Annotated in this window: 32 protein-coding genes (1 of these 32 only partly in view); 12 read left to right on the top strand and 20 right to left on the bottom strand. The window is 74.3% G+C overall.

Annotated elements, in window-relative coordinates:
* Window positions 1–447: 447 nt before the first annotated feature.
* The gene (locus AC3CHW_RS22260) at window positions 448–1,062 is read right to left on the bottom strand and encodes a hypothetical protein (RefSeq protein WP_387592425.1); all 615 of its coding nucleotides are present in this window, start codon (window positions 1,060–1,062) and stop codon (window positions 448–450) included.
* 194 nt (window positions 1,063–1,256) lie between these two features.
* Complete coding sequence (ahcY, locus tag AC3CHW_RS22255; RefSeq protein WP_488467634.1) at window positions 1,257–2,717, bottom strand: adenosylhomocysteinase; 1,461 nt, start codon at window positions 2,715–2,717, stop codon at window positions 1,257–1,259.
* Between the two features lie 472 nt (window positions 2,718–3,189).
* Between ahcY and AC3CHW_RS22250 the strand changes: the two genes are divergently transcribed.
* Entirely contained in the window at window positions 3,190–5,334 is a 2,145-nt protein-coding gene (locus AC3CHW_RS22250) for a fructose-specific PTS transporter subunit EIIC (RefSeq protein WP_488471135.1), read from the top strand.
* 63 nt (window positions 5,335–5,397) lie between these two features.
* Here the strand turns inward: AC3CHW_RS22250 and AC3CHW_RS22245 are convergent, their stop codons facing one another.
* The 8 genes from AC3CHW_RS22245 to AC3CHW_RS22210 form a co-directional block, all read right to left on the bottom strand.
* Complete coding sequence (locus AC3CHW_RS22245; protein WP_459250974.1) at window positions 5,398–6,354, bottom strand: cation diffusion facilitator family transporter; 957 nt, start codon at window positions 6,352–6,354, stop codon at window positions 5,398–5,400.
* A 225-nt stretch (window positions 6,355–6,579) separates the two neighbouring features.
* Window positions 6,580–7,797 carry a mannose-6-phosphate isomerase, class I gene (gene manA, locus AC3CHW_RS22240; RefSeq protein WP_398611505.1) on the bottom strand — a complete coding sequence of 406 codons (1,218 nt, stop codon included), beginning with the start codon at window positions 7,795–7,797 and terminating at the stop codon, window positions 6,580–6,582.
* A gap of 279 nt (window positions 7,798–8,076) precedes the next feature.
* Window positions 8,077–9,513, bottom strand: a complete 1,437-nt coding sequence (locus AC3CHW_RS22235; RefSeq protein ID WP_488467633.1) for an SIS domain-containing protein — start codon at window positions 9,511–9,513, stop codon at window positions 8,077–8,079.
* Window positions 9,514–9,559: 46 nt separating this feature from the next.
* Window positions 9,560–9,742: a Trm112 family protein gene (locus AC3CHW_RS22230; RefSeq protein ID WP_176161937.1), complete on the bottom strand. Its 183-nt coding sequence runs from the start codon at window positions 9,740–9,742 to the stop codon at window positions 9,560–9,562.
* A gap of 227 nt (window positions 9,743–9,969) precedes the next feature.
* Window positions 9,970–11,328: a phosphomannomutase/phosphoglucomutase gene (locus tag AC3CHW_RS22225; RefSeq protein ID WP_381167693.1), complete on the bottom strand. Its 1,359-nt coding sequence runs from the start codon at window positions 11,326–11,328 to the stop codon at window positions 9,970–9,972.
* A 266-nt stretch (window positions 11,329–11,594) separates the two neighbouring features.
* A complete protein-coding gene (locus AC3CHW_RS22220) occupies window positions 11,595–13,211 on the bottom strand; it encodes an L-lactate permease (protein WP_488467632.1) in 1,617 nt (538 codons plus the stop codon).
* Between the two features lie 234 nt (window positions 13,212–13,445).
* Window positions 13,446–14,000 (bottom strand): CAP family protein, encoded by a 555-nt coding sequence (locus AC3CHW_RS22215; protein WP_488467631.1) that lies wholly within the window; start codon window positions 13,998–14,000, stop codon window positions 13,446–13,448.
* Between the two features lie 196 nt (window positions 14,001–14,196).
* Complete coding sequence (locus tag AC3CHW_RS22210; RefSeq protein WP_187060576.1) at window positions 14,197–14,631, bottom strand: DUF3499 domain-containing protein; 435 nt, start codon at window positions 14,629–14,631, stop codon at window positions 14,197–14,199.
* 499 nt (window positions 14,632–15,130) lie between these two features.
* On the opposite strand from AC3CHW_RS22210, the gene AC3CHW_RS22205 reads away from it, so the two are divergent.
* Entirely contained in the window at window positions 15,131–15,529 is a 399-nt protein-coding gene (locus AC3CHW_RS22205) for a metallopeptidase family protein (RefSeq protein ID WP_232110024.1), read from the top strand.
* Window positions 15,530–15,713: 184 nt separating this feature from the next.
* On the opposite strand, the gene AC3CHW_RS22200 is transcribed toward AC3CHW_RS22205, so the two are convergent.
* The 3 genes from AC3CHW_RS22200 to AC3CHW_RS22190 all read right to left on the bottom strand — a co-directional run bounded on the left by AC3CHW_RS22200 (window position 15,714) and on the right by AC3CHW_RS22190 (window position 22,360).
* Window positions 15,714–17,279, bottom strand: coding sequence for a DUF5719 family protein (locus AC3CHW_RS22200; RefSeq protein WP_488467630.1), 1,566 nt, complete (start codon window positions 17,277–17,279; stop codon window positions 15,714–15,716).
* Window positions 17,276–21,376, bottom strand: coding sequence for a glycosyltransferase (locus AC3CHW_RS22195; protein ID WP_488467629.1), 4,101 nt, complete (start codon window positions 21,374–21,376; stop codon window positions 17,276–17,278). The genes AC3CHW_RS22200 and AC3CHW_RS22195 overlap by 4 nt, the downstream gene beginning before the upstream one ends.
* A 720-nt stretch (window positions 21,377–22,096) precedes the next feature.
* On the bottom strand, window positions 22,097–22,360 hold the full coding sequence (locus tag AC3CHW_RS22190) for a WhiB family transcriptional regulator (protein WP_176161945.1): 264 nt from the start codon (window positions 22,358–22,360) through the stop codon (window positions 22,097–22,099).
* A gap of 715 nt (window positions 22,361–23,075) precedes the next feature.
* Between AC3CHW_RS22190 and AC3CHW_RS22185 the strand changes: the two genes are divergently transcribed.
* The 3 genes from AC3CHW_RS22185 to AC3CHW_RS22175 all read left to right on the top strand — a co-directional run bounded on the left by AC3CHW_RS22185 (window position 23,076) and on the right by AC3CHW_RS22175 (window position 26,037).
* Window positions 23,076–23,633, top strand: a complete 558-nt coding sequence (locus AC3CHW_RS22185) for a cysteine dioxygenase (protein ID WP_459250918.1) — start codon at window positions 23,076–23,078, stop codon at window positions 23,631–23,633.
* Window positions 23,634–23,695: 62 nt separating this feature from the next.
* Window positions 23,696–24,661 carry a 2-phospho-L-lactate transferase gene (cofD, locus tag AC3CHW_RS22180; RefSeq protein ID WP_187061820.1) on the top strand — a complete coding sequence of 322 codons (966 nt, stop codon included), beginning with the start codon at window positions 23,696–23,698 and terminating at the stop codon, window positions 24,659–24,661.
* 5 nt (window positions 24,662–24,666) lie between these two features.
* Entirely contained in the window at window positions 24,667–26,037 is a 1,371-nt protein-coding gene (locus tag AC3CHW_RS22175; RefSeq protein ID WP_488471134.1) for a coenzyme F420-0:L-glutamate ligase, read from the top strand.
* A 63-nt stretch (window positions 26,038–26,100) separates the two neighbouring features.
* Here the strand turns inward: AC3CHW_RS22175 and AC3CHW_RS22170 are convergent, their stop codons facing one another.
* The 3 genes from AC3CHW_RS22170 to AC3CHW_RS22160 form a co-directional block, all read right to left on the bottom strand.
* A complete protein-coding gene (locus AC3CHW_RS22170; RefSeq protein ID WP_488467628.1) occupies window positions 26,101–27,006 on the bottom strand; it encodes a DNA-3-methyladenine glycosylase family protein in 906 nt (301 codons plus the stop codon).
* Between the two features lie 65 nt (window positions 27,007–27,071).
* The gene (manB, locus tag AC3CHW_RS22165; protein ID WP_398611495.1) at window positions 27,072–28,154 is read right to left on the bottom strand and encodes a mannose-1-phosphate guanylyltransferase; all 1,083 of its coding nucleotides are present in this window, start codon (window positions 28,152–28,154) and stop codon (window positions 27,072–27,074) included.
* Between the two features lie 156 nt (window positions 28,155–28,310).
* The gene (locus tag AC3CHW_RS22160) at window positions 28,311–29,924 is read right to left on the bottom strand and encodes a peptidoglycan recognition protein family protein (RefSeq protein WP_488467627.1); all 1,614 of its coding nucleotides are present in this window, start codon (window positions 29,922–29,924) and stop codon (window positions 28,311–28,313) included.
* Window positions 29,925–30,060: 136 nt separating this feature from the next.
* Here AC3CHW_RS22160 and AC3CHW_RS22155 point away from each other — a divergent pair, with 136 nt between their 5' ends.
* The 4 genes from AC3CHW_RS22155 to AC3CHW_RS22140 all read left to right on the top strand — a co-directional run bounded on the left by AC3CHW_RS22155 (window position 30,061) and on the right by AC3CHW_RS22140 (window position 36,160).
* Window positions 30,061–30,831, top strand: coding sequence for a TIGR03089 family protein (locus tag AC3CHW_RS22155; RefSeq protein WP_488467626.1), 771 nt, complete (start codon window positions 30,061–30,063; stop codon window positions 30,829–30,831).
* Between the two features lie 241 nt (window positions 30,832–31,072).
* On the top strand, window positions 31,073–32,275 hold the full coding sequence (locus AC3CHW_RS22150; protein ID WP_488467625.1) for an LCP family protein: 1,203 nt from the start codon (window positions 31,073–31,075) through the stop codon (window positions 32,273–32,275).
* Window positions 32,276–32,495: 220 nt separating this feature from the next.
* On the top strand, window positions 32,496–34,223 hold the full coding sequence (locus AC3CHW_RS22145; RefSeq protein WP_488467624.1) for an LCP family protein: 1,728 nt from the start codon (window positions 32,496–32,498) through the stop codon (window positions 34,221–34,223).
* A 56-nt stretch (window positions 34,224–34,279) separates the two neighbouring features.
* Window positions 34,280–36,160, top strand: coding sequence for an LCP family protein (locus AC3CHW_RS22140; protein ID WP_488467623.1), 1,881 nt, complete (start codon window positions 34,280–34,282; stop codon window positions 36,158–36,160).
* 283 nt (window positions 36,161–36,443) lie between these two features.
* Here the strand turns inward: AC3CHW_RS22140 and AC3CHW_RS22135 are convergent, their stop codons facing one another.
* Entirely contained in the window at window positions 36,444–37,472 is a 1,029-nt protein-coding gene (locus AC3CHW_RS22135) for a glycosyltransferase family 2 protein (protein ID WP_398611489.1), read from the bottom strand.
* Window positions 37,473–37,738: 266 nt separating this feature from the next.
* On the opposite strand from AC3CHW_RS22135, the gene AC3CHW_RS22130 reads away from it, so the two are divergent.
* Entirely contained in the window at window positions 37,739–39,232 is a 1,494-nt protein-coding gene (locus AC3CHW_RS22130) for an LCP family protein (RefSeq protein WP_488467622.1), read from the top strand.
* A gap of 109 nt (window positions 39,233–39,341) precedes the next feature.
* On the opposite strand, the gene AC3CHW_RS22125 is transcribed toward AC3CHW_RS22130, so the two are convergent.
* Window positions 39,342–39,881: an acyl-CoA thioesterase gene (locus AC3CHW_RS22125; RefSeq protein WP_176161960.1), complete on the bottom strand. Its 540-nt coding sequence runs from the start codon at window positions 39,879–39,881 to the stop codon at window positions 39,342–39,344.
* Window positions 39,882–40,281: 400 nt separating this feature from the next.
* On the opposite strand from AC3CHW_RS22125, the gene AC3CHW_RS22120 reads away from it, so the two are divergent.
* A complete protein-coding gene (locus AC3CHW_RS22120) occupies window positions 40,282–41,613 on the top strand; it encodes an LCP family protein (RefSeq protein ID WP_488467621.1) in 1,332 nt (443 codons plus the stop codon).
* A gap of 548 nt (window positions 41,614–42,161) precedes the next feature.
* A complete protein-coding gene (locus AC3CHW_RS22115; protein WP_488467620.1) occupies window positions 42,162–42,383 on the top strand; it encodes an antitoxin in 222 nt (73 codons plus the stop codon).
* 162 nt (window positions 42,384–42,545) lie between these two features.
* Here the strand turns inward: AC3CHW_RS22115 and AC3CHW_RS22110 are convergent, their stop codons facing one another.
* Complete coding sequence (locus AC3CHW_RS22110) at window positions 42,546–43,511, bottom strand: hypothetical protein (protein ID WP_488467619.1); 966 nt, start codon at window positions 43,509–43,511, stop codon at window positions 42,546–42,548.
* A 425-nt stretch (window positions 43,512–43,936) separates the two neighbouring features.
* Window positions 43,937–44,614, bottom strand: partial view of an acyl-CoA dehydrogenase gene (locus AC3CHW_RS22105; protein WP_176166104.1) — the 3' portion only. The gene runs 444 nt beyond the window's last position; only the last 678 of its 1,122 coding nucleotides appear in the window; its start codon lies beyond the right edge, outside the window; the stop codon is at window positions 43,937–43,939.

Here is a 44,614-nt window from a genome sequence, read left to right as displayed (position 1 = left end):
AGGAACGGACGCTTCCTTCGGTCCCGTTTCACCGGGCCCTCCGGGCGCTTCCCTTCGGTGTTTCCAACCTTACCAGATCCTTTTTCCTGCCGTTTCCGGTCGGAATTTGTTTCCGGTGGCCATTGGAGGGCCTTTTGCCTTTCGACTCTTCGACTTTATCAGAATCGTTTCGGCCGATCGAATCGCCCTTGCGTTTCTCATTCAGAATCGAAGGCGCCTCAGCGGAATCACGTTCGCGCTAGAAGCGAGTTAGATGCTAACCATCAATCGCGGTTCTGTCGAACTCGCGGCAACCGTTAAAATCTACCTCCCCCTGAGTGCCGTGTCAACGGTCCCCTGGGGTGAACAGGAGGTTAGCAGGTCAGCGGGTGTTGACGCACATCGAGCGTCGGGCCATCCGGGTGGGGCTGGCGTGCGGCCGGGCCGCGGGCACCGGCCCCCGGAGCCTCAGGTGAATGAGGACGGTGGGGTGTCGAGGTCTTCCAGCTCGATGCCGGGGGCCGCGAGGACGACGTCGCCAGCGATGTGGATGCTGTGCTGCTCGCCGGTGTCCAGCTCGTTGACCTGGTACTCGTCCACGATGAGCGGGTCGTTGTCGGTGCCGTGTGCTTCGCTTTTCAGCAGTGCCCAGGACTGGTCGAGGGTCCGGGGCGCCAGCACGGGGGCGGTGAGTGCGACGAGCCGCAGGCGGGTGGCGGGGGCGCCGGGGGTGAGGCGCAGGAGTCGGGTGGCGGCGACGAGGAAGGCGGGGGACGTACCGGTGAAGGCATGGGCGGCGGCGTTGCCTTCGGTGGCGTGTGCGCCGGAGGCGTCGGTGCGGACCCAACTGACGCCGTCGATGGCGGCGCCGCGGACGCGCCAGTCGGTGGCCTGGAGCTCCATCCGTAGCGGGCGGCCGAGCGCGTCGATGGCGAGGTCGACGGAGCCGGCGCGGTCGCCGGAGGGGGAGGTCACCTGGGAGACGTAGCGCCAGCCGGAGGGGCCGGGCGCGCAGTGGAACTGTTCTACGCCGAGGGGGGTGTGATCGTGCGGGTCGTAGAGCGCATAGCGGCCACGGGGCATGGTGGGGTCCTTGACGAATGAGGGCCCGCCCGGCCGGAGGTGGCCGGGGCAGGCCCTCATGCTCCCCCGTTCGTGGCGGGAGCGTGGTGCTTACTGCTGGCTGACCGGTCGCCGCGCCCCGTCGGGGCGATGCGGACCGTGGCGCGCGGGGCGCCGCGGCGTCGCTCGCCCGGTCCGGGGCGGCGGCGGGTGGATCAGTAGCGGTAGTGGTCGGGCTTGTACGGGCCCTCGACCGGGACGCCGATGTAGGCCGCCTGCTCCGGGCGGAGCGTGGTCAGCTTGGCGCCGAGGGCGTCCAGGTGCAGGCGGGCGACCTTCTCGTCGAGGTGCTTCGGCAGCACGTAGACGTCCGTCGGGTACGCCTCCGGCTTCGTGAACAGCTCGATCTGGGCGATCGTCTGGTTCGCGAAGGAGTTGGACATGACGAACGACGGGTGGCCGGTCGCGTTGCCCAGGTTCAGCAGGCGGCCCTCGGAGAGGACGATGATCTTCTTGCCCTCCGGGAAGGTCCAGGTGTGGACCTGCGGCTTGACCTCGTCCTTGACGATGCCGGGGATGGCGGCGAGGCCGGCCATGTCGATCTCGTTGTCGAAGTGGCCGATGTTCCCGACGATGGCCTGGTGCTTCATCTTGGCCATGTCGCTGGCCATGATGATGTCCTTGTTGCCGGTGGTGGTGATGAAGATGTCCGCCGTCTCCACCACGTCGTCCAGCGTGGCCACCTGGTAGCCGTCCATGGCCGCCTGGAGGGCGCAGATGGGGTCGATCTCGGTGACGATCACGCGGGCGCCCTGGCCGCGGAGCGACTCCGCGCAGCCCTTGCCCACGTCGCCGTAGCCGCAGATGACCGCGACCTTGCCGCCGATGAGGACGTCGGTCGCGCGGTTGATGCCGTCCACGAGGGAGTGGCGGCAGCCGTACTTGTTGTCGAACTTCGACTTGGTGACGGCGTCGTTGACGTTGATCGCCGGGAAGAGGAGGTCGCCGGCCTGGTGCATCTCGTACAGCCGGTGCACGCCGGTGGTGGTCTCCTCGGTCACGCCGCGGATCTCGGACGCGAGCTGCGTCCACTTCTGCGGGTTCTCGGCGAGGGTGCGGTTGAGGAGCTGGAGGATGACGCGGTGCTCGTCGTTCTCCGCGGTGGAGACGTCCGGGGCCGCGCCGGCCTTCTCGTACTCGACGCCCTTGTGGACCAGGACGGTGGCGTCGCCGCCGTCGTCGAGGATCATGTTCGGGCCGCCGGTGGCGGTGCCCGGCCAGGTCAGCGCCTGCTCGGTGCACCACCAGTACTCCTCGAGCGTCTCGCCCTTCCAGGCGAAGACGGGGACGCCCTGGGGGTTGTCCGGGGTGCCGTTCGGGCCGACGGCGACGGCCGCGGCGGCGTGGTCCTGGGTGGAGAAGATGTTGCAGGAGGCCCAGCGGACCTGGGCGCCGAGCGCCGCCAGCGTCTCGATGAGGACGGCGGTCTGCACGGTCATGTGCAGCGAGCCGGTGATCCGGGCGCCGGCGAGGGGCTGGGCGTCCGCGTACTCACGGCGGATCGACATCAGGCCCGGCATCTCGTGCTCGGCGAGGGTGATCTCCTTGCGGCCGAAGTCGGCCAGGGACAGGTCGGCGACCTTGAAGTCCCGGCCGTTGGCGTCGGCAGTCGACATGAATGCTGCTCCTCGTGCGTTGGGGATGGAGAGGTGTTCGGCTGGGCATGCGGCAGCGGACAGAGCTGTCCCCTTGTCGCAGCGCAGTCCGTCGGAGGCCCTCTCTCCCTCGGTCGGACCGCGAAGCGGACCGCCCGACCGCCATCAGCAGCGACGTCTGGCTGTCACGAATCTACACCGATCGGCCCAGCGAACCCCAGCCCCCTTGACCCGGGCGGGGCCGAAGCGGTGGTGTCTCGGCCGCGCCCTGGCGCGTTCCGGTCGGCGCGGCGCGGCCCGGTCGGGTTGGTTCGGTCCGGGGTGTGTTCTCGGGGCGGCGGGCGCGGGATCATCCGCAGCACGTTCCGTCGCGACGACCGGTAAGGAGATCCACGTGACCACCAGTTCGGCCGATGCGCCCGGCGGCGCGGCGGCGGGCGGGCTCAGGCTGCTCGCGGTCACCGCCTGCCCCACCGGGATCGCCCACACGTACATGGCCGCCGAGAACCTGACCCGGGCCGCCGAGGCGCTGGGGCACCGGATCAAGGTGGAGACCCAGGGGGCGATCGGGGCTGAAAACGTACTGTCAGACAACGATGTCAGCAGCGCGGACGCCGTCATCATCGCCGCCGACAAGGACGTCGACCGGAGCAGGTTCGTCGGCAAGCCCGTGCTCGTGGTCGGGGTGTCCGAGGGCATCCACCGGCCCGAGGAGCTGATCGCACGGGCGCTGAGCGCCCCCGTCCACGGTGGCGAAGAGGCGGAAGGTCGCGCGCGGGACCGGGCGGGCGCCGGGCACGACGCCGCGCACGCGCCGGGTGCGCCCGGCGAACCGGGCGTGGCTGGAGTGCCGTCCGGTGGCGGTAGCGGTGGGAGTGCCGGGCGGGGTGGGGAGCGGAGCGTGACGTACAAGGCGCTGATGAACGGCGTCTCGTACATGATCCCGTTCGTGGTCGTGGGTGGGTTGCTGATCGCGGCCTCGCTGGCGCTGGGTGGGGAGACGACGTCCGAGGGGATCGTGATCCCCGACGGGTCGTTCTGGAAGGCCGTCAACGACATCGGCACGGTCGGTTTCGAGCTGATGATCCCGATTCTGGCCGGGTACATCGCGTACGCCATCGCCGACCGGCCCGCGCTGGCGCCCGGGATGGTGGGGGGTTGGATCGCGGCGCACGGCGAGTTGTACGACTCGGAGGCGGGGGCGGGGTTCATCGGGGCGATCGTCGCCGGGTTCCTGGCCGGGTACCTGGTGCTGTGGATCAAGCGGGTCCGGGTACCCCGGTTCGTCCAGCCGATCATGCCCGTGATCGTCATCCCGATCCTGGCCACCACGGTGCTCGGGCTCTTCTTCGTCCACGTCCTGGGCAACCCGATCGCCTGGGTCTTCGAGCACCTCACCGACTGGCTCGGCGAGCTGACCGGCACCAGCGCGGCGCTGCTCGGCGTCATCCTCGGCCTGATGATCAGTTTCGACATGGGCGGGCCGGTGAACAAGACGGCCTTCCTGTTCGGTGCCGGTCTGGTCGCCGAGAACCCCGAGATCATGGGCATGTGCGCGGCGGCCATTCCGGTGCCGCCGCTCGGGCAGGGCCTGGCCACGCTGATCCGCCGCCGGCTCTACGACGGCCAGGAGCGCGAGACCGGGCTGGCGGCGCTGTTCATGGGGTTCTTCGGGATCACCGAGGGGGCGATCCCGTTCGCGGCGGCCCGCCCGGCGCGGGTCATCCCGGCGAACCTGCTGGGCGGCGCGGCGGCCGGGGCCATCGCCGGGTTGGCCACGGTCACGGACGCGGTGCCGCACGGCGGGCCGATCGTGGCGGCGTTCGGGGCCGTGGGCGGCACGCCGATGTTCCTGGTGGCGGTCGCGATCGGCACGCTGGTCACGGCCCTGACGACGGTGGCCCTGCTGTCACTGGAGGCGGGGGAACGGGTGACGGGTGTGCTGGGCGTGGCGGGCGGGGCGTCCATGACGGGTGCGGGTGGTGCGGGGCGGGGGGCGCCGGAGGCGGGGCGTACGACAGGGGCGCCGGCCGAGGCGGGGCGTACGGCGGGGGCGCCGGTGGAGACGGGGCGTACGGCGCGATGCTCGGCCGAGGCCGTTCGTAGGGAGTCGGTGCCGGCGCCGGCGCCCGCCGCTGCTCCCGTGCCCGTGCCCGCTTCCGTTCCCGTCGAGGCGGGGGCGGCGGGGTTGGCGCGGTACGTGTCGCGGGACAGCGTCGCGGGAGGGCTCGTGGCGACGGATCGGGACGGGGCGATCCGCGAGTTGGCGGCGTTGGTGGCGCGGTCCGGGCGGGTCGCCGACGTGGCCGCGTTGGAGCGGGCCGCCCTGGAGCGGGAGGAACAGGGGACGACCGGGCTCGGCGCGGAGATCGCCGTTCCGCATGCGAAGACCGATGCGGTGACCGCGCCCGTGGTCGGCTTCGCGCGCTCGGCCGAGGGCATCGAGTGGGGCTCGCCCGACGGCACCCGGGCCCGGCTGATCTTCATGATCGCCGTGCCCGAGGCCGCCGCGGGCGACGAGCACCTGCGCATCCTCGCGCGGTTGGCGCGGGCGCTCACGGATGCCGGCTTCCGCGCGCGGTTGCGGGACGCCCCGGACCCGGCGGCGATCATGGAGGTGCTGGCGGAGATCCCGTGACCGGGACGCCCCGGCGTGGCCTCGCCCCCGCTCCCCCGGCCGCCGGCCGAGGCGCCCCGCGGGTCAGGGAGCCGTCGGCTTGGTGAGGGAGGCGCCGGACGCGGCGGCGGTGGCGCTGTAGATGTCCGGCTCCAGGTAGATGACGCGGGCGATCGGGACGGCGGCGCGGATGCGTTCCTCGGCGGCGTTGATGGCCGCGGCCACCTCCGTCGCCGTGTCGTCGTGGCGTACCGCGATCTTGGCGGCGACCAGCAGTTCCTCCGGGCCGAGGTGCAGCGTGCGCATGTGGATCAGGTGGGTGACGGTCTCGCCGTCGACCACGGCCGACCGGATCGCCTCCACCTGGTCCGTGTCGGCCGCCTCGCCGAGCAGCAGCGACTTCGTCTCGGCCGCGAGCACGATGGCGATCAGGACGAGGAGAACGCCGATGCACAGGGTTCCGATGCCGTCCCAGACGCCGTCGCCGGTGGCGAGGGCGAGGCTGACGCCGCCGAGCGCGAGGATGAGGCCGACCAGCGCGCCGAGGTCCTCAAGGAGGACGACGGGGAGTTCGGGGGCCTTGGCGCGGCGGACGAACTGGGACCAGCTCAGCGCGCCACGTACCTGGTTGGACTCCTTGATCGCGGTGCGGAAGGAGAACGTCTCGGCGATGATCGCGAAGACGAGCACGCCGACCGGCCAGTACCAGTGCTCGATCTCGTGAGGGTCCTTGATCTTCTCGTAGCCCTCGTAGAGCGCGAAGACACCACCGATGGTGAACAGCACGATGGAGACGAGGAAGCCGTAGATGTAGCGCTCGCGGCCGTATCCGAAGGGGTGTTGCGGGGTCGCCTCCCGCTTGGCCTTCTTGCCACCGAGGAGCAGCAGCCCCTGGTTGCCCGAGTCGGCCAGCGAGTGCACGCCCTCGGCGAGCATGGACGACGAGCCGCTGAACGCGAACGCCACGAACTTGGCCACCGCGATGGCCAGGTTGGCGCCCAGTGCGGCGACGATCGCCTTGGTTCCGCCCGATGCACTCATGTGTGCCAGTTGTCCCTTCCGCCCGTGTCCGCCTGGCGCCTGACGCGGGGTCGGCGCTTTACGGCTGCTTTACGGCGGGCCATTGTTGCAGCCTTCCGTGGCTGAGCGGTGTCAGGGCGCGGCGTCGAGGTGCGGGTGGGATGTCGGGCGGGTGTCGGTGGGGTGCGTTTCGGCCGCCGGCCCGGCGGTGCGTGCGGCGGGGCGCGGGCCGGCGGGGCCGGGGTGTCAGAGGGCGAGTGTGGCGCGGTAGAGCGTGCCCTCGCCGGTGAGTTCGACGGCCTCGGGGGCGGGCACGTAGGCCGACTCGCCCTGGGTCAGGCGCAGTTCGGTGGCCGCGCCGGGGGCCGTCGGGCCCTGGCCGCGCAGCGTGATCCGGCCCGCGGTGCAGAGCAGGAGCTGCGGGGCGCCGGTCGGCAGCGGGCGGGGGGCGGCGTCGGCGGGCAGGACGTGACGGGAGAGCCGGAACTCGTCGATGGGCGTCGCGTAGACCTCCGCGCCGTCCGGGTCGGCCTCGGGGCGCAGCACGCCGGGCGGGGCGCTCTCGAACCGTACGATCCGCAGCAGCTCGGGGACGTCGACGTGCTTGGGGGTGAGGCCGCAGCGCAGCACGTTGTCGGAGTTGGCCATGAGTTCGACGCCGAGGCCGCTGAGGTAGGCGTGCGGGACGCCGGCGCCCAGGTAGAGCCCCTCGCCGGGCTGGAGCCTGACGTGGTTGAGCAGCATGCCGGCGATCACGCCGGGGTCGCCGGGGAACGCGCGGGCGACGGCGGCGTACGCGGCGTAGGCGTCGGCGTGCGGGCCGCCCGCCGCGGCCAGCCGGGTGGCGGCCTCGGTCGCCTCGGTGACGGTGGCGGCCATGGCCTCGCGGTCGGCGCTGAGGACGGCGGTGAGCACCTCGCGCAGCGCGTCGGTGTCCGGCATGGCGCGCAGGATGTCCACGTACGGCTTGAGCGAGTCCACGTCGAGCGCGGCGAGCAGGTCGGCGGCCTCGGCGGGGGATCGGAAGCCGCACAGGCCGTCGAAGGGGGTGAGGGCGCAGATCAGTTCGGGCTTGTGGTTGGCGTCCTTGTAGTTGCGGTGCGGGGCGTCGATGGGCACGCCGCGCCGCTCCTCGTCGGCGAAGCCGGCCCTGGCCTGGTCGAGGTCGGGGTGGACCTGGAGGGAGAGCGGGACCTGTGCGGCCAGCACCTTGAGCAGGAACGGCAGTCGGTCGCCGAAGCGGCGGACGGCCTCCGGGCCGAGTTCGGCCTCCGGGTCAGCGGCGATGACCTCGTTGAGGCCGACGGGGCCCGCGCCCCGGTCGACGTGCGAGGGCGCGCCCGGGTGGGCGCCCATCCACAGTTCGGCCTGCGGCTCGCCGGTCGGCTCGGTGCCGAGGAGTTCGGGGATGGCGGTGACGGAACCCCAGGCGTAGGGGCGCACGGTGTTGGCTAGGCGGTCCATGTGGGGGTTCCTGACTCTTTGTGGCGTACCGACGCCGGTGGGGTCGGGCGGGGCCGGGGCGGTCCGGGCGGCGTGGCGCGCGGGCCGGCGGCGTGCGCCGGACGGGGCCCGGACCCGGGCCCGGGCGGGGCGAGCGGGTGGGCGACGCGGGCCGGGGCGGGTTCCGCAGACCGGTGACGGGACGCTGTGGTGGTTGTGGGCGGCGGGTTGCCGGGGGTGGGTGTGGCGTGCGGGGTTACGCGGCCGACGGGTTGCCGACGGGTGCGTACCCCGCGGTGTTCATGATCCCCCTGCGCCGGCAAGCGCCAGGTAAACGGCGGCGAAATCCGTGATGGCGAGAAGCTCGGTCGCGCGTTCCACGGCGTGCTCCGCGGTGGGTTCGAGTTCGCTGATCGGGGTGTCGTGCGAGAGCGCGAGTTCGCGGGCGGCCGGCGCGGCCGACAGGTCGGCGGTGACCGGCGGGGTGTCAGAGGCGTCGGCGGCCTGCCGGTCGCGGAGCAGCACGACGCGGGCCCGCAGCGCCTCCCGCTCCTCCACCCGGTCCCGGAAGAAGTCGTCCGGGTCGGCCCCGCCGGCGAACGGGCTGGTCAGCAGCGCGCCGTGGACCCGCAGCGCGTCGGGCAGCTCCGCGGTGAGCGCGGGTCGGCCGGCCACCGCGCCGAGCAGCCGGGCGAAGCGGCGGCCGACGGCCGCCGCGACCTCGCCCTCGGTCCACACCAGCGGCAGCGCGTCGGCCAGTTCGGCGGCGAGCGACTTGGCGGGGTTGCGGTAGGTGGCCTGGGCGGGGCCGCAGCGCTCGGCGACCTGGTCGAGCCGGTCGGCGACGCGTTGCAGCGTCTCGGGCGGCGCGTGCACCAGGCCGATCCGGTCGACGAGGGCGAGCAGCGGCGTGAGCACGGCCCACAGCGCGCCGGGCGAGGGGTCCGCGGGGTAGGGGTTGGTGCGCTGGGCCGCCGGGGGCTCGCCCGCGCCGTGCGGGTGGGCGCCGAGGGCCCCGACCGCGGGCGGTTCGGGCCTGGGGTGGGCCTCGCCGGGGGCCAGCGGCGGCGGGTTGGTGCCGCCCTCGCCGGGCGCGGGCCGCTCGGGCTCCTCGGGCTGGTCGGCACCGGGTGCCGCGGGTCGCTCGGCGTGCGGGGTGCCGGGCGGGGTCGGGTCCGCGCCGTACGGGTCGGCGTCGGTCGGCGGCTGGCCGTACCCGGTGCCGGGGTCCGGCTCGCGCAGCGCGGCCGGCGTGGTGGGCAGGTGCAGGCCACGGGCGCGCTCGACGGCCTCGACCAGCGGGGTGCCGGTCGGGGTGAGGGCCACCACGGTGCAGCCGCGCCGGTACGCCTGGTCGAGCAGGACGGCCAGGCCCGGTTCGGAGCCGTCCGGGCTGGTCACGGCCAGCAGGTCGAGCGGGCCCGCCCAGCCGGGCAGGGCCCAGCGCAGGGCGCCGGCGGCGGGCGCGACGCCGGTGGGGCGGATCAGGGTGACGGGCACGCTGCCGCCGGTGAGGGCGCCGAGCAGGTCGGCGGCGCACTCCGCCACGCTCCCGGGGCCCGCCACCAGGACCGCGCGGGGCCGGCCGTCGGGCTGGAGGTCCGCGATGCCCGCCTCGGCGGCGTACCGGGCGGCCGTGCGCACCCGCGCGCCGGACTCGGCGGCGCCGCGCAGCAGGCCGCGGGTATCAGCACGGGCCAGGGCTTCGGGGGCGTCCAGGAGCGATTCGTCGAGCATGGTGCGTCGGCCTCCGATCGCCGTGGGGCGTGCGCGCGGTACGCGGTCAGGCGGGGCGGCGTGCCTCGTCCACCAGGAGTACGGGGATGCCGTCCCGGATCGGGTAGGCCAGGCCGCAGCCCGCGCCCTCGCAGACCAACTCCGGCTCGGCCGCTGCCGACTCGTCCCGCAGCGGGGCGTGGCACGCCGGGCAGGCGAGGATCTCCAGGAGGCTGGCTTCGACCGGCATGGTCTTCCCTTCGGGACGGGCACAGTGCTGTGCGGCCCAGGGTACCGCCGCCCAGCGGGCCGGGCGTGCGACGGGCACGGGCCGCGGCGGCGCGCGCGGCCACCGGTCGGGGCCCGGCCGCGGGCCGGCGCGGGGGCGGGGCGGGGCTGCGGGTGTGCGCGGGGGTCCGTACGACGGCGTCGTACGGACCCCCGCGGGCGTGCCCCGGGCCCGGCCGCGCGGGCGGGTCAGGCGCGGACGATGGCGAGGACCTCGTCGCGCACCTGGGCCACCGTCTGTGCGTCCCGGGCCTCCACGTTCAGCCGCAGCAGCGGCTCCGTGTTGGAGGCTCGGAGGTTGAACCACCAGGTGGGGGCGGTGACGGTCAGGCCGTCCAGCTCGTCGAGCTGGACGTCGGGGCGCTGTTCGAAGGCGGCCCTGACGGCGGCGGCCCGGCCCGGCTGGTCGGCGACGGTGCTGTTGATCTCGCCGGAGGCGGCGTACCGGTCGTAGCGGGCGACGAGCTGGGAGAGCGTGCCGTCCTGCTCGCCGAGCGCGGCCAGTACGTGCAGCGCGGCCAGCATGCCGGTGTCGGCGTTCCAGAAGTCGCGGAAGTAGTAGTGCGCCGAGTGCTCGCCGCCGAAGATCGCGCCGGTGCGGGCCATCTCCGCCTTGATGAAGGAGTGGCCGACGCGGGTGCGCACGGCCGTGCCACCGGCCTCCTTCACGATCTCGGGCACGGACCAGGAGGTGATGCAGTTGTGGATGACCGTGCCGCCCGGGTGCTTGGCCAGCTCGCGCTCGGCGACCAGCGCGGTGATCGCCGACGGCGGGACCGGCTCGCCCCGCTCGTCCACGACGAAGCAGCGGTCGGCGTCGCCGTCGAAGGCGAGCCCGAGGTCGGCGCCGGTCGCCCGGACCTTGGCCTGGAGGTCGACGATGTTCTTGGGGTCGAGCGGGTTGGCCTCGTGGTTGGGAAACGTTCCGTCGAGTTCGAAGAAGAGCGGGACCAGCTCGATCGGCAGGCCGTCGAAGACGGTGGGGACGGTGTGGCCGCCCATGCCGTTGCCCGCGTCCACGACCACCTTCAGCGGGCGGCTCGCCGTCAGGTTCACCAGGGTGCGCAGGTGGTGGGCGTAGTCGGCGAGCACGTCGCGCTGGGTGAGGGTGCCGGGGGTGGCCGCGCTCGGCGGCGCGCCCTCGGTGGACCAGCGCTCGACCAGGGCGCGGATCTCGGCGAGGCCGGTGTCCTGGCCCACCGGGGCGGCGCCGGCGCGGCACATCTTGATGCCGTTGTACTGGGCCGGGTTGTGGCTCGCGGTGAACATCGCGCCGGGCAGGTCGAGCGCGCCACTGGCGTAGTACAGCTCGTCCGTCGAGCACAGCCCGATCTCGGTGACGTCCACGCCGCGTGCGGCGGCGCCCTCGGCGAAGGCCCGCGAGAGCCCGGGGGACGACGGGCGCATGTCGTGGCCGACGACCACTGCGTTTGCGCCCGTCACTTGTGCGAAGGCAGCGCCGAAGAGTGCGGCCAGCGTCTCGTCCCACTGGTCGGGGACGACCCCACGCACGTCGTACGCCTTCACGAGCTGCGACAGATCAGCCACGGCCTACTCCTTCTGGGCGATGTTGAAGGGTGCCAAATCTACCGGTGGGAGGGGGAACGCCTGCCGGCCGGTGGCCCCCGCGGGCACGGCTACCGCCGCGGCGGCGGCCCCACGCTACGCCCGCGCCCCGTCGCCCCCGTACGGAGTCGGCCATCCCCGCCGCCATGGGCCACCCGGGTGACGGGGCGGCGGGGGCCGACGGGGGCGGCCGGGCCGACGGCGGTGCCGGGGCCGGCCGCGAGGGTGGTAGGGGGCGCCCCGCGCCCTCACGGCAGCGTCCAGCCCAGCACCGGCGTGCTCTGGGCCAGCACGATGAGGCACATCACGAGGAGCAGCCCCAGGCTCCATGGCAACACCTTGCGCAGCAGGTCGCCCTCGCGGCCCGTCAGGCCCACGGCGGCGCAGGCGATGGTGAGGTTCTGCGGCGAGACCATCTTGCCGAGCACGCCGCCGGAGCTGCCCGCCGCCGCCAGCAGCTCGGGCGGGAGGCCGGACTCGCGGGCGGCGGTGACCTGGAGCCCGCCGAAGAGCGCGTTGGCCGAGGTGTCCGAGCCGGTGACCGCGACACCGAACCAGCCGAGCACCGGCGAGAGGAAGGCCAGCCCGCCGCCGGCCGCCGCGACGAAGTGGCCGATGGTGGCCGCCTGGCCGGACAGGTTCATCACGTACGCGAGCGCGAGCACCGAGGTGACGGTCACGATCGCGGCGCGCAGCTCCCGGACGGTGGCCAGCCACTCGCCGAGCGCCGCCCGAGGGGGCACCCGCAGCACCCGGGCCGTGCCGAGGCCGGCGAGCAGCACGAGCGTGCCGCCCGTGGCCAGCAGCGGCAGCGCGAACACGTTGGCGCCGAGCCGCTGTCCCTCGGCGCTCGCCGCGTCGAGGAACGGCCAGTCGAACCGCTGGGTGGCCCGGTCGAGCAGCTCCTTGACCGGGCCGAGCTGCGCGATCGAGAAGACCGCGACGATCAGGGCGTACGGGGCGTAGGCGCGCAGCACCTCGGGGCGCGGGTCCACCCGGTCCACGTCCGCGTCGTGCGCGCCGGTGAGCACGGCCGCGCGGACCTGCTCGGTGGCCGGGCGGCGGGCGGACGGGGTGGCGGCCAGGGCGGCGGCGCCGGCGAGCGCGGCGCCGATGTCGGCGAGCTGGGCCGAGAGGTAGTTCGCCGCCGCGAACTGTGCGACTGCGAAGGCGAGGCCGCAGGCGAGCGCGGGCCGCCAGGTCTCGCGCAGCCCGCGCCGGCCGTCCACGAGGGCCACCAGGAGGAGCGGCACCAGCAGCGCGAGCAGCGGGGTCTGCCGCCCGACGACCGCGGCGACGGTGTCCAGCGGCAACTCGGTGACCTGCGCGAGGGTGACCACGGGGGTGCCCATGGCGCCGAAGGCGACCGGCGCGGTGTTGGCGACCAGGGCGACCACCGCCGCCCTGACCGGGTCGAAGCCGAGCGCGACCAGCATCACCGAGCAGATCGCCACCGGCGCGCCGAACCCGGCCAGCGCCTCAAGGAGCGCCCCGAAGCAGAACGCGATCACCAGCGCCTGCACCCGGGGGTCGTCCGAGAGCCGGCCGAAGGAGCGGCGGAGCACGTCGAAGTGGTGGGTGCGCACCGTCATCCGGTACACCCACAGGGCGTTGACGACGATCCACAGGATGGGGAAGAGCCCGAACAGCGCGCCCTGCGCCGCGCCGGAGAGGGTCTGCCCGAGGAGCATGTCGTACGCGCCCCAGGCGACAAGCCCGGCGACGGCGAGGCCGGCCAGCCCGGCGCGGGGTGCCGGTACGCGCGCCGCGCCGAGCAGCGTGAGGACGGTGGCGAGCGGAAGGGCGGCGACGAGCGCGGACAGGGCGAGCGAACCGGCGACCGGCTCCAGTTGCGGCACGAACAAGCGGACCTCCCGGGGTGGAGGAATGGTCGTGTCCGCGACAAGGCGACGTCAACACGGCATGCCGGCGCCCGGCCCCGGGCCCGCGACCGGCGGGGCCGTCGCGGTCGCGGGCGGTGGAGCGGGGCCGGCCCGTCCCCGGCGGGGCGTCAGCGGGCGTGCGGCGGCGGTCGTCCGGCCGGATCGCCTACCGCTCCCGCGCGGAGTCGCCCCGGGCGGGCCGTCAGCGGGGCGGGGTCACCTGGGGGCCGGCACGTTCGCGGCGAACTGGCCGACGTAGTTGCCGGGCGGGCTGTAGTTCACGACGACGTACGTCTTGTTCTGCGACTTCGCCAGCCCCACGCCCATGCCGCGGCTGCTCTTCCACACCGCCTGGGTGAAGTTGCCCCACTTGGAGAAGGTGCTCATGTCGGGTTCGCGGCCGTAGTACGTGTACTCCCTGACCTGGTTGTACCAGGCGTCGGCCACCTGGGCGCCGCTCGGCGAGGCGCCGTCCGAGCTCCACGCGTAGTGCAGGTTCTCGCCGTACTTGTTGGGGGACCGGTGCTCGAAGTTCCCGGACTTCGCCAGCTGGTCCGCCCACTCCTGAGCCCAGCGGCTGATCGCGGGGTCGAGGACCAGCGGCGGGACGCCGTGGCGGGCCCGCTGGGCGTTGGTGCGGTCCAGGAGTTGTTGGTCGAACGCCGGGGTGGGCGAGGGGGTGGCGGGGGTGGCCAGCGTGAGGGTCGCCGTCACGGCCGCCATCGCGGCCAGCGCGCCGCGCGGGGCGGTACGTCGGATCGTCGTCTTCATGCAGCCGTAACGACGCCACGCCAGCCGCGTCACCCGCGCGGCTGGAGCGGGCGAGGCGTGGGACAGGGGTGCCTCGCGAGCGGCCTGGATCTCGGGAGCGGATGCGCGGTGTGCGGTGAGGGCTGCGCGGGAGCGCCCGGCGCGGCGGCGGAACGGGCGGGCCGGGGGTGACGCGGAGACGCTCCGGGGGCCGGCGTCAGGAGTCGGGAGAGCGGAGAACCCGCAGGTGGGCGCGGCGGGCGACCTCCATGGGGTCGGCCTCGCGACCGTGCGGCGGGCCGGCGCCCGGCGCTCCGGGGCCACGGTCGTGCGGGCGGGCGGCCTCGCGCACCGCGTTGGCGAGCGCTTCGAGATCGTCACCGCTGGGTCTGGTGGGGCCGGTGTCCACGGCGAGCCGGACGACCTCCCAGCCGCGCGGCGCGGTGAGGCGCTCCGAGTGCTCCGAACACAGGTCGTAGCAGTGCGGCTCGGCGTAGGTGGCGAGTGGTCCGAGGACCGCGGTGGAGTCCGCGTAGACGTACGTCAGCGTCGCGACGGCGGGACGGCCGCACGCGGTGCGCGAACAGCGACGTACAGGGCTCACGACGTTGGACGGTACCGCACTCTTGAACGGGCCGCGAAGACTCTCCATGACCTCACTCCACCGTGTCGTCCTCATTCATCTTATGAACCCGGCGGCCAGCCAACCAGCCTGACCTGCGTAAGGCCAGCGATCGTGGAATTTCGCCGGGGATGATTCCTGTCACCATTCGATCCCATTGACGTCTCCGTGCGCGCGCTCGGACCGCCAGGAGGCGCCGTCACGCGAACGCGAACATGGCTGGAATGTTCATCCCTTGACAGGGTGCGTCACGCGGCGCAGCCACGTGTACGCGGGCGCCCGGCGGCTACTCTCGTCAGTGATGGACACCCCTGTACCTCCCCCGCCCGGCGCTGGGGGCACGCCCACCCCGCCCAGTGCCGGGGACGCCGCCCGCAGCCCGGCCGACGCCCGGGACGCCGGCGCCGCGTCGGCCGACGCCGGCGGGCCCCGCGCGCGCGGCGGTGCCGCCCGCGCGACGGGCGGCGCCGGGGACGCTCCGGCGCCGGCCGGGCCGCGCCCGCGGCGCCGGGACCGGCACGGCCGCGGCATGCGCGGGCCGATCGCGCCGCCGCAGGTGCCGCTGTCGATCAGCCGCGCGGACGCCTTCGACGACCTGGTGCACGACTCGGCCGAGCGGCTGGGGCGGCGCTGGCCGCAACTGTCCGGCGTCGACTTCTCCGTACGCGACGTGCCGGGCGTCGAGGCCGGCGCCGGCGACGGGCTCGGTCCCGGGGCGTGGAGCGACGACGCCGTGCCGCTCGGCCGGTTCATCGCCGGTGAGGGCGAGCGCCCGGCGCGGATCGTGGTCTTCCGCCGCCCGATCGAGATCCGGACCAAGAGCCGCGACGAGCGCGCGCTGCTCGTGCACGAGGTCGTCGTCGAGCAGGTCGCCGAGTTGCTGGGGCTCGCGCCCGAGTCGGTCGACCCGCGCTACGGACAGGACTGAAGCACCACCGGCTTCCGCTCCGAAGCCGCCGGCTTCCGCCTCGAATGCGTCCGCGTCCGAATGGTTTCGGCCATTTCCGAACCTCGTCGCGGGCCCCGATCCGCCCGGCCGCGCTCCCCCACGACCGACCGGTTTCGGCCACCGCGCGGCGTCCCGCGGCCGGGAATCGCCTCCCGGCCCGGACTCAGTCGTCGTTGAGCAGCGACAGGTCCTGGTTGCCGCGCGGCACCGCGACCGTGCCCCGGTCGTCCGGCAGCCCCTGGATGGTGAACATCGGCATGCCGCCCGCCTCCACCTCAAGCAGCCGGGACGCGTACACCGGCCCGCCGTCCAGGCGCTCGACCGTCACCGCGTAGGAGCCCTTCGCGCCGTCGGGGCGGGGCGGGTCGAGGGCGAGCGTCGTACCGGCCTTGACCGTGACCTCCCGGCTGGCCGGGCCGCCGCCCTCGCTCCCGGCCGACGAGGTGACCCGCACGGTGGCGGCCTCGTCGGGCGCGGTCAGGGACAGCGTGCTGCCCTTGGACCGGTTGTCGGCGACCGTGCCGCGGCTCTCGATCGGCGTGGAGGCCGGGATGAACGCCGTCTCCTGCTGGCCGCCCTTGCCCCGCGTCACGCGCAGCGCGGCGACGAACGGCGCCGTGCCGCTGCCCTGCGGCGTGAGCACGAGCGAGCCCGGCTCGCCCTTGGTGAGGTCGCCGAGGTCGATCGCGCTGGTCATCCGGCTCTTGACGCTCACCTTCTCGTGGCCGGCCGGGGTGAGGGAGCCGGAGGGACCGGAGAGCTGGATCTTCAGGTCGGCGTCGCCCGAGCCCGTGGCGTAGGCGACCAGCCGGACCGAGGTGGCGTCCTTCGGGATGCCGGGGAGCACCGCGCGGGTGCCGGGCGGGGCCGCGGCCGGCAGCCAGTCGCTGCCGATGTTGGCGTCCACGGCCTGCACGCTGGCGCCGATGCGACCGGAGCGCACCGCCGCGTGCAGGGTCACGTTGATGGTCGGCTTGCTGACCAGGGTGGAGAGCAGTACGGGCTTGGTGGAGTGCGCCGGGATGTTGATCGACTCGCCGCTGGGCGCCTCCAGCCGGCCGTTCTCGCCGTACAGCTCCAAGTCGACCACCGCCTGCGTGCTGTCGGGGTTGGTGAGGTGGACGTAGTCCTGTCGGTCCCCCGCGGTGCTCACGCCGGGGAACCAGAAGTCGGTGCCGGGGGCGACGCAGGAGGCACCGAGCAGGCCGCGCCCGTCGCCCGCGGTCACGGCGGTGGTCTGCTGCACGGTCCAGCCCGGGGCGAGCGCGCCGTCCGCGACGCCGATCAGCGCGGGCGCGTCGGAGCGCGAGGTGTCCTCGGAGACCGGCGTTCCGGGCTTGGTCAGCGGCACCACCGGGTCGCCGGTCAGCGCGTCCCCGCGCGCGTCGCCCTTGTCCCGGTCGCCGTCCCGCGCCGCGCCGTCCTCGTTCCCGCCCCCATCGTCGGCGGGGTGCGCGGGGAGCAGCTTGGCCGCGCCCTTGTCGTCGCCGCCCTGGCCCGGTGCTTGCGGGGTGTAGGCGGTGTACGTGGTCTCGCCGAGTTCGGACGAGGTGGGCGCGGGGCACACCAGCGCGGAGCGCTCGACCGGCATCCGGGCCGCGGCTGCCGCCCGGGCGCCGCCCGGGCCGGACTTCGGGTCGGAGTCGGAGTCCCCGGTCATCGACGCGACGCCGGTGATGGCGGCCAGGGCGGTGGCTGCGGCGAGCAGGGACAGGGTGGTGCGGTTCATGCCTGGCTCCCGTCGCGGCGGGGCCCGGGGATGGTGCCGTCGCCGTACGTCGTGTCGTCCTGCCCGGCCGGCCCCGCGCCCGGGTCGGCGTCCGGGTAGGGCTGCTGGCCGTAGCCGTAGGGGTCGTAGCCGCTCTGGTAGCCCCCGTCGCCGTACGGGTCGGCCTGGCCCGGCTGGTAGCCGCCCGGGTAGCCGGCCGCCTGGTCGCCGGTGGCGGGCTGGCCCGGGTAGCCGGCGTCCGCGCCCCGCGCGTACGGGTCCTGGTAGGGCTGCTGGTACGGCGGGGGGCCGGGCTGGCTGGGCTGGTCGGGGGCGTACCCGGGCCCGCCGTCCCACTGCTGGCCGTAACCCTGCTGCTCGAAGCCCTGCTGCCCGAAGCCCTGTCGCGGCGCGGCGTACGGGTCGACCAGCGGCGTGCCCTGGACGGGTGTCGCGGTCGGGTCGCCGGTCGGGGCGGCCGGCGGCGGGGGTGCCTGCGGTGGCAGGGGCGGGGCCGGCGGTCCCGCCCCGTCCAGCGGTCCCCAGCCGGGCCGCGGGTCGGGGCCCGCGCCGTCGGGGGTGGGGTCCGCGCCGGGCTCCGCAGCGTCGGGGCGGGGCGCGCCGGCCGCCTCGGCCGCGGCCCGCAGCCGTCGCGCCCGGCGGCCCTCGCCGGCCGGGGGCTGCGCCGCGGCGCCGTCGCCCGGGCCGGGCGCGCCGGCCACCGCGCCGGGGGCGGCGGCTGCCGGGGCCGCCGGGGCGGCCGGGGCGTCGGCCGCCGGCAGGTCGTCGTCCATCTCGCGGCGCCGCCCGGGCAGCGCGAGCACCAGGAGCACCAGGGCGAGCAGCCCCTGGGCCCACACCCACAGCGTGTGGCTGGTCGGCGTCTCGTACGTGAGGGAGAGCCGGCCGCCGGTGGCGGGCAGTTCGAAGCCCTGGGCCCAGCCGTCCACGGTGGTCCGCTGGAGTTCCCTGCCGTCGAGGGTGGCCCGCCAGCCGGGCGCGGCCTCGTCGGCGACGCGCAGCACCCGTCCCTCCGGCCCGTCGGGCACGGTGCCGTGCGCCGAGACGGGGCCGGCCGCGACCGGAACGGGGACGGCCGTCGCGTCGCCCGCGCCGGCGTCGGCCTTCGCGGGCGGCATGACGGCGACCCGGGACACCCGCTGGTCCACGCGCCACAGGGCGCTGCCGTCCTGCTGGCTGAGCCGGGTCAGGCCCGGAGTCGTGTCCAGGACCCGGGCGAACTGGCGCGGGGCGCTGTCGCGGACCAGCACGTAGCGCACGGCGTAGCCGCCGAGTTCGCTGGTCTGGTCGGCCCCCGAGCCGGCGACCAGGTTGGCCACGACGCTGTCGAGCCGCTGGTCGCTACCGGCCTCGGTGGCGGCCTCGGCGTCGCCGAGTCGCGCGCCGGAGCCGCGCACCAGGATGTAGTCGACCCGCGCGGCGCTGCCGTCGAGGACCAGGGTGCGGGCCTGGTCGCGGGTGCGGGCCTCCTCGGCGACGAAGGCCGGGACCTGCACCGGGTCGCGCCGCTCGATCGGCCCGTCGGCGCCGCCCAGCATCCAGGCGCAGGCGGCGATGAGCGGTGCGAGGCCGGCGGCGAGCGCGATGAGCGCGGCCACCGGCTGCCGCCAACCGAAGCTCTGCTCGGCGACGCGGGCCCGGGCGCCCTCGGCGCCCACCAGGCCCGCGCACAGCAACGCGAGGCCGTAGACCAGGGTCGCCGGGCCGGCCCAGCGGTCGCCGCCGGCCAGCGCCGCGAACAGGAAGCCGGTCAGCGCCACCGCCCACGCGGCGCGCACCGCGAGCTGCCGCTCGGAGCGCAGCAGCGCGGCGAGCGCGGCCAGCAGCACGCCGACCATGAGCAGCGCGCCGGGCGCGCCCGGGCCGCCGGGGGTCAGGGTGAGCAGTTCGAGTGCGGAGGCGCCGCCGGTCGCGTGGTCGAGCCCGGCCTCGTCGAACAGCCGGCCCGGGTGCGTGAGCAGCGACAGCGACCAGGGGGCGAGCACGAGCAGCGGGGTGAGCGCGACGGCCAGGAAGCGGGTGCCGTACGCGAGGAGTTGGCCGACCCCGCCACGGGCGCCGCGCAGGACGAGCACGCCCGCGCCGGTGACCATCGCGATCGGCCACACCACCGGCGTGAACGCCATGGTGAAGGTGAGCAGCAGCGCGTACGCCCACACCGCCCGCCAGGAGGGCACCTGCCGCGCGGCCCCGCCGGCGCCGCGCGGCAGGGTCAGCCCGGCGGCGGCGACGGCGGCGCGCGCCATGAGCGGCAGCAGCACGGCGAGCACGGCGGTGCCGAGCCGCCCGCTGGCCAGCGCGCCCGTGGTGGCGGGCAGGAACGCGTACGCGACGCTGGCCCAGGCGCGCAGCAGCCGGGAGCCGATCAGCGGCCGGGAGGCGAAGTAGGCGCTGAGCCCGGCCAGCGGGACCGAGCAGACCAGGAGCAGGGTGAGGGTGAAGCCGGTGCTGCCGAGGAAGAGGGTGGCCAGCGCGGCGAGGACGGCCAGGTAGGGCGGGCCGGCCTCGGCGGAGCCGACGCCGACGGGCTGCCAGGTGTCGGTGTAGCGGGCCCACAGGTCGCCGACGTCGCCGGGCGCGGGCAGCAGGGCGCCGCCGGCCAGCGAGCCGCCGCCGATCAGGTCGCGGCAGGCGACGAGGGAGATGAGCAGCAGCGCGACGAAGAGCACCGGGCCCGGCTTGCGGGCGACCCGCTTGAGCCGGGTGAACTGCTCGACCTCCAGGAAGTCGGCGTCGTCGCCGCCGGGCCCGGACTCGACGGCCCCGTGCCGGCCGCCGGCCGCGGTCTCCGGCTCGGAGCGCCCGCCGACGCTGCTGGCGAGTTGTTCGACGGTGGCCCGGACGGTCGCGCCGGGCGGCGGGAACAGCGGGCGCAGTTCGCTCGCCGCGACCGCTGGCCGGCCGCGCGCCCGCCGCGCCGCGAGCACCCGCTCGGGGCGCAGCAGTACGGTGCACAGCCCGGCGAACTCGTCCACGGCCTGCCCGGGGGCCTTGCCCACCAGGTAGCCGAGGGTGCGCAGCAGGGTGCCGAGGACGACGCGCAGGAAGACGTAGGGGAGCAGCGCGCCGCGGGTGTTGGCGAGCAGCGCGTAGACGGCGCCGGCCTTGTCGACGCGGTGCGGCGACGCGCCACGGGGCGCGAGGCGGCGCAGGGCCGAGCCCTGCTCGCCGTCGGCGGGGGCGGTGCGGCCGGCGCGGCCCACGCAGTCGATGGGGCGCCGCTCGCGCGCGGCGGCCTCCGCGTGCCGCAGCACGGCGTCCGGGGCGACGAGCACCTGGTGGCCCAGGGCCTGGGCGCGCCAGCACAGGTCCACGTCGTCACGCATGAGCGGGAGGCGGACGTCGAAGCCGCCGAGTTCGTTCCACACGTCGCGTCGGATGAGCATGCCGGCGCTGGAGACGGCGAGCACGGGCCGCACCTGGTCGTGCTGGCCCTGGTCCTGCTCGCGGCGCTCAAGGCCGGTCCAGCGGCGCCCGCTGCGGGCGATGCTGACGCCGACTTCGAGCAACTGCCGCTTGTCGTACCAGCTCCGCAGCTTGGGCCCGATGATGGCCGCCCGGGGGCTGGCGTCGGCGACGCGCAGCAACTCGGCCAGGGCGGTGGGTTCGGGGGCGCAGTCGTCGTGCAACAGCCACAGCCACTGCACGGGTTCGCCGTGCGGCAGCTCGGGCATGTCGTACGCGTCGTCGCGCCAGGTGCGGGTGGCCGGGTCCCAGCCGCTGGGGCGCTTGAGGTACGGCAACTGGTCCGGCGTCAGCACCGGGGCCGTGCGCACCGCTTCGTCGACGGCCGTGCCGAAGCCGCTGCGGCGCGCGAGGTGCAGGACCCGTTCCTGGCCGAGCGCGTCGGTGAGCAGTTGGGCGGACGCGTCGGCGCTGCCGGTGTCGGCGCCCACCGCGTACTGCACCGGGCGCTCCTGGCCGAACAGGCCGGCGAGCGCGTCCGGCAGCCAGCGGGCTCCATCGTGGGAGACGAGTACGGCGGTGACCACGTGCCGTGGGAACGCGGGCGTGGCGGACGCCGCGCCCGCGTGGGTGGGCGCGAACTCGGTGGGTGCGGCCGGGTAGGAGGCCGCCGGTTGGCTGTGCACGGACATCGAGGTACGGGCCCCGGTTCGCTGGACTGCGGTGGACGCGTGGGCCCCGCTGGGGCGCCGGTGCGTCTCGGACGGGCCCCCACACTAACGGCTCGGCCGCCCGGCCCCGTCGCGCTGTCCGGGCCGGCCCCTCGGCCCGCTCGCCCGGGTCGCGTCGCCGCTCCGCCCGGGCCGCGTCCCGAACCCCGCGCGCCCGGGGCGCGTACCGCCGCGCGTACGGCGCTCGCGCGCGCGGGGGGCCGCATACGGCCGGGCCGCGCCCGCTGACGGGGCCGCTGAGCCGCACCGGTTCACAGGGCGGCGCGCGCCCGAGCCCCCACCCCGCTCCCACCCGCCCCACGAGCCCGCGGGCCAGATGCGGCCGGGCACCGCTCGGATACGTTCACTTCGCGCACCGCATCGGACACCGACATGTCCCGCCTTGTCCCGACACACCCGGCGCCATCTCCCGTACGCATGTCCGCGCCGCACGAGCCGAGCGCCCGGCCGGGGACCCGACGCGGCGTCAGCGAGCGGCGCGGGCGCGGCCGTCCCGGGCTCGGCGAAGTGGAGCGGGCCCGACCCCGGCAGCGGGGTGGGCCCGGCGCGTACCGGTGTCACCGGGAAGAGCGACGCGCGAGACACGGACTCACACGGGCGCCCAACGCGACGGTCCGCCTCCCGTGCGCCGTGGCGTCGGGGGCGGACCGTGGGTGAAGCCTCTGTGGGGGGACCAGCCGTTCAGACCGCGGCCTTTTTGAGTCGTCGGCGTTCACGTTCGGACAGACCGCCCCAGATACCGAAACGTTCATCATGCGCGAGGGCATATTCGAGGCACTCGGAGCGGACCTCACAGGCGAGGCAGACCTTCTTCGCCTCACGCGTGGACCCGCCCTTTTCCGGGAAGAACGATTCGGGATCGGTCTGAGCGCACAGTGCGCGCTCCTGCCAGCCGAGCTCCTCGTCCGCCTCTTCGACCAGCAGTTGCTGGAACAACTCGGTCATGTGCGCCCCTCGTCCGTCATTGCGTCGCGTGCCGCCGCCGTGAGCGCGAACGACACGTGTGAAATTACAAGTGTGCCGATCCGAGCCAGTCAAGCCGAGATCTGCTATTGGGCCGCTTATTCACTCTGCGGAACCAAGGGCTCGCAGAAAGTGTTCAAATCAGCCTAAAGCCGGACACATCTACCGCCCCGCCGCGTTCGGCGCACGCTACGGCGTCTTCCCGCCGAAACAGACGCCACGCCTGCCGGTCCCAGTTGCGGTCCACACGCCAAAGCGAACCTGATCACATCCCGCCACCCGCACGGAACAACGATCGCGAGCACTCCACGGCGTCAACGACTGCGGATGCTGCGCCACCTCTCCGGTGTCCCGAGTGCACAAACCTTTCTCCGGCCGGAGTAACCGGATGAGGTGAAACATTACCCCCAAAATGGACAGCCGGTTGACAGGATCGAGCAGACCCGGTCTCCTTGGTCACATGTCAGTGAGCCCCATGCCCCGGCCGACCCGTGCTTACGGGTTCCGCTGCGCTGTGCAGGCCCGCTGTCGCTGTTCCAGCTGTTGATGCCACCGAGCTCCAGCTTTCCGCTTGCTTTCGCTTGCCTCTGCTTTCCCCTCGTTCCACTGCCTCCGCGTGCGCGCCGGGTCGCCCGACGCCTCGTTCGGGGCTGATCGCACCGCGCGCCACCCGCACTCCTGCCGAGGAACTCCGTACATGAACAGCGACGTCCAGATCGCCGGGGACTGGCTCGACATTCCCCACCTGCTGCCGCCGGTTCCCGCCCACCCGAGCACCGTCTCGGGCTTCGCCCGCCTCGCCCGCACCATCGCCGCCGACCGCGCGAGCTGGGCCCCGCTGGTCGACTACGACGCGACCAGCCGCTGGTACCACCGGCTGCGCACCGGCCCCGGTTACGAGGTCTGGCTGCTGAGCTGGGTTCCCGGCCAGGGCAGCGGGGCGCACGACCACGGTCGCTCCAGCGGCGTCTTCACCGTCCTGCGGGGGCGGTTGACCGAGCGCACCGCGTACGGGCAGCGGACCCTCGGCCCCGGCGCGCAGCACGTGATCGCGCCCGGCTACGCGCACGACGTCGTCAACGACTCCCTCGAACCCGCCGTCAGCCTGCACGTCTACTTCCCCGGCCTGACGGACATGCCCTTCCACCCCGGCCAGTCCGGCCGCTCCGGCGTCGGCGACGCGGTCCTCGCGGCCACGGCGCACGCCCCTGAGCAGCGGTCCACGGCCACGGCGGCGCTCGGCGGCGGCACCTGAGGCCGCCCGCCCGGCGCCGCACCGGACCACGGCGCGCGCCGCGCGACTGACAGACTGTGCCCATGCGCATTGTGGTTCTGGCAGGGGGGATCGGCGGCGCCCGGTTCCTACGCGGTCTCAAGTCGGCGGCGCCCGACGCGGACATCACCGTCATCGGCAACACCGGGGACGACATCCACCTCTTCGGCCTGAAGGTCTGCCCCGACCTGGACACCGTGATGTACACCCTCGGCGGTGGCATCCACGAGGAGCAGGGCTGGGGCCGGGCGGACGAAACCTTCGCGGTCAAGGGCGAGTTGGCGGCGTACGGTGTCGGGCCCGAGTGGTTCGGGCTCGGCGACCGGGACTTCGCGACGCACATCGTCCGGACCCAGATGATCGGCGCGGGCTATCCGCTCAGCGCGGTCACCGAGGCGCTGTGCGCCCGCTGGCAGCCCGGTGTGCGGCTGCTGCCGATGAGCGACGACCGGGTCGAGACTCACGTACTCATCGACGACCCGGAGGCGGACGGCGGACGGCGGGCCGTGCACTTCCAGGAGTACTGGGTGCGGCTGCGGGCCTCGGTGCCCGCGCACGCGGTGGTGCCCGTCGGCGCCGAGCAGTCCAAGCCGGCGCCCGGCGTCCTGGAGGCCATCGCCGCCGCCGACGTCGTGCTCTTCCCGCCGTCCAACCCCGTCGTCAGCGTCGGCACCATCCTGGCCGTGCCTGGGATCCGGGAGGCCATCGCGGACGCGGGCGTGCCGGTCGTGGGCCTGTCCCCGATCGTGGGCGACGCTCCGGTGCGGGGCATGGCGGACAAGGTGCTGGCCGCCGTCGGCGTGGAGTCCACGGCCGCCGCCGTCGCCGCGCACTACGGCTCGGGGCTGCTCGACGGCTGGCTGGTGGACACGGTGGACGCGCACGCGACCGCCGAGGTGGAGGCGGCCGGCATCCGGTGCCGGGCCGTGCCGCTGATGATGACCGACCCGGCCGCCACGGCCCAGATGGCCCGCGAGGCGCTGACCCTGGCCGAGGAGGTGCGGGCGTGAGCGACCTGGCGCCGGCGCCCGGCGCGGAGCCGGCCGAGGCGGCAGGGCCGGCCGGGCCCGCGGCCTTCCGGGTGTGGGCGCTGCCGGGCATGCCCGAGGTGCGGCCCGGCGACTCCGTCGCCAAGCTGATCGCCGCCGCGGCGATCGGCCCCGGGTTGCCCGGCCTCGCCGACGGCGACGTCCTCATCGTCACCTCCAAGATCGTCAGCAAGGCGGAGGGCCGGGTCGTGCGGGCCGACGACCGGGAGGCGGCCATCGACGACGAGACGGTGCGCGTGGTCGCCCGGCGCGGCGCGCTGCGGATCGTGGAGAACCGCAACGGCTTCGTGATGGCCGCCGCCGGCGTGGACGCCTCCAACACCCCGGCCGGCACCGTGCTGTTGCTGCCCGCCGACCCGGACGCCTCCGCCCGGGCCATCCGCGCGGAGCTGCGCGAGGCGCTCGGCGTCGACGTCGGCGTCGTGATCACCGACACCTTCGGGCGGCCCTGGCGCGCCGGGCTGACGGACGTGGCCATCGGCGCCGCGGGCCTGCGCGTCCTGGACGACCTGCGCGGCGGCACCGACGAGCACGGCAACCCGCTCGCGGTCACCGTCGTGGCCACCGCCGACGAACTGGCCGCCGCCGGCGACCTCGTCAAGGGCAAGGCCAGCGGCTGCCCGGTCGCGGTGCTGCGCGGACTGCCGCGCCTGGTGGGCGAGGCCGCCGACCCCGCCGACATGGGGGCGCGGGCCCTGGTGCGCTCCGCCACCGACGACATGTTCCGGCTCGGGACGTCGGAGGCCGTACGGGAGGCGGTGACGCTGCGGCGTACGGTGCGCGAGTTCGCCGACGCGCCGGTGGACGGGGCGGCGGTGCGGCGCGCGGTCGCCGCCGCGATCACCGCGCCCGCCCCGCACCACACGACGCCCTGGCGGTTCGTTCTGCTGGAGAGCGCCGAGGCGCGTACCGAACTGCTCGACGCGATGCGCGAGGCGTGGATCGCCGACCTGCGGGCCGACGGTTTCAGCGAGGAGAGCGTCGCCAGGCGGGTGCGCCGCGGGGACGTGCTGCGTCGCGCGCCGTACCTGGTCGTGCCGTGCCTGGTCGCGGACGGCGCGCACGCCTATCCGGACGAGCGGCGGGCCACCGCCGAGCGCGAGATGTTCGTGGTCGCGGCCGGCGCCGGCGTGCAGAACCTGCTGGTCGCGCTGGCCGGCGAGGGGCTCGGCTCGGCCTGGGTCTCCTCCACGATGTTCTGCCGCGACGTGGTGCGCGGCGTGCTGGACCTGCCGGCGCACTGGGACCCGCTGGGCGCGGTGGCCGTCGGCCGCCCGGCCGCCCCGCCCGCCGCGCGCCCGCCCCGCGAGCCGTCGGCCTTCATCGAGGTGCGCTAGCGGCGCGGGGCGCGGGCCGGCGACGACCGGCCCGCGCCCGCGCCGTACGGATGCGGGCGTGGCTCACAGGGCCCGGATGTCGCCCGGCGAGAAGCGCGGCGCGCGGCGCGGTGGGACGACGCCGGCGAGCAGGATCAGCCGGCAGGCGCGGTAGCGCTGGTCCGTGTACGGGGCGAGCAGTTCCAGCATGGTGGCGTCGTCGGTGCCGCGCCGGCCGGTGAGGGCGTAGCCGACGATGCGGGGCAGGTGGAGGTCGCCGACGGTGACCGCGTCCGGGGCGCCGTTGCTGCGCTGGAGCACCTCGGCCGCCGTCCACGGGCCGATGCCGGGCACGGCCTGGAGCCGGGCCATGGCCTGTGGCAGCTCCATCGACGCCGCCTCCTCGAGCCGGCCGGCCACCCGGGCGGCGCGTACGACCGTGGCCGACCGCTTGCCGTCCACGCCGGCTCGGTGCCACTCCCAGGACGGGATCAGCGCCCAGCCGCGCGCGTCCGGCATCACCCGCAACCGCGTCTCGGGGCCCGGCGCGGGTTCGCCGTGCCGCCACAGCAGCAGCCGCCAGGCGCGGTACGCCTCGTCGCTGGTGACCTTCTGCTCCAGGATCGAGGGCACCAGCGACTCCAGCACCAGACCGGTGCGGATCAGCCGCAGGCCCGGGTGGCGGCGGTGCGCCTCGTGCACGAGGCGGTGGCGCGGGCGGAAGCGGTCCGGGTCGTCGTCGGCGCCGAGCAGGGCGGGCAGCCGGTCGAGCAGCCAGTCGGCGCCCGCGCCCCACGCCCGCGCCTCGACGGCGCCGCCGTGGCGCGCGAGGCGGATCGTGCCGGGGCCCTGCGGCGTACGCGAGGCCCGCCAGACCGACCCGTCGGCGGCCACCCGGAACGCCGGATCGCCCGGCCCCCGACGCAGCACGCTGAGGTTGCGCACCAGGTCGTACGGGCCTGGCGGGACCCAGGTGCGGGTGGCGGACATTCCGCCAGGGTACGTGGGCTGGCCCGGTGGCCGGGTCCCTCCCCCGGCGCCTGCCCCCGCCGCGGCTACTGGTCAGAGGAGAAGCGCACCGCGCCGGTGGGGATGGCCACGTCGCACCAGACCCGCATGCCGTCGCGCAGTTCGTTGTCGGCGCCCACCGAGGCCCCGTCGCCGATGACCGCGCCGTCCAGGATGGTGCGGGCCCCGATCCGGGCGCCCGCGCCGATCAGCGAGTCGCGCACCCGAGCGCCCTCGCCGACGACCGCGCCGGCGAGCACGGTGCTGCCCTCGACCCGGGCGCCCGCGCCGATCCGGGCGTCGGCACCGATCACGGTCCCGCCGGTCAGCTTCGCGTCCTCGGCGACCTGGGCCCCGTCGAGCACCAGCCGGTCCCCGCGGCGCCCGGGCAGGGCGGGCGAGGGTGCGCGCCCGAGGACGAGGTCGGCCGAGCCGCGGACGAACGCCTGCGGGGTGCCGAGGTCGAGCCAGTACGTGGAGTCCACCAGGCCCTGGAGGTGCGCGCCGGCGGCGAGCAGCCCGGGGAAGGTCTCGCGCTCCACGGAGACGGGCCGGCCGGTGGGTATGGAGTCGATCACCGAGCGGTTGAAGACGTAGGCGCCCGCGTTGATCTGGTCGGTGACGATCTCCTCGGGCGTCTGCGGCTTCTCCAGGAAGGCCGTGACCCGCCCGGTCGCGTCGGTGGGCACCAGGCCGTACGCGCGCGGGTCGCTGACCCGGGTCAGGTGCAGCGAGACGTCGGCGCCGGTGCGCTGGTGGGTCTCGACCAGGGAGTTGATGTCGAGACCGGTGAGGATGTCGCCGTTGAAGATCAGCACCGGGTCGTTCGGTCCTGAGCGCAGCCGCGAGGCCACGTTGCGGATGGCGCCGCCGGTGCCGAGCGGCTCGCGCTCGGTCACGTACTCCAGGTGCAGCCCCAGCTGTGAGCCGTCGCCGAAGTAGGGCTCGAAGACCTCGGCCAGGTAGGACGTCGCGAGTACGACGTGCTCGACGCCCGCGGCGCGGGCGCGGGCGAGCTGGTGCGCGAGGAAGGGCACGCCGGCCGCCGGGACCATGGGCTTGGGCGTGTGGACGGTCAGCGGGCGCAGCCGAGTGCCCTTGCCGCCGACGAGGAGGATCGCTTCTGTCACCTGGTCGTCTCTGCTTCCTGCGGGGCGCTTCGCTGCGGGCTGGCTCGCCCCCGGGCCGGTGGGCCCGGGGGAGGTCGGCGGCCAGTGTATGCAGAGGTCGCGGCCCGGTTCGCGCCGGTCAGCCGAGACGGCCCGGGGCGGGCGTCGCCGAGGACGTCACCGCCCCTGGAGCTTGGCCGCGACGTAGCGGGCCGCGCCGAGCTGGCGGTAGAGCTGCGTCCCGGGGCAGTCGGTGGTGAAGCCGTCCCGGTGCCCGGAGATCACCTTGAGCCGCACGGTGACGCCCTTGCGGTACTTGTTGCTCCCGCCGGAGACCAGGTACGTGCTGCCGGCCGGGTTGCGGCCGTGCAGGCCGAGCTTCCACGCGGTGAGCTTGGCCACGGCGCGTACCGCCGCTCTCGGGGGCGTCGAGCGGGAGTAGGTGCCCAGGACGGCGATGCCGGTGCTGTTGGAGTTGAAGCCGAGGGTGTGGGCGCCGAGCACCGGCTTGCCGGGGCCGCCGGCGCGGCCCTCGTAGATGTTGCCGCACTTGTCGACGAGGAAGTTGTAGCCCAGGTCCCGCCAGCCGCTGCTCTTGACGTGGTAGCGGTAGATGCTGCGGATGACCGAGGGCGCCTGCGCGCAGCGGTAGTTGTTGCCCGTGGCGCTGTGGTGCACGAAGGCGGCCTTGACGGTCCTGGTGTAGCCGAGCCGCCGTTCGCGCAGCCGCTCGTCGGCGCTCCAGCCCTTGCGCAGGATGATCCGGGGCCGTGGGCCGAGGTACCGGCGCTTCCCGTCGCGCTGGGCCTCCGCCTGCTCGGCGGTCTCGGCCGGGAGGACGAGGTCGGCGGCGGCGCTGCGGGTCTGGTCGAGGACCAGGTTGTCGGTCGTCGCCTCGGCCGCGGACTGGTCGGGCTGGTCCGGCTGTTGCCCTGACTGGTCGGGCTGGTCGGGCTGGTCGGGCTGGTCGGGCTGGTCGGGCTGGTCGGGCTGGTCGGGCTGGTCGGGTGCCTGCGGCTCGGTGGGGTCGGTCGCGTCGCCGCTCTGGTCGCCGTCCTGGTCGCCGTCCAGGTCACCGCTCTGGTCGCCGCTCTGTGCCGCGGGGCCGTCGGCGGGGCCGACCTTCGTGGCGGGGTCGGCCGGGTCGGCCGGGTCAGCCGGGTCAGCCGGGTCGGCGGTCGTGGCCGTGGCCGTGGTCGCCGGCTGGGGGTCGCCGGGGTGCACCAGTTCCAGGCGCAGGCCGCTGGGCAGTGGCCCGGCGGCGTGCCGGTCGGTCGGCGCGTGCGGGTGGTCGGGCGCGGGCCGCGCGTGCGGCCGGACACGGAGCTGTACGCCGTCCGAGTCGCCGACCCACAGCGGGGCGGTGGCGCCGCGCACCCGTCCGGAGCGTCGGTCGTCCGCGTCGAGGTCGGGTGCGTCGTCGCTGTGCGTCTCGACGTCCTGCCAGCCGGACCAGCGGTCGGTGCCGGTGGCCCGGGTGCGGACCTGCACCTGGCCGTGCAGGTCGGCCCGCGCGTCGTCCCAGACGACGCCGACGAGGGAGAAGGGCCGCACCTTGCGGGCCGCGACGCCGTACTCGGGCTCCGCGTTGGCGCGGTCGGGGCTCGCCACCGGCCGGGCCAGCGGGGACAGCGGCAGCGACTGGGTGCTGCCGGGCAGTGCCGCGCTGGCGGGCGCGGTGTGGGGGGCGGCGGTGTGGGGGGCGGCTATGGCCCCCTGGCCGGGGGTCAACGGGAGGGCCAGGGCGGCCGTGCACGCGACGCCGACCGCGGAAGCTAGGGTTGCACGCATACCGAAATGCTGGACATCTCAGACATATCTGTCTATTCGAAAGATGACGGTCGGTAGTCGGGAACGCCCGCCACCGGCCCTGGCACCGCCCCGGGTTGACTGCCCGCCAGCCCGCCCGGCGCGTACCCTTGCGGCGATGAACGCCACCGATCACACCCCCGCCGACCTGCTGCGATCCGCACTCGCCGCGGACCCGGCGCGCCCCCTTGTGACCTTCTACGACGACGCCACGGGCGAGCGCGTCGAACTGTCCGTGGCCACCTTCGCCAATTGGGTGGCGAAGACCGCCAACCTGCTCCAGGGCGACCTCGCCGCCGAGCCCGGCGACCGGCTCGCGCTGCTGCTGCCCGCGCACTGGCAGAGCGCGGTGTGGCTGCTGGCCTGCTCCTCCACCGGGGTGGTCGCCGAGGTCGGGGGCGACCCGGCCGCCGCCGACCTGGTGGTCAGCGGCCCGGAGACGCTGGACGCGGCGCGCGCCTGCTCCGGGGAGCGCGTCGCGCTGAGCCTGCGCCCGCTGGGCGCGCGCTTCCCCCAGGTGCCGCAGGGGTTCATCGACTACGCGGTGGAAGTTCCGGCGCAGGGCGACCGGTTCGCCCCCTTCGCCCCGGTGGACCCGGCGGCCCCGGCGCTCGTGGTGGGCGCCGACAGCCCGGCGCTGTCCGGGACCGAGGTCGTCGAGCGGGCCCGGGCCGACGCCGCGCGACGTGGCCTGGAACCCGGCGCGCGCCTGCTGTCGAGCCTGCCGTACGACACCTGGGACGGCCTGTCCGCCGGGCTGCTGGCGCCGCTGGCCGCGGGCGGTTCCGTGGTGCTGTGCCGCAACCTGGACCGGCTCAGCCCCGCGGAGGTCGACCAGCGCCGGGCGACCGAGCGCGTGACGGCGATGGCCACCGCGCCGGCGGGCTGAGCCGGCGGTACGCGGCGGGGTCCGGGCCACCGGGCCCCGCCGTCGGGCCCCGCCGTCGGGGCACCCGAGTAGCCCGTCCGGCGCACCGCGGGGCCGGACCGCAGGCCGGGGCGGGCTGTGGGGGCGATGATCGTCGTGACGCACCACCACGCGCGGGGCCGACGCGTTCGCTCCAGTGACCGACCGCCCCACGCGCCGCGGACTCCGCGGGGGCCAAGGCCCGCGGGGGAAGGACCCCGACGTGAGTGAGCGCCCCACCGACCCGGAAGCAGACCAGCCGCCGCCGTCCGGCCCGCCAGCGCCGCGCCAGCGCCGCTGGCTGCGCTGGACGGCGGTGACCGCCTCCGTCCTGGTGCTGCTCGTGGCCGGCGCGGGCTGGGTGCTGTACGAGCGCCTCAACGGCAACATCACCACCGACAGCGACACGGCGGAGCTGCTGCGCAAGTACGAGGCGGAGCGGCCGACGGTGCTGGTCAAGGGCGCCCAGAACATCCTGCTCATCGGCAGCGACGACCGTGGCGGGCCCAACGGCAGGTACGGCCGCGACCGGGGCACCCAGCGCTCGGACACCGCGATCGTGCTGCACCTGTCCCGCGACCGGGACCGCGCCACCGCGGTGAGCATCCCGCGCGACCTGATGGTGCGCATCCCGCACTGCGAGCGGCCCGGCGGCAAGCGCCAGCGGGCGACGTTCGGGCAGTTCAACCACGCCTTCGAGAAGGCCGGGGCGGCCTGCACGATCCGTACCGTCGAGCAGCTCACCGGCGTGCGGATCGACCACCACATGATCGTGGACTTCGAGGGCTTCAAGCGGCTGGTCAACGCGGTGGGCGGGGTCCAGGTGTGCCTCGCGGCGCCGATGCGGGACGCGAAGGCGCGGGTGGACCTGCCGGCCGGGCGCCAGGTGCTGGACGGCGAACAGGCGCTCGGCTTCGTCCGCGCCCGCTACACGCTCGGCAACGGCAGTGACACCCAGCGGATCGCGCGCCAGCAGGCGTTCATGAGCTCCCTGGTGCGCAAGGTGCAGGGCAGCGGGGTGCTGCTCAACCCGACGAAGCTGTATCCGGTCCTCGACGCGGCCACCTCCGCCCTGACCACGGACCCCGGCCTGGACTCGTTGCGGGATCTGTACAACCTGGTGCGCGGTGTACGGGACATTCCGTCGGACAAGGTCGATTTCCTCACCGTGCCGCGGCGCGCCTTCCGCCACGACGCCGCGCGCGACGAACTCGTACAGCCGGACGCCGACCGGCTCTTTGCCCAACTACGGGAAGACCGTCCGGTGACGCCACGGCGAAGCACGGTCGAAGCGGCCGACAACGCCGGCGGGAAGAACGGCACGAAGGCCGACAAAACCGACAGTGCGCCCGGTGGGACGCCGCCCGGTGCCGCCTCCCCCGGACCCGTGCCGACCGCACGTGGGCTGTGTGAGAAGAGGAAGTGAAAAACTCCGCCGGACCGTGTCACGGCGCCGAATGGATTGGGCAAATTGCCCAGTTGTAGGAACGCGCGAACGGGCACCGGCGTCGCTGCCGAATGAAGTTGGCGGATAGTGTGAGCGATCCGGAGCGCTGGACCAAGGCTTTTCCGCGCCCTGCAGCAGATGATTGACCGCGCGCCGAGGGGGAGGCGCTGCGTGGCACCGACGGAGGACACAGACGACCGTGGACGCGCAAGGCCGTGGGCAGGCGGGCGATTTCGACCCCGCTGATCAGTGGGTATTCAATCCGAGCACCGGCAGCTACGAGCTGCGCCTGGACACCACCGCGGACACCTCGGAGCCGCCCGCGTCCGCGCCCGCACCCGGCGGCAGGGCCGCGGCCAGGGAGGCCGCCCGTCGACGCGCCGTCCCCGAGCAGCGCGGGCGGCGCGCGGCGCCGCGCGGCGGCCGGGACGCCAAGGGCGGGGCCGGTGGCGTGCCGCAGCAGTCGGGGCCCGTCAGCCGCCGCAAGCCCAAGCCGAAGAAGTCCAAGACCAAGAAGGCCCTCATCTGGGGCGGCGGGACGATGGCGTTCCTGCTGGTGGGCGGCTCGGTCGCGGCGTACCTCGTCTACCAGCACCTCAACGGCAACATCAAGAAGGTCGACGTCGGCGAGAACAACCCCGCCGTCATCGACGGGCCGGTCAACATATTGGTGATCGGCACCGACACGCGCTCCGGCAAGGGCAACGGGAACTACGGCGACAAGGACAGCGTGGGCCACGCGGACACCACGATCCTCTTCCACGTCTCCGAGGACCGTTCGAACGCCACCGCGCTGAGCATCCCGCGCGACCTGATCACCGACGTCCCGGACTGCACCGTCAAGCAGGAGGACGGCTCCCGCAAGACCATCCCCGGCGAGCGTCAGGTGCGGTTCAACTCCAGCCTCGGCCAGGACGGGCGCGACCCGGGCTGCACCTGGAACACCGTGGAGAAGCTGACCGGCCTTGAGGTGGACCACTTCATGATGGCCGACTTCAACGCGGTCAAGACGCTGTCGTCGGCGGTGGGCGGCGTCGAGGTGTGCCTGGCCCGCGACATCGACGACCCGAAGTCGAAGCTGAAGCTCAGCGCGGGGCGGCACAAGATCCAGGGCGAGGACGCGCTCGCCTTCGTCCGGACCCGGCACGGCGTCGGCTTCGAGAGCGACCTGGACCGCATCAAGCTCCAGCAGCAGTTCCTGAGTTCGATGATCCGCGAGATGAAGTCGGGCGGCACCTTCTCCAACCCGAAGAAGATGTGGAAGCTCAGCAATGCCGCCACCGACGCCCTCACGGTCGACACCGGCATTGGGAGCGTAAAAAAGCTGATGGATCTCGGTAAGGACCTGAGCAAGGTCGACATCAAGAACATCACCTTCGCGACAGTGCCGGTCTTTGACAACACCGATCAGGTGACCGTCCTGTTGGACAAACCCAAGGCGGAGCCGCTGTTCGCCATGGTCCGCCAGGACGTGTCGCTGACCGAGGTCAAGAAGAAGGAGAAGGCCGCCAAGAGCGAGGAGGCCGCCCGGCTGAAGGGAACCAAGGCCGATCCCGCGAACGTTCGGGTGAAAGTGCTCAACGGCAGCGGCAAGCTGGGCGCGGCACAGGAGACGGTGACCTGGATGCAGAACGAAGAGGGGATAATTCACAGCACCAACGGCCAGAACGCGCCGTCGGACATCAAGAAGACCACCTTGGAGTACGCGCCCAACCAGGCCGACCAGGCCCGACGGCTCGCCGACAGCATGGGTCTGCCAGGGTCCGCGCTCAAGCCGGGCACCGTGGAGGCCGACCCCATGGCGGAGATGACGTTGACGCTGGGCGAGGACTACAAGGGCAAGGGCGTTCCGATCACCGCCCCGCGCAAGGCACCGGAGGGTGTCCAGCGCATCGGGGCGGACGATAAGAACGTCTGCGCGAAGTAACCTGCGATTCGCCCGCCCCATCAGGCCGGCAGCACGACCGAGTAGGGGGAGGCCCGATGCGGCACAACGGCACGCGAGGGGGGCGATCGAGACGGCGCGTTCCGGAGGCCCGCGAACTCGGCTGGGACGACAGCCTCTACGAGGGCGACGCCGAGCCGGCCGGACCGCGGGCCGCCCCCGGCCGGGCCGGCGCGGGCGCGGGCCTGCCGGGCGCGCGCTCGACCGAGGCCGCGGCGGCGTCCGGCGCGGGCTCGCGGGCCGGGGGGCGGCGCGCCCGTGGGCCGGCCGCGCCGCCGGCCGCACCCGGTGGCGGTGACGACGGGGAGCGCGGCGGCGGCCACGGTGGCGGCGGCGTACCGGCGCCTCGGGGCGGCGGCGCGCGGCGCGCGGGCGGCCGGCGGCGGAACCGGGGGCCGGGCAAGGGGCGGCGCGTACTGCTGTGGTCGGCGGGCGGACTGGCGTTCGTCATCCTCGGCACGGCCGGCGCCGGCTACCTCTACTACCAGCACCTCAACGGCAACATAGAGAAGGACACCCTCAACCTCGGCGAGAACCGGCTGGACCGCAGCACGCCCAACGCGGACGGCCAGACCCCGCTGAACATCCTGCTGCTCGGCTCCGACAGCCGGAACACCGAGGAGAACCTCAAGCTCGGCGGCTCGCGCGCGGACGCCGACCGCAAGCCGCTGGCCGACGTGCAGATGCTGGTGCACGTCTCCGCCGACCGCAGCAACATGTCGGTGGTGAGCATCCCGCGCGACACCCGGGTGACCATACCCAAGTGCATCGATGACGACGGCACGGTCTACCCGGAGTCCGACCGCAACATCATCAACTCCAGCCTCCAGAACGGCGGCCCCGGCTGCACGGTCGCCACCTGGGAGGGGCTGGCCGGGGTCCCGATCGACCACTTCATGATGATCGACTTCGCGGGCGTGGTGGACATGGCCGACGCCGTCGGCGGCGTGCCGGTCTGCGTGGACAACAACGTCAAGGACCCCGACTCGGGGCTGCACCTGAACAAGGGCGAGCACGACATCAAGGGCCAGCAGGCCCTGCAGTGGCTGCGTACCCGGCACGGCTTCGAGGACGGCAGCGACATCGGCCGGGCCAAGGCCCAGCACATGTACATGAACGCGATGGTCCGCCAACTCAAGTCCGGCACCAAGCTGTCCGACCCGGGCAAGCTGATGGACCTGGCCGAGGCGGCGACCAAGGCGCTCAAGGTGGACCCGGGGCTCGGCACCGTCAAGAAGCTCTACGACCTGGGCAACGACCTCAAGCGGGTGCCCACCAAGCGGATCACCATGACGACGATGCCGTGGATTCCGGACCCGCGGAGCAAGGCGCACGTCGTGCCCAAGCCGGGGGACGCGGACAAGCTGTTCGAGTTGATCCGCAACGACATCGCGCTCGACGGCAAGGACAAGAAGAAGCTCCCGCCGAAGAAGACCACCGAGCCCACGGTGCCCGCCGCGCCCAAGGGCGAGATCGCCGTCGCCGTCCAGAACGGCACCGGCTCCCCCTCGCTGGCCCCGGTGCCGCAGCGCGCCTCGGCCATCGCGGACGCGCTGATCGCGGACGGCTTCCAGCAGGCCATCGCGGACCCGACGCCCAAGCCGCAGGCGGCGACGACGGTGACGTACGCGACCGAGGAGCAGCGCGCCAACGCGCTGGCCGTCGCGGACTCGCTCGGCCTGCCCAAGAGCGCCGTCCAGCTCGGCTCAGGGCTGCCGCAGGTGACGGTGGTCGTGGGCGCGGACTGGCGGGAGGGCACCAGCTTCCCGAAGCCGGCCGACGGCGGGGACGCGGGGAGTGGCGACGGCGCCGGGGACGAGGAGCGGGACCAGGACACCAAGGCGCCGGACAGCGCGGACGCGCTCAACGGCGACGACGACACGGCGTGCATGAAGGTGAACCCGGTCTACACGTTCTAGTCCGGGCCGGGCCGGGCTGCCCGACCTGCGGCCGGGCTGCCGCAGCGCGCGGCCCGGCTGGCTCGTCCGCCCTACCCGATCCGCTCGTTGCGCCCGGCCCGCCCGGCGGTGGCCTACCCCCGCCGGGCGGCGCCGCCCGGCCCGTTCTCCCTCGGCCCGGGCGGCGCTGCCGGCCCGGGCGCGGGCGCGCGGGCCTCCAGCCCCGCCCGCGCGTCGGCGGCGTACTGCGGTGTCCTACGGCGTCGTCGTACGGGCGTGTCGTACGGAGGTGTCGCGGCGGGGCTCAGACGCCCGAGCCGCTGGCGACGACGGCGGGGCGGCGGCTGGCGATGACCTTCTTCGCCAGCGCCCGAGGGCTGGTCAGGAAGCCCCAGCCCCAGGAGAGGTGCATGGTGGCGAGGGCGAGCGGAATTCGCAGCCGGGCGCCGACCGGCAGCCCCTTGCCCGCCGGGACGGAGCCGGCGACGATCGCCGCGAGGTAGCCGCCGGGGACGACCAGGCCCCACGGGGTGAGCGCGACGCCGACGACCAGGCCCGCGGCGATGGCCACCACGGCGGTCGGCGGGGCGAGGTAGCGCAGGTTGATCGAGCCCTGGTGGTAGCGGGCGACCACGTGCCGCCAGCGGCCGTAGTCCTTGTACTGCTTGGCCAGCGCGCGCATGCTCGGCCGCGGCCGGTAGGAGACCCTCAGCTCGGGCGAGAACCAGATCAGGCCGCCCGCCTCGCGGATGCGGAAGTTCAGCTCCCAGTCCTGGGCGCGGATGAACTCCTCGTTGTAGCCGCCCTGTTGCTCCAGCGCCTCGCGGCGGAAGACGCCCAGGTAGACGGTCTCGGCCGGGGCCGCGTCGCCGCCGGTGTGGAAGGCCGCGTTGCCCACGCCGATCTTGGAGGTCATGGCGGCGGCGACGGCGTGTTCCCAGTCGTTCTCGCCCTCGGCGTGCATGATGCCGCCCACGTTCTGCGCGCCGGTCTCCTCAAGGAGTCGCACCGCGGTGGCGATGTAGTTCGGGGAGAGCATGCCGTGGCCGTCGACGCGCACCACCACCGGGTGGCGCGACGCCTTGATCGCCGCGTTCAGCGCGGCGGGCGTGCGTCCCGTGGGGTTGGGCACCGTGTGCACCCGAGGGTCCTCGCGCACCAGCTCGGCGGCGATCTCGTCCGTACGGTCCGTCGAGGGGCCGAGGGCGATCACCACCTCCAGCTCGCCGGCGTACTCCTGTTCCAGGATGTGCCGGACGGAATTGCGCAGGTGACGCTCCTCGTTGAGCACCGGCATGATCACGGATACGGCCGGAGGCTGTGACTCAGACATCTTCCCTCGGGGGTACAGGGGTCGCCGCCCAGGTGACTGCGGGTAGTACGGGCCACGTTACCGCTAATGGGGGATGCGGAGGCGCACCGGGCGGGTGGCCGCCGGCGCGACGCCCGGCGTGGGGAGCTGTGGCGCTCATCATATGGACTTACGATGCTCACTTCGAGCCGCTTCATCCAACTTCGCCCTGTTCTGCCCATGCTGTGCCGGGCGTTCCTCCCGTTCTGCGTGCCCGCCCGCCCCCAGCCCGTCGCGGAGGTCTCCCAGTGACCCAACCGGACCGCTCCCCGCACCCGCCCCCGCAGCGCCGGCCCCACACCCCGCGCGAGCCCGCCGCCCCGCCCGCCGCCGCGGCGCGGACCAGGCCGGGGCGCGGCGACCGGCCCCGCTGGGGGCGGCGGCTGTCCGTGGCCGCCGCCGTGACGGTGCTGATCGCCGGCGGGGCCGGGCACGCCATGGTCTCCGGCCTGGAGAACGGCATCGACCGGGTCGACCCGTTCGGGTCCCTCGACCACCGCCCCGCCGCCGGCGACGGGACGAACTTCCTGGTCGCCGGCGTCGACCGGCGCGAGGCGATCACGCCCGAGGAGAAGGCCAAGTACCGGCTCGGTGGCGCCCCCTGCAACTGCGCCGACACCCTGATGCTCGTCCACCTCTCGGACGACCACGACCGCGCCAGCGTGGTCAGCCTGCCGCGCGACTCGTACGCCGAGATCCCCGCGTACACCGACCCGGCGACCGGCACCGTGCGGCGCACCCACCCGCAGAAGATCAACGCGGCGTACGCGGAGGGCGGCCCGAGCCTGACCGTGCGCACCGTCGAACACATGACGGGCGTGCACATCGACCACTACCTGGAAGTCGACTTCGCCAGCTTCATGCGGACCGTGGACGTGGTCGGCGGCGTCGAGGTGTGCACCGTACGGCCGCTGAAGGACCGGTACACCGGGCTCGACCTGGCCGCCGGGCGGCACACCCTGGTCGGCGGCGAGGCCCTGCAGTACGTGCGGTCGCGGCACGTGGACGGCGCCGCCGACCTGGGCCGGATGCAGCGTCAGCAGCGGTTCCTGGCCGCCCTCATCGACAAGGCGACCGCCAGCGGGGTGCTGCTCAACCCGGTCAAGTTCGCGAAGGTGGCCTCGTCGGTGCTCGGCTCGGTGCGCGCCGACCGGCAGTTGGGCAGCGCCGAACTCGTCAAGCTGGGCAAGGCCATGCGGGGCTTCTCGCCCGCTTCGTCGGAGTTCGCCTCGGTGCCCGTCGGGGACGTCAGCTACTCGGTGCCGGGCGTCGGCTCGACCGTACGGTGGAACGAGGCGCGGGCCGACAAACTCTTCGAGGCCATCCGCGAGGACCGCCCGCTGGCCCCGCAGCGCCCGCGCCGGCCCCGGGCCACCGCGGTCGAGATCGACCCGGCGCAGATCCGGGTCCAGGTCGTCAACGGCACCGACCGCACCGGGCTCGGCGCCAGGACGGACCGCGCGCTGCGCGCGACCGGGTTCGCCACCACCGGCGTGGCCAGCAACGCGCGCGAGCACGGCGCCCCGCACACCGTGATCGCCCACGACCCGCGCTGGCGGAACTCGGCCCGCTCGCTGGCCACGGCCCTGCCCGGCGCCACGCTCCGCGCGGTGCCCGGCCAGGGCCCGGTGCTCCAGGTCACGCTGGGCACCGAGCACCGGGGCGTGCGCCCCGTACGCCCGGAGCACCCGACCCCGGCCGCCGGGTCGGCGGTCAAGGGCGACGAGGTGAGCTGCTCGTAGCGCGGCGCGGACGCTCCGCGGGGGCGGCCCGGCCCCACACGCGAGCGCGCCGCGCCCTCGTCACTCGACCCTTGCCACTGGCCCCTTGTCCCTTGTCTCTCGTCCCTCGTCACTCGTCCGGGCGTTGCTCGCGCAGTTCCCGGATGGCGCGGCGCCTGGCGAGCCGGTGCGTGCGCCGGATCTGCGCCTCCTGGAAGCGGCGCGCGTTGCGCTCCGAGTCGGGGATGACCGGCGGCACGCTGCGCGGCATGCCGTCCGCGTCGACGGCGGCGAACACCAGGTAGGCGCTGCCGACCTGGGTGGCGGGCGTGGACTCGTTCCACCGCTCGGCCATGACGCGCACGCCGATCTCCATGGAGGTGCGGCCGGTCCAGTTGCACTGCGCGTGCACGTGGACGAGGTCGCCGACGCGCACCGGCGAGAGGAACGCCATCTCGTCCATGGAGGCCGTGACGGCGGGCCCGCCCGAGTGCCGGCCGGCGACCGCTCCGGCCGCGTCATCGACCAGTTTCATGATCACGCCGCCGTGGACGGTCCCGAGGAGGTTCGTGTCCGCCGCCGTCATGATGTGCGACAGCGTCGTGCGCGACGCCGAGGTCGGCTTGCCGGGAAGGTCGTCCCCCGCCGCCGTAGGGCCCTGATCAGTCATGCCCTCCACCATAAGCGGACGGCCCCGACATCATGTTCGGACGCCGTCGACGCCGCCCTGCCGTTGCTCGCCGTACATCTACGCTGGTCAGCGCGGGTGCCACGGGGCGCGATCGACGGTACGGAGCGGCCTGGCGCCGACCGGCCCCGGCGGACCGGCACGCCGCCGTCCACCCTCCGGTCACCGTCCGACACGGCCCGTACGCGGTGTCGGTACGGTGAGCGATCTTCGGCGCGAACCCGGGGGTGGTTTGCCCGGAATTGCCGCCGCCACGGCCTGGGCCGGAATGGTCATGGCCGCCACTTATGCGCCCCCCGCAATGCATCAGCTCTGCAACAGCCCCGCCCCAAGACCGCACCCGCCCTGTGAGCGCGCTGGTGTGAGCGGGCAAACTTCGGCTATGAGCAATTGGCCCGAGGGGTGGAATGGCGACGGTGACCGGGGGCGCGGCGGCGGCGCCGGTCGCGGCCCCGCGCCCGACATCGCGCGTTCGATGCCGCACGTCCGCCGCGACCCCGCGCCCCGCGGTCCGCAGGGCGAACCGCCGCTGCCGCCCGGGATGTCGCCGCGCGGCGCGGTCCCGCCCCAGCAGCAGCCCCCCGGTTACGACGGCTCGCACGCCGGCGACGGCTATGACGACGGGTACAACACCGGTCAGGTCTACGGCGCCGGCCGCGGTCCCCTCCCCCGCGACCCGGGTGGCGGCCAGCCGCCGCACGGCGCCCCTCCCGGGCCGCCGCCCGTGCGCCCGAACTGGCGCAAGCGGATCACGATCGGCCTGGTCAGCGTCTTCGCGTTCCTCCTGGTCGTCTCCATCGGCACGTACTTCTGGGCCGACTCCAAGCTCAAGCGCGAGGTCGACCTGGGCGCCGTGGAGGACCGGCCGAGCGGCGGCAGCGGCACCAACTACCTGATCGTGGGTTCCGACAGCCGCGAGGGCATGTCCGACGAGGAGAAGAAGGACCTGCACACCGGCTCCGCCGACGGCAAGCGCACGGACTCGATGATGATCCTGCACGTCGGGGACAACGGAAACACCATGGTCAGCCTCCCGCGCGACTCCTGGGTGACGATCCCCGCGTTCACCGGTTCCGAGTCCGGCAAGCGCATCCCGGAGCAGCAGCAGAAGCTCAACGCCGCGTTCTCGATCCAGGGCCCGGAGCTGCTGGTCCGGACGATCGAGTACAACACCGGCCTCAAGATCGACCACTACGCGGAGATCGGCTTCGGCGGCTTCGCGAAGATCGTGGACGCGGTCGGCGGCGTCGAGATGGACATCCCGCGCGACATCAAGGACAAGAAATCCGGCGCCGACTTCAAGAAGGGCAAGCAGACGCTGGACGGCAAGGACGCGCTGGCCTTCGTCCGCAACCGGTACGAGGCGGGCAGCGACCTGGAGCGTACGAAGAACCAGCAGAAGTTCCTGTCCGCGCTGGCCTCCCAGGCCGCGACGCCCGGCACCATCATGAACCCGTTCCGGCTGTACCCGACCATGAGCGCGGGCCTCGACTCGCTGATCGTGGACAAGGACATGAGCCTGTGGAAGCTGCGCTCGATGTTCTGGGCGATGAAGGGCGTCACGGGCGGCGACGGCAAGCAGATGAACATGCCGGTCGCCAACCCTGGCTACAGCACCCCCAAGGGCTCGGCGGTGCTCTGGGACATGCCGCAGGTCAAGAAGCTGGTCGAGCAGTTGAAGAACGACGAGAAGGTCACCGTCTCGGCGAAGTGACCACCGCCTGAGCCCGTCCCACGCGCCGGTGCACCGGTTCGGCGGGCCGGTGACGGTGGCGGTGCGGCAGGGCGAAGAGTCCGCGAGCGGGCCCCGACAGTGGGTGTCGGGGCCCGCTCGCGTGTGCGCGTGTCGAGAATCGGGCTCGCGTGTGCGGAGCCGCCAGGCGTGGCCCCGGTGGGCGCGTGGGCTGGTCGCGGTGGGCGCGTGGGCCGGGTCGCCGTCGCGGGCGTGTGCGTGGGCCGGTCGCCGCCACGGGCGTGCGCCGGGGCGAGTGCGTACGCGGCGTGCGCGGGGGCGGGTGCGTACGTGACGTGCGCGAGGGCGGGTGCGTACGCGGCGTGCGCCGGGACGGGTGCGTATGTGGCGTGCGCGGGGGCAGGTGCGTATGTGGCGTGCGGGGGGTCGGTCGGTGAGCCGCACGATCGCTTCGCACGCGGCCCGGCCCAGGGCAATCACCCCGGCACGGACCGCCGCGCGGCGCCCACGGTGCTGACCGGCGGGCCGAACGGGTGCGGATGCGGGGTGGGCCGGGCTCGGAGATGCTGGTGACAAGAGCAAGCCGGATCGGCAAGGAGGACGCCATGTCCATGCTCGACAAGCTGAAGAGCATGCTCAAGGGGCACGAGGACACCGCGCGCAAGGGCATGAACAAGGCCGGTGACGCGGTGGACCGCAAGACGGGCGGCAAGCACCGAGGCAAGATCGACTCCGCCCAGCGGAAGTTCGACGACCAACTGGGCAAGCGCCGGGACGACCCCGGCCGCTGACGCCGACGCGCCACCCCACCCCACGCGAACGGCCGGCCACCAGCGGGGCCCGCGAGAACGGTCCCCGTGGGGCCGGGCCGCGTGTGATCGGCGTGGGAACGGCCCGCGCCGACGGGGAAGGGGGCGGAGTCGGTCGCAGAAGCCCGCCGGGGTACGCGGGGCTCACTCGCGATAGACGACGCCCCCGTTGAGCGTGCCCTGGCCGTCGGTGCCGGCCCAGAAGACGGCCAGGCGGTGGGTGCGCACGTTGGCGGTGGGCGCCATTCCCACCAGCGTGGGGGCGCCGATGCCGCGCTCGTTGAGGATGTTCACCGAGGTGATGGGGTCGGCCCCGTTTCCCAGCCGGCCGAGGTCCAGGGCGGCGACGTTGAGCAGCCCGGTGCCGTCCACGCCGGTCCACCCGACGTGCGCCCCGCCCCGGTACGAGGTGACCGACGGCTGCGCGATGCTCTGCTGAGCCGAGCGGACGACCACCGGCGTCTCCCCGCTCGGGGTCGGCGAGGTCGTGAACGCGAACCGGAGGAAGCCGTCCGACGCGGTCCAGGCCCACAGGAACCGGCCGCCGGGCACGTCGCTGAGGCTGAACCGGCGCACGGGGCCGCGCGTCGCCCCGACCCAGGCCAGCGTGGCCAGCGCGCTGAAGACCAGGGGGTTGCTCTCGTTCGCCACCACCTGGTTGCCCTGCTGGTCGACCACGCCGACCTGCGGAAACGCCCGGCTGGAGCCCGCCAGCGTGGGGGCGCTCCGTCCGCTGAGTACGCCGTCGCTCACGAGGGTGCGGCCGGCGAGGCGTCCGGTGAAGGTGAAGGTGCGGGTCTCGATCTCCAACGTGGCGACGTGCAACCGCTGCCCGGCGCTGATGTCGACCCAGGCCAGCTGCCCGTGGATGTCCGCCAACAGCCCGCCGGCGAGGGCCGGCGCGTACGGCGAGGAGTCGGCGAGGACCGTCTTCCGCAGCACGGTGCCCGCGAGTTGGCCGGGCGGGCCGGTCGCGTTGGCCACGGTGATGTTGCGACTGTTCTGGTTGCCACGCCAGGCGAGGATCGGCGTGTCCATCGGCTGGATCACGGCGGGGCCCGACGTACTGCCATCGCCCCACCAGGTCACTTTGTCGAAGACGTCTCCCATGGCTGCTCCCCGAGGATGCGCGGTGCGTCCGCGTGGCCGCACTCGTCGTCCTCACGGTAGGCCGCGGGAGAGGCCGCTGACGGGTCCTGCGCCGCCCCGACCCGCCGGCTCGAAGCACCGTCGCCGCCGCGCGCCCCCACCACCGCCGCGCGCCCGCCACGCGGTTCGCGGCGCGCCTCGGGGGCGCGGCGTGCGCCGGTGGCGACCGATGGTGGCCTGGGGGCAGGGCTGTGAGCTGGGGCCGGGCGCGGGGCCCGGCGCGCCGCCCCGGGCGCCCTGGCACGGCGCCGAGCACGGGGAACGGACAACGACCCCCGGCGCGAGGCCGGGGGTCGTTGTCCGTACGCGGGTCACGGGGGCGCGGGGGCCGCGTGGCGCGCGGGCCTTGGGTCAGGCCGCGCGGGCGGCATCCCGCGTAGCTCCCGCTACGGCAGGTTGCGGGCCATGACGATGCGCTGGACCTGGTTGGTGCCCTCGTAGATCTGCGTGATCTTGGCGTCGCGCATCATGCGCTCGACCGGGTAGTCACGCGTGTAGCCGTAGCCGCCGAGGAGTTGGACCGCGTCGGTGGTGATCTCCATGGCGGCGTCGGACGCGTAGCACTTGGCCGCGGCGCCGTAGAAGGTCAGGTCCTCGTCGGGGCCGCCGGCCGCGACGCGCTCGGACTTGGCCGCCGCCGCGTAGGTGAGCTGCCGCGCCGCTTCCAGCTTCATCGCCATGTCGGCCAGCATGAACTGCACGCCCTGGAAGTCGCCGATCGGCTTGCCGAACTGCTTGCGCTCCTTGACGTACCCCTTGGCGTAGTCGAGGGCGCCCTGCGCGATGCCGAGGGCCTGGGCCGCGATGGTGATGCGGGTGTGGTCCAGGGTCTTCATCGCGGTGGCGAAGCCGGTGCCCTCGGCGCCGAGCAGGCGGTCCGCGGGGATGCGGACGTTGTCGAAGTAGACCTCGCGGGTGGGCGAGCCCTTGATGCCGAGCTTCTTCTCCGGGGCGCCGAACGAGACGCCCTCGTCGCCCTTCTCGACGACGAACGCCGAGATGCCCTTGGAGCGCTTCTCCGGGTCGGTGACGGCCATGACCGTGTAGTAGTCGGAGACGCCCGC

It is taken from the genome of Streptomyces sp. MGP-BFMKR1 (assembly GCF_057766585.1).
Note: the sequence above shows the minus strand (reverse complement) of the source record. Positions and strands in the feature narration are given on the sequence as shown.

Bases quoted from the DNA above. Each gene is read 5' to 3' on its own strand.
- AC3CHW_RS22135 (WP_398611489.1), bottom strand. From the start codon at position 37,472: ATGTCTGAGTCACAGCCTCCGGCCGTATCCGTGATCATGCCGGTGCTC.
- cofD (WP_187061820.1), top strand. From the start codon at position 23,696: ATGCGCATTGTGGTTCTGGCAGGGGGGATCGGCGGCGCCCGGTTCCTA.
- AC3CHW_RS22205 (WP_232110024.1), top strand. From the start codon at position 15,131: ATGCGCGGGCCGATCGCGCCGCCGCAGGTGCCGCTGTCGATCAGCCGC.
- AC3CHW_RS22245 (WP_459250974.1), bottom strand. From the start codon at position 6,354: ATGAGTGCATCGGGCGGAACCAAGGCGATCGTCGCCGCACTGGGCGCC.
- AC3CHW_RS22230 (WP_176161937.1), bottom strand. From the start codon at position 9,742: ATGCCGGTCGAAGCCAGCCTCCTGGAGATCCTCGCCTGCCCGGCGTGC.
- AC3CHW_RS22200 (WP_488467630.1), bottom strand. From the start codon at position 17,279: ATGAACCGCACCACCCTGTCCCTGCTCGCCGCAGCCACCGCCCTGGCC.
- AC3CHW_RS22195 (WP_488467629.1), bottom strand. From the start codon at position 21,376: ATGTCCGTGCACAGCCAACCGGCGGCCTCCTACCCGGCCGCACCCACC.
- AC3CHW_RS22250 (WP_488471135.1), top strand. From the start codon at position 3,190: ATGGCCGCCGAGAACCTGACCCGGGCCGCCGAGGCGCTGGGGCACCGG.
- AC3CHW_RS22185 (WP_459250918.1), top strand. From the start codon at position 23,076: ATGAACAGCGACGTCCAGATCGCCGGGGACTGGCTCGACATTCCCCAC.
- AC3CHW_RS22110 (WP_488467619.1), bottom strand. From the start codon at position 43,511: ATGGGAGACGTCTTCGACAAAGTGACCTGGTGGGGCGATGGCAGTACG.
- AC3CHW_RS22125 (WP_176161960.1), bottom strand. From the start codon at position 39,881: ATGACTGATCAGGGCCCTACGGCGGCGGGGGACGACCTTCCCGGCAAG.
- AC3CHW_RS22260 (WP_387592425.1), bottom strand. From the start codon at position 1,062: ATGCCCCGTGGCCGCTATGCGCTCTACGACCCGCACGATCACACCCCC.
- AC3CHW_RS22190 (WP_176161945.1), bottom strand. From the start codon at position 22,360: ATGACCGAGTTGTTCCAGCAACTGCTGGTCGAAGAGGCGGACGAGGAG.
- manA (WP_398611505.1), bottom strand. From the start codon at position 7,797: ATGGACCGCCTAGCCAACACCGTGCGCCCCTACGCCTGGGGTTCCGTC.
- ahcY (WP_488467634.1), bottom strand. From the start codon at position 2,717: ATGTCGACTGCCGACGCCAACGGCCGGGACTTCAAGGTCGCCGACCTG.
- AC3CHW_RS22140 (WP_488467623.1), top strand. From the start codon at position 34,280: ATGCGGCACAACGGCACGCGAGGGGGGCGATCGAGACGGCGCGTTCCG.
- AC3CHW_RS22170 (WP_488467628.1), bottom strand. From the start codon at position 27,006: ATGTCCGCCACCCGCACCTGGGTCCCGCCAGGCCCGTACGACCTGGTG.
- AC3CHW_RS22155 (WP_488467626.1), top strand. From the start codon at position 30,061: ATGAACGCCACCGATCACACCCCCGCCGACCTGCTGCGATCCGCACTC.
- AC3CHW_RS22215 (WP_488467631.1), bottom strand. From the start codon at position 14,000: ATGAAGACGACGATCCGACGTACCGCCCCGCGCGGCGCGCTGGCCGCG.
- AC3CHW_RS22210 (WP_187060576.1), bottom strand. From the start codon at position 14,631: ATGGAGAGTCTTCGCGGCCCGTTCAAGAGTGCGGTACCGTCCAACGTC.
- AC3CHW_RS22120 (WP_488467621.1), top strand. From the start codon at position 40,282: ATGAGCAATTGGCCCGAGGGGTGGAATGGCGACGGTGACCGGGGGCGC.
- AC3CHW_RS22160 (WP_488467627.1), bottom strand. From the start codon at position 29,924: ATGCGTGCAACCCTAGCTTCCGCGGTCGGCGTCGCGTGCACGGCCGCC.
- AC3CHW_RS22235 (WP_488467633.1), bottom strand. From the start codon at position 9,513: ATGCTCGACGAATCGCTCCTGGACGCCCCCGAAGCCCTGGCCCGTGCT.